The 57,671-nt window shown below is 39.9% G+C and carries 47 protein-coding genes, 1 tRNA gene and 2 pseudogenes (1 of these 50 cut by a window edge); 32 read left to right on the top strand and 18 right to left on the bottom strand.

What is annotated here, in order from left to right:
- Window positions 1-70: 70 nt before the first annotated feature.
- Complete coding sequence (locus tag LXF01_RS05955; RefSeq protein ID WP_078190193.1) at window positions 71-1,444, top strand: diaminobutyrate--2-oxoglutarate transaminase; 1,374 nt, start codon at window positions 71-73, stop codon at window positions 1,442-1,444.
- Between the two features lie 3 nt (window positions 1,445-1,447).
- Window positions 1,448-2,980, top strand: a complete 1,533-nt coding sequence (locus LXF01_RS05960; protein ID WP_233945185.1) for a pyridoxal phosphate-dependent decarboxylase family protein — start codon at window positions 1,448-1,450, stop codon at window positions 2,978-2,980.
- Between the two features lie 359 nt (window positions 2,981-3,339).
- On the opposite strand, the pseudogene LXF01_RS05965 reads toward LXF01_RS05960, so the two are convergent.
- Window positions 3,340-4,392, bottom strand: a pseudogene (locus tag LXF01_RS05965) (Rieske 2Fe-2S domain-containing protein).
- 410 nt (window positions 4,393-4,802) lie between these two features.
- On the opposite strand from LXF01_RS05965, the gene LXF01_RS05970 reads away from it, so the two are divergent.
- From LXF01_RS05970 to LXF01_RS05995, 6 genes are all read left to right on the top strand, one after another.
- Window positions 4,803-5,831 (top strand): substrate-binding domain-containing protein, encoded by a 1,029-nt coding sequence (locus LXF01_RS05970; RefSeq protein ID WP_233945186.1) that lies wholly within the window; start codon window positions 4,803-4,805, stop codon window positions 5,829-5,831.
- 99 nt (window positions 5,832-5,930) lie between these two features.
- The gene (gene pstC / locus LXF01_RS05975) at window positions 5,931-7,310 is read left to right on the top strand and encodes a phosphate ABC transporter permease subunit PstC (RefSeq protein ID WP_233945187.1); all 1,380 of its coding nucleotides are present in this window, start codon (window positions 5,931-5,933) and stop codon (window positions 7,308-7,310) included.
- Window positions 7,307-8,698 (top strand): phosphate ABC transporter permease PstA, encoded by a 1,392-nt coding sequence (gene pstA / locus LXF01_RS05980; protein ID WP_078191850.1) that lies wholly within the window; start codon window positions 7,307-7,309, stop codon window positions 8,696-8,698. The genes pstC and pstA overlap by 4 nt, the downstream gene beginning before the upstream one ends.
- A gap of 13 nt (window positions 8,699-8,711) precedes the next feature.
- Window positions 8,712-9,635, top strand: a complete 924-nt coding sequence (gene pstB, locus LXF01_RS05985) for a phosphate ABC transporter ATP-binding protein PstB (RefSeq protein ID WP_218948527.1) — start codon at window positions 8,712-8,714, stop codon at window positions 9,633-9,635.
- A gap of 191 nt (window positions 9,636-9,826) precedes the next feature.
- Window positions 9,827-10,789 (top strand): protease SohB, encoded by a 963-nt coding sequence (gene sohB / locus LXF01_RS05990; protein WP_233945188.1) that lies wholly within the window; start codon window positions 9,827-9,829, stop codon window positions 10,787-10,789.
- Between the two features lie 340 nt (window positions 10,790-11,129).
- Window positions 11,130-13,337, top strand: a complete 2,208-nt coding sequence (locus LXF01_RS05995; RefSeq protein WP_233945189.1) for an Ig-like domain-containing protein — start codon at window positions 11,130-11,132, stop codon at window positions 13,335-13,337.
- Between the two features lie 63 nt (window positions 13,338-13,400).
- Here LXF01_RS05995 and LXF01_RS06000 read toward each other — a convergent pair whose 3' ends face one another.
- On the bottom strand, window positions 13,401-14,030 hold the full coding sequence (locus LXF01_RS06000; protein ID WP_233945190.1) for a DUF2238 domain-containing protein: 630 nt from the start codon (window positions 14,028-14,030) through the stop codon (window positions 13,401-13,403).
- A gap of 212 nt (window positions 14,031-14,242) precedes the next feature.
- Here LXF01_RS06000 and LXF01_RS06005 point away from each other — a divergent pair, with 212 nt between their 5' ends.
- Entirely contained in the window at window positions 14,243-14,482 is a 240-nt protein-coding gene (locus tag LXF01_RS06005) for a hypothetical protein (RefSeq protein WP_180133102.1), read from the top strand.
- Window positions 14,483-14,611: 129 nt separating this feature from the next.
- Here LXF01_RS06005 and purB read toward each other — a convergent pair whose 3' ends face one another.
- From purB to LXF01_RS06025, 4 genes are read right to left on the bottom strand one after another with little or no spacing between them, the layout of a single operon-like run.
- Window positions 14,612-16,000, bottom strand: coding sequence for an adenylosuccinate lyase (gene purB, locus LXF01_RS06010; RefSeq protein WP_233945191.1), 1,389 nt, complete (start codon window positions 15,998-16,000; stop codon window positions 14,612-14,614).
- Window positions 16,001-16,056: 56 nt separating this feature from the next.
- Complete coding sequence (hflD, locus tag LXF01_RS06015) at window positions 16,057-16,788, bottom strand: high frequency lysogenization protein HflD (RefSeq protein WP_218952734.1); 732 nt, start codon at window positions 16,786-16,788, stop codon at window positions 16,057-16,059.
- A 12-nt stretch (window positions 16,789-16,800) separates the two neighbouring features.
- The gene (gene mnmA / locus LXF01_RS06020) at window positions 16,801-17,937 is read right to left on the bottom strand and encodes a tRNA 2-thiouridine(34) synthase MnmA (protein ID WP_180127220.1); all 1,137 of its coding nucleotides are present in this window, start codon (window positions 17,935-17,937) and stop codon (window positions 16,801-16,803) included.
- A gap of 4 nt (window positions 17,938-17,941) precedes the next feature.
- Complete coding sequence (locus LXF01_RS06025; protein ID WP_180010414.1) at window positions 17,942-18,427, bottom strand: NUDIX hydrolase; 486 nt, start codon at window positions 18,425-18,427, stop codon at window positions 17,942-17,944.
- 181 nt (window positions 18,428-18,608) lie between these two features.
- Here LXF01_RS06025 and LXF01_RS06030 point away from each other — a divergent pair, with 181 nt between their 5' ends.
- The gene (locus LXF01_RS06030; RefSeq protein ID WP_233945192.1) at window positions 18,609-18,995 is read left to right on the top strand and encodes a hypothetical protein; all 387 of its coding nucleotides are present in this window, start codon (window positions 18,609-18,611) and stop codon (window positions 18,993-18,995) included.
- Window positions 18,996-19,132: 137 nt separating this feature from the next.
- Here the strand turns inward: LXF01_RS06030 and LXF01_RS06035 are convergent, their stop codons facing one another.
- From LXF01_RS06035 to LXF01_RS06055, 5 genes are all read right to left on the bottom strand, one after another.
- Window positions 19,133-19,675, bottom strand: coding sequence for a hypothetical protein (locus LXF01_RS06035; RefSeq protein ID WP_233945193.1), 543 nt, complete (start codon window positions 19,673-19,675; stop codon window positions 19,133-19,135).
- An 88-nt stretch (window positions 19,676-19,763) separates the two neighbouring features.
- On the bottom strand, window positions 19,764-20,306 hold the full coding sequence (locus LXF01_RS06040) for a gamma carbonic anhydrase family protein (RefSeq protein ID WP_180010407.1): 543 nt from the start codon (window positions 20,304-20,306) through the stop codon (window positions 19,764-19,766).
- Between the two features lie 103 nt (window positions 20,307-20,409).
- Complete coding sequence (gene dacC / locus LXF01_RS06045) at window positions 20,410-21,558, bottom strand: D-alanyl-D-alanine carboxypeptidase PBP5/6 (RefSeq protein ID WP_233945194.1); 1,149 nt, start codon at window positions 21,556-21,558, stop codon at window positions 20,410-20,412.
- 118 nt (window positions 21,559-21,676) lie between these two features.
- Window positions 21,677-22,063 (bottom strand): MCR_0457 family protein, encoded by a 387-nt coding sequence (locus LXF01_RS06050; protein ID WP_233945195.1) that lies wholly within the window; start codon window positions 22,061-22,063, stop codon window positions 21,677-21,679.
- A 227-nt stretch (window positions 22,064-22,290) separates the two neighbouring features.
- On the bottom strand, window positions 22,291-22,665 hold the full coding sequence (locus LXF01_RS06055) for an MCR_0457 family protein (RefSeq protein WP_111884222.1): 375 nt from the start codon (window positions 22,663-22,665) through the stop codon (window positions 22,291-22,293).
- 117 nt (window positions 22,666-22,782) lie between these two features.
- Between LXF01_RS06055 and surE the strand changes: the two genes are divergently transcribed.
- The 3 genes from surE (at window position 22,783) to LXF01_RS06070 (ending at window position 25,523) form a co-directional block, all read left to right on the top strand.
- Window positions 22,783-23,556, top strand: coding sequence for a 5'/3'-nucleotidase SurE (surE, locus tag LXF01_RS06060; RefSeq protein WP_180172457.1), 774 nt, complete (start codon window positions 22,783-22,785; stop codon window positions 23,554-23,556).
- Between the two features lie 114 nt (window positions 23,557-23,670).
- Complete coding sequence (locus tag LXF01_RS06065) at window positions 23,671-24,501, top strand: peptidoglycan DD-metalloendopeptidase family protein (RefSeq protein WP_078191836.1); 831 nt, start codon at window positions 23,671-23,673, stop codon at window positions 24,499-24,501.
- A 92-nt stretch (window positions 24,502-24,593) separates the two neighbouring features.
- On the top strand, window positions 24,594-25,523 hold the full coding sequence (locus tag LXF01_RS06070; protein ID WP_078190171.1) for a LysR family transcriptional regulator: 930 nt from the start codon (window positions 24,594-24,596) through the stop codon (window positions 25,521-25,523).
- Between the two features lie 67 nt (window positions 25,524-25,590).
- On the opposite strand, the gene LXF01_RS06075 is transcribed toward LXF01_RS06070, so the two are convergent.
- Entirely contained in the window at window positions 25,591-26,802 is a 1,212-nt protein-coding gene (locus LXF01_RS06075; protein ID WP_233945196.1) for an aspartate aminotransferase family protein, read from the bottom strand.
- A 198-nt stretch (window positions 26,803-27,000) separates the two neighbouring features.
- On the opposite strand from LXF01_RS06075, the gene grxD reads away from it, so the two are divergent.
- Window positions 27,001-27,342, top strand: coding sequence for a Grx4 family monothiol glutaredoxin (grxD, locus tag LXF01_RS06080; protein ID WP_067762767.1), 342 nt, complete (start codon window positions 27,001-27,003; stop codon window positions 27,340-27,342).
- Between the two features lie 182 nt (window positions 27,343-27,524).
- On the opposite strand, the gene LXF01_RS06085 is transcribed toward grxD, so the two are convergent.
- Window positions 27,525-30,173 carry an AAA family ATPase gene (locus LXF01_RS06085; RefSeq protein ID WP_442781364.1) on the bottom strand — a complete coding sequence of 883 codons (2,649 nt, stop codon included), beginning with the start codon at window positions 30,171-30,173 and terminating at the stop codon, window positions 27,525-27,527.
- A 205-nt stretch (window positions 30,174-30,378) separates the two neighbouring features.
- On the opposite strand from LXF01_RS06085, the gene LXF01_RS06090 reads away from it, so the two are divergent.
- The 5 genes from LXF01_RS06090 to rpmE all read left to right on the top strand — a co-directional run bounded on the left by LXF01_RS06090 (window position 30,379) and on the right by rpmE (window position 35,289).
- Window positions 30,379-32,523, top strand: coding sequence for an AmpG family muropeptide MFS transporter (locus LXF01_RS06090; RefSeq protein ID WP_233945198.1), 2,145 nt, complete (start codon window positions 30,379-30,381; stop codon window positions 32,521-32,523).
- 197 nt (window positions 32,524-32,720) lie between these two features.
- Window positions 32,721-33,122, top strand: a complete 402-nt coding sequence (gloA, locus tag LXF01_RS06095; RefSeq protein WP_078191833.1) for a lactoylglutathione lyase — start codon at window positions 32,721-32,723, stop codon at window positions 33,120-33,122.
- 223 nt (window positions 33,123-33,345) lie between these two features.
- Entirely contained in the window at window positions 33,346-34,320 is a 975-nt protein-coding gene (locus LXF01_RS06100; RefSeq protein ID WP_180127205.1) for a bile acid:sodium symporter family protein, read from the top strand.
- Between the two features lie 56 nt (window positions 34,321-34,376).
- The gene (locus LXF01_RS06105) at window positions 34,377-34,847 is read left to right on the top strand and encodes a hypothetical protein (protein ID WP_233945199.1); all 471 of its coding nucleotides are present in this window, start codon (window positions 34,377-34,379) and stop codon (window positions 34,845-34,847) included.
- Between the two features lie 217 nt (window positions 34,848-35,064).
- Window positions 35,065-35,289, top strand: coding sequence for a 50S ribosomal protein L31 (gene rpmE / locus LXF01_RS06110; protein WP_078190165.1), 225 nt, complete (start codon window positions 35,065-35,067; stop codon window positions 35,287-35,289).
- Between the two features lie 83 nt (window positions 35,290-35,372).
- On the opposite strand, the gene LXF01_RS06115 is transcribed toward rpmE, so the two are convergent.
- Genes LXF01_RS06115 through epmB form a run of 3 tightly spaced genes read right to left on the bottom strand, consistent with a single transcriptional unit; the run spans window position 35,373 to window position 40,260 of the window.
- On the bottom strand, window positions 35,373-37,502 hold the full coding sequence (locus tag LXF01_RS06115) for an EAL domain-containing protein (RefSeq protein ID WP_233945200.1): 2,130 nt from the start codon (window positions 37,500-37,502) through the stop codon (window positions 35,373-35,375).
- On the bottom strand, window positions 37,484-39,229 hold the full coding sequence (locus LXF01_RS06120; protein ID WP_180021984.1) for a GTPase: 1,746 nt from the start codon (window positions 39,227-39,229) through the stop codon (window positions 37,484-37,486). The genes LXF01_RS06115 and LXF01_RS06120 overlap by 19 nt, the downstream gene beginning before the upstream one ends.
- Window positions 39,230-39,243: 14 nt before the next feature.
- The gene (gene epmB / locus LXF01_RS06125) at window positions 39,244-40,260 is read right to left on the bottom strand and encodes an EF-P beta-lysylation protein EpmB (RefSeq protein WP_078191830.1); all 1,017 of its coding nucleotides are present in this window, start codon (window positions 40,258-40,260) and stop codon (window positions 39,244-39,246) included.
- A 388-nt stretch (window positions 40,261-40,648) separates the two neighbouring features.
- On the opposite strand from epmB, the gene efp reads away from it, so the two are divergent.
- From efp to LXF01_RS06160, 7 genes are all read left to right on the top strand, one after another.
- Window positions 40,649-41,218: an elongation factor P gene (efp, locus tag LXF01_RS06130; RefSeq protein ID WP_067762759.1), complete on the top strand. Its 570-nt coding sequence runs from the start codon at window positions 40,649-40,651 to the stop codon at window positions 41,216-41,218.
- A gap of 194 nt (window positions 41,219-41,412) precedes the next feature.
- On the top strand, window positions 41,413-43,515 hold the full coding sequence (locus LXF01_RS06135) for a carbon starvation CstA family protein (protein WP_233945201.1): 2,103 nt from the start codon (window positions 41,413-41,415) through the stop codon (window positions 43,513-43,515).
- Window positions 43,516-43,528: 13 nt separating this feature from the next.
- Window positions 43,529-43,831, top strand: a complete 303-nt coding sequence (locus tag LXF01_RS06140) for a YbdD/YjiX family protein (RefSeq protein ID WP_180026450.1) — start codon at window positions 43,529-43,531, stop codon at window positions 43,829-43,831.
- Between the two features lie 229 nt (window positions 43,832-44,060).
- The gene (locus LXF01_RS06145) at window positions 44,061-45,017 is read left to right on the top strand and encodes an AAA family ATPase (protein ID WP_233945202.1); all 957 of its coding nucleotides are present in this window, start codon (window positions 44,061-44,063) and stop codon (window positions 45,015-45,017) included.
- Between the two features lie 21 nt (window positions 45,018-45,038).
- Window positions 45,039-45,935 (top strand): DUF58 domain-containing protein, encoded by an 897-nt coding sequence (locus LXF01_RS06150; RefSeq protein ID WP_233945433.1) that lies wholly within the window; start codon window positions 45,039-45,041, stop codon window positions 45,933-45,935.
- Window positions 45,936-45,938: 3 nt separating this feature from the next.
- The gene (locus LXF01_RS06155) at window positions 45,939-47,951 is read left to right on the top strand and encodes a transglutaminase family protein (RefSeq protein ID WP_233945203.1); all 2,013 of its coding nucleotides are present in this window, start codon (window positions 45,939-45,941) and stop codon (window positions 47,949-47,951) included.
- A 31-nt stretch (window positions 47,952-47,982) separates the two neighbouring features.
- Window positions 47,983-48,059, top strand: a tRNA-Val gene (locus LXF01_RS06160).
- Between the two features lie 66 nt (window positions 48,060-48,125).
- Here the strand turns inward: LXF01_RS06160 and LXF01_RS06165 are convergent.
- Window positions 48,126-48,891 (bottom strand): annotated as a pseudogene (locus tag LXF01_RS06165) (IS5 family transposase).
- 403 nt (window positions 48,892-49,294) lie between these two features.
- Window positions 49,295-49,723 carry an OsmC family protein gene (locus LXF01_RS06170; protein WP_180116761.1) on the bottom strand — a complete coding sequence of 143 codons (429 nt, stop codon included), beginning with the start codon at window positions 49,721-49,723 and terminating at the stop codon, window positions 49,295-49,297.
- A gap of 148 nt (window positions 49,724-49,871) precedes the next feature.
- Between LXF01_RS06170 and crp the strand changes: the two genes are divergently transcribed.
- The 6 genes from crp to LXF01_RS06200 all read left to right on the top strand — a co-directional run.
- On the top strand, window positions 49,872-50,582 hold the full coding sequence (gene crp / locus LXF01_RS06175; RefSeq protein ID WP_180004890.1) for a cAMP-activated global transcriptional regulator CRP: 711 nt from the start codon (window positions 49,872-49,874) through the stop codon (window positions 50,580-50,582).
- Between the two features lie 202 nt (window positions 50,583-50,784).
- Window positions 50,785-51,834 carry an NADP(H)-dependent aldo-keto reductase gene (locus LXF01_RS06180; protein ID WP_233945204.1) on the top strand — a complete coding sequence of 350 codons (1,050 nt, stop codon included), beginning with the start codon at window positions 50,785-50,787 and terminating at the stop codon, window positions 51,832-51,834.
- 347 nt (window positions 51,835-52,181) lie between these two features.
- Window positions 52,182-54,761 carry an ATP-dependent chaperone ClpB gene (gene clpB / locus LXF01_RS06185; RefSeq protein ID WP_180166121.1) on the top strand — a complete coding sequence of 860 codons (2,580 nt, stop codon included), beginning with the start codon at window positions 52,182-52,184 and terminating at the stop codon, window positions 54,759-54,761.
- A gap of 225 nt (window positions 54,762-54,986) precedes the next feature.
- Window positions 54,987-55,823 (top strand): hypothetical protein, encoded by an 837-nt coding sequence (locus tag LXF01_RS06190; RefSeq protein ID WP_306441826.1) that lies wholly within the window; start codon window positions 54,987-54,989, stop codon window positions 55,821-55,823.
- Window positions 55,823-57,373, top strand: coding sequence for a GH3 family domain-containing protein (locus LXF01_RS06195; RefSeq protein WP_233945206.1), 1,551 nt, complete (start codon window positions 55,823-55,825; stop codon window positions 57,371-57,373). The genes LXF01_RS06190 and LXF01_RS06195 overlap by 1 nt, the downstream gene beginning before the upstream one ends.
- Before the next feature lies 1 nt (window position 57,374).
- A protein-coding gene (locus LXF01_RS06200) for a GNAT family N-acetyltransferase (protein ID WP_233945207.1) crosses the window boundary here: on the top strand, window positions 57,375-57,671 show its start. It continues 870 nt past the right edge of the window; the window shows 297 of its 1,167 coding nt (coding positions 1-297); its start codon is at window positions 57,375-57,377; its stop codon lies off the right edge, out of view.

Consider the following 57,671-nt stretch of genomic DNA (forward strand, 5'->3'; position numbering starts at 1 on the left):
GCACCGAGTCAAAGGACCGCAAGTCACCCGACTTATTTCTTTCAACCCATATCAGAGATGGTAATTCGATATGAGCGTTTCTTCTGTAAACCCTGCCACTAATTCTACTAACGAATACTATTTGACTCGCCAAAGCCAGATGGAATCCAATGTTCGTAGCTATCCGCGTAAACTTCCACTTGCGATAGCAAAAGCTTTAGGTTGTTGGGTTACCGATGTTGAAGGTACAGAGTACCTCGATTGTTTAGCTGGGGCAGGAACATTGGCATTAGGCCATAATCATCCTGCGGTAATTCAAAGTATCCAAGATACACTTGCAAGTGGCCTCCCATTGCATACTTTGGATTTAACAACGCCTTTAAAAGATGCTTTTACTGAAGCATTACTTGAGCAATTACCTGGTGGTAAAGAAGAGTATTGTCTACAGTTCTGTGGCCCGTCTGGTGCAGATGGTACAGAAGCAGCAATTAAATTAGCAAAAACTTACACTGGTCGTAGTTCAGTAATCAGCTTCTCAGGTGGTTACCATGGTATGACTCACGGTTCTTTAGCAATGACAGGTAACTTGTCTGCTAAAAATGCTGTGAACGGCTTAATGCCGGGTGTTCAATTTATGCCGTATCCGCATGAATACCGTTGCCCATTAGGCATTGGTGGTGAAGCGGGTGTAGACGCATTAACGTATTATTTCGAAAACTTCATTGAAGACGTAGAAAGCGGTGTAACAAAACCTGCAGCTGTAATCTTGGAAGCAATCCAAGGTGAAGGCGGTGTGGTGACTGCACCTGTAAAATGGTTAAAGAAAATCCGAGAAGTGACTGAAAAGCACAACATCGTGTTGATTCTTGATGAAGTACAAGCGGGCTTTGCACGTTCAGGTAAAATGTTTGCCTTTGAACATGCAGGTATTGAGCCAGACGTCGTTGTAATGTCTAAAGCAGTTGGTGGTAGCTTACCACTTGCAGTATTGGGTATTAAACGTAAGTTTGACGCATGGCAACCAGCAGGTCACACGGGTACATTCCGTGGAAACCAACTTGCTATGGGTACTGGTCTTGCAACAATCAAAACCATCAAAGAACAAAACTTGGCTCAAAACGCACAAGAGCGTGGCGACTTCTTACAAGCTGAAATTAAAAAATTAGCGGTAGAATTCCCATGTATCGGCAACGTACGTGGCCGTGGTTTGATGATTGGTGTTGAAATTGTTGATGAACGTCAAAAAGCAGATCACATGGGGTCTTTACCAGGTGATTCTCAATTGGCAGCAGCAATTCAAGCAGCATGTTTCAACAACAAATTGTTGTTAGAAAAAGGTGGTCGTAACGGTACTGTAATTCGTTTACTTTGCCCATTGATCATCAACCAAGCTGAATGTGAAGAAGTGATTGTTCGCTTCAAGAAAGCTCTTGCTGAAGCACTAGTTGCAACTCGAGGCGCGTAAGACATGGTAGATTTTGCAGAACATCGTAAAGCGTTATTCTGCAATGATGCACAATCTATTGCTGACTATCAGTCGGCAATGGATTCAGCTGTAAAAGCTGTATCTGCATGGTTGCAAAATGACAAAATGTACACAGGCGGTAGCATTAAAGAGCTTCGTAGTGCAATTGCGTTCAACCCTTCAAAAGAAGGTATGGGCGTTCAAAAATCACTAGACCGCATGGTTGATCTTTTCTTAAATAAAAGCTTAAAAGTACATCACCCACATTCTTTAGCGCATTTGCATTGCCCGACAATGGTGACAAGCCAAATCGCGGAAGTGCTCATCAATGCAACGAACCAATCAATGGACTCATGGGATCAAAGCCCTGCAGGTTCATTGATGGAAGTTCAGTTAATTGACTGGCTTCGCCAAAAAGTTGGCTATGGTGCAGGTCAAGCAGGTGTATTCACCTCTGGCGGTACGCAGTCAAACTTGATGGGCGTTTTGCTTGCACGTGATGCATGTATTGCTAAAAACTGGAAAGACGAAAACGGTAACCCGTGGTCTGTACAGCGCGATGGCGTACCTGCGGAAGCAATGCGTAATGTCAAAGTGATTTGTTCTGAAAATGCACACTTCTCTGTGCAAAAGAACATGGCCATGATGGGTATGGGCTTCCAATCTGTCGTGACTGTTCCTGTAGATGCTAACGCACGCATGGACATGGACGCACTTGAGAAAACCATGGCGCACCTTCAAGCTGAAGGTAAAATCGTAGCATGTGTAGTTGCAACTGCGGGTACAACCGATGCAGGCGCAATTGACCCATTGAAAGAAGTTCGTGCAATCACCAATAAATATGGCGCGTGGATGCATATCGACGCAGCATGGGGCGGTGCGTTAATTTTATCAAATGATTACCGTGATATGTTGGATGGCATTGAGCTTTCTGACTCGGTAACGCTTGATTTCCATAAGCATTACTTCCAAACGATTTCATGTGGCGCATTCTTGCTTAAAGATGAAGCGAACTATCGTTTCATGCATTATGAAGCTGAGTACTTAAACTCTGCTTATGATGAAGAGCATGGCGTACCTAACCTAGTATCTAAGTCATTACAAACAACTCGCCGTTTTGACGCGTTGAAATTGTGGATGACTGTTGAAGCACTAGGTGAAGAGCTTTATGGTTCAATGATCGATCACGGTGTTGCTTTAACCCGTGATGTTGCAGCATATATTGATGCAACTGATGGTCTAGAAATGTTGGTTGATCCTCAATTTGCATCTGTATTGTTCCGTGTAATCCCTGAAGGTTACCCAGCAGAATTGTTAGATACATTGAACCAAAACGTAGCAGACGAATTGTTTGCACGTGGTGAAGCGAATATTGGTGTTACTAAAGTAGGTCAGGTTCAATCTTTGAAAATGACGACCTTAAGCCCAGTAGCGACTTTAGACAACGTGAAGAACTTGCTTGCTCTGGTGCTTGCAGAAGCGGATCGTATCAAAGGCCCAATCGCTGACGGTACATATACACCTGCAATTGACTAATTGTCATTTTGTAGCTGTAGGTGAAGGGGCTCGTAAGAGCTCCTTTTTTTTGTTTTAAATGAAAAGGCGCTTAATTTTTACATGGCCGCAATTTTTCATTGGGAGATGATAGTTTACTGCGTAGGCAGATTGTTACTTTGAGGGATCAAAGTAACTAAAATCCTTCTCAGGCAAAAGGTACATCCATGTGACCTTTACCTTACAGCGACATCCCTGTCGCCAGTCGCGATAGTCATTGATGTTTATCATTTGATGAATGAGATACCACAATATTTATAACCAATATAAGGCTTGTAAAGGAGTTTCCCTCTCCTTGTAGGAGAGGGTTAGGGTGAGGTGAATGCAATACGATATTGATGTTATGCCGCAAATAATGGACTAAAACCTTTTTTACGCAATAATTTGCGGTACATGCTGGAACTGCGGTCCGCTGGAAAATGCGCTTCGATGCTTAAATCTAAAGGCAAATATTCAGGCTTTTGCGATTCCGACACGAGACGGTCTTCCTCAAATATTTTCAGGTTAAAGTCGTAAGCATCTTCTACAGGCAGGTCTTTGTCATAATTACGGCAGATAGGCGCAAATAGTCGGGTAGAACGAGCAGTCATGGGGGATGCCGCATTCATAATCACTTGCTTGCTGGCGTTTGGAAAATGAATCGTTAAGGTTGCAGTAAAAGGCAGATGAATCTCAAAATGCCGCAGCCATTGGAAACCCTCTTGTCCGCGCTGTTCTAAACCAATTGGATAGCGCCCAACACTGCTTCAATAGTCTGCATTAAAGCCAGTTTCTGTTTCGATGGTCGTGTAGTCAGGTACTTCTACATTTGCAGGATCGCCAAACGTATCGGGATGTACCCATGCAAAATGCGCAACATCAATAAAACCTTCAAGCTGCCGGCCTGCAAAACATTGAAAATCTACCGTTGGACAAACCAATTGTTGAAAATCTGCATCTTCCCAATTGGGCATGCTAGGTATATTGGGTTCAGCTTCAGAATGAGCCGTCAGATTGCACTAGATCAAACCATAGCGCTCTACCGCTGCATAGGTGCGTAAATTAAAGCGCGGTGAAATTTTCTGTTCTGGATATGCAGGAATACGGTTGCAATGACCATGTTCATCAAAGCGTAAGCCATGATATCGGCAGACCACGCCTTGACCATCATTCTTGCCTAAACTTAGGGGTACGCAGCGGTGTGGGCAGGCATCTTTAGCTACAATCAGTTCATCTCCCATTTTATAAATGACGAGCGGCATATCTAAAAGCATGGTGCCATAAGGCTGTTCTGTAATGTCTCGAGTGAGTGCAATCGGATACCAATATTTCGTAAGTAAGTGCCAGTCATGTTCTTCAAAAGTCATATGCACAGGCAAGTCTGGATTAAATGTCGCAATGGCTTTACTGGTCATTTTAGGCTCTGTTTTTATGTAAAGTTGCATATTGAGCTAACTAAAAATGTAATGAAATTTTAATTATTGGAATAACATGGAATAAAAAATCGAACATGCAAATGTGCATCATTCAGAAAAAGAGGACAATTTGAAAAAAGAAAATAAGACAAAATATGACAGTGACATGAATTCTTACGAATATCAAAGTAGAAATAAATAAGACCAATACTTTGATAAATTTCATTACGTATTGAAAAATAAAGAATTATATTTAAATCAATGAGCAATCATCAATTATCATAAAAGCGTCATAAAGATGTAACCTAACTGTCATACTCTAAAATCAAAATGCGTATATCGAAAAAGTACAAGACTTTAAAAATAAAAGTGGCGTACTCCAATAAATGCATCAATTAAGAGAGATGAGAATGCGCTTAAATCATATCGCACTTGCTATGGTACTCACTACTGGGGCAACAGTCGCTACCACTGCAAATGCAGCTCGTGACACGATCCAAATTGCTGGTTCTTCAACTGTACTGCCTTATGCAAGTATTGTTGCAGAAGAGTTTGGTAATACATTCCCACAATTTAAAGCACCTGTTGTAGGTTCTGGTGGTACTTCAGGTGGTTTGAAACAATTCTGTAATGGCGTTGGTGATAACACTATCGATATTGCTAATGCATCTCGTAAAATTAAAGGTACTGAATTGGCTGCATGTAAAAAAGCAGGCGTTAACCAAATCTTAGAAATTAAAGTTGGATATGACGGTATCGTATTTGCTTCAAATGCGAAAAAAGCGGCATTCAAACTTCGCCCACAGCACGTATTTGCTGCACTTGCTGCTGAATTACCTTCAAAAGGTAAATTGGTTCCAAACCCATACACACGTTGGAATCAAATCGACCCAACTTTACCAAACGAAGCAATCACTTTAGTTATTCCTGCATCAAACCATGGTACACGTGAAGTGTTCCAAGAAAAAATGGTCGATGCTGGCTGTGAAACTTATGAAGCTTTCGCAAAATTAGATAAAGATGCTCAGAAAAAAGCATGTTCAACATTCCGTAAAGATGGTCGTGTGATTGAAATCGCAGGCGACTATACAGAGACATTGGCACGCTTAAAAACTTCACCTAACGCTGTAGGTGTATTCGGTCTAGGTTTCTATGACCAAAACCGTGACAAGTTACGTGTAGCAACAGTGAATAATGTAGCGCCATCTGAGAAAACAATTCTGAATGGTTCTTACCCTGTATCACGTCCATTGTTCTTCTACGTGAAAGGTGAACATCTTAAATCCATCAAAGGCTTGAAAGAATTTACAGAATTCTTTGTAAGCAAAAAAGTATCTGGTAAAGGTTCTAAGCTAGAAAAAGCAGGCTTAATTTCAATGTCTGATAAAGAGCGCGCTGCAGTTCTTGCAAACTTTAAAGCTGGTAAAGCAGTTAAATAATTGGATTGAAACAGCCAATGGCAGGATTGACCTGCCATTGGCTTTTTGCAAAGAAACAGTTTTTTCAAGAAGGGCTTTTGAAAAAACAGTGGAGATTACATGAATCTGCTACTTATTGGTGTGTTGCTCGCAATTATTGCAATCGCTTATCAAGTTGGACTGACCAAAAGTCGCAAACTTGCAGGTAAAGGCAATAACTCAGCAATGTTGCATTCACGACCGGGCTATTATGGTGTTTTGGTCGCTTTATGGTGTGGGATTCCCGCTTTTTTAATCTTGATTGTTTGGAACTTGGTTGAACCGAGTATTTTTCAACACGTTATTTTAAATAATGTCCCAGAAAATATTCGTTTAGGTTTAGATCCTGCAAGCACAAGCGTAATGGTTGACCGCGTCCAAGCGATTGCTTCTGGTTTTGGAGTAAGTGATACGCCAGCTGCATATGAACTTGCAGCAGCAGAACAGTTAAAGAAAATTGAAAACATCGGCTCATATGCAAAATTAGCCGTTGTGATTTGTGCGGCATTGATTGGTTTAGTTATGGCTAAACGCCGCATCGCAGAAAAATATCGTGCACGTAACCAAGTCGAAAAAGTTATTAATATCGCATTGGCACTGTGTTCGGGGGTCGCAATCCTGACAACAGTTGGCATTGTGATGTCGATGTTCAGTGAAGCCATGCGTTTCTTTAGTTTTGTCAGTCCACTCGATTTCTTCTTAGGCACTGAATGGAACCCAGGTTTTAGTACATCAGGGAATGCCGAAGGTAGTTATGGTTTGCTGCCACTCCTTTGGGGCACACTCATGGTTAGTGGTATTGCACTACTGGTTGCTGTTCCGGTTGGTCTGATGATTGCGATTTATTTGGCTGAATATGCAAAGCCAAGTTTCCGTGCTTGGGCAAAACCTGCCATAGAAGTTCTCGCAGGTATTCCAACCATCGTTTACGGTGTATTTGCCTTAATGATTATTGGACCCTTTGCAAAACAGCTTGGCGCATATATTGGACTCGATATTAATGCAACCAGTGCTCTAACAGCAGGCTTTGTGATGGGGATTATGATTATCCCATTCGTTTCATCATTATCTGATGACATCATTACTCAAGTTCCTCGCGCGCTTCGTGACGGTTCACTCGGTTTGGGTGCAACAAAATCAGAAACTATTCGCCAAGTAGTGATACCTGCAGCTTTGCCGGGCATTATCGGTGCATTTTTATTGGCAGCATCTCGTGCAATTGGTGAAACCATGATTGTGGTACTTGCAGCAGGGAACAGTCCTTTACTACACATTAATCCGCTCGAAGCAGTGTCTACAGTCACCATTACCATCGTAAACCAATTAACAGGTGATACAGACTTTGCGAGTCCTCAAGCATTGGTTGCTTTTGCACTCGGTTTAACACTGTTTGTGATTACCTTAGGGCTGAATATTGTTGCACTGTACATTGTGCGTAAATACCGTGAGCAATACGAATGAGTACGACGAATACATCAAACATGGATCAAAAATTTGATTCACATGCAGCCGCTGAGCTTCGTGAAAAACGTAAGAAAATCATTGAAAACTCTTTGGCGAAAAGACATCGTAAAGAAAAGACCTTCCGTGTCTTGGGCTTTAGTGCAGTAGTGACGGGTTTATTTTTCGTCGTGCTATTGTTTGGTAGTATTTTAGCCAAAGGTTTACCTGCATTTTGGCAAAGCTCAATGACGGTACCTGTGTTTTTTGATCCAAACATTGTCAAAGTTGGTGCGAAACCAATTCAAAAAGAAGGTGAATCACCTGCACAGTTCCAAGAGCGTTACATTGCTTGGCAAACTGAAATGGGCATGGTGGATTGGGATGCGCTCATCGTAAATGGCATCATAGCAAAAGATCCAGCGATTGCCTCACAACGTGATGATCTCAACAGTTTATATACAAGTTCAGAAGCTTATCGCTTACGTGACATGGTAATGGCAGATCCGTCATTGATTGGTCAAAAACAAGATTTTAAAATCCTTGCAGATGCTAATGTCGATGTCTGGTTGGCTGGTAATATTGACCGCAGCTTGCCTGATGAACAGCAACAATTGAGCCCAGAAGTACGCCAACTTGCAGATAAACTTAAAGCTGATGGTGTTATTACTAACTCATTTAATACTGAAATATTTAAGAATCCAGACTCTCGTAGCTCACCTGCAACTTCAGGTTTAGCTGGGGCGTTTATGGGGTCGTTATTTATGATGCTGATCGTGATCATTATTTCAATTCCAATCGGTGTAGCATCCGCAATTTACTTAGAAGAATTTGCACCTAAAAACTGGATTACCGATGTTGTCGAAGTCAACATTAACAACCTAGCAGCAGTACCTTCAATTGTCTTTGGTTTGCTTGGTGCAGCGATCTTTATTGGTTGGATGCATATGCCGCTTTCGGCTCCTGTGGTTGGTGGTTTGGTCTTGAGTTTAATGACACTACCAACCGTAATTATTACCACACGTGCATCTTTAAAAGCTGTTCCTCCATCGATCCGTCAAGCCGCTTTAGGTTTGGGTGCATCACGTTTACAAACTGTATTTCACCACGTCTTGCCACTGGCATTACCAGGTATCTTAACCGGTGCCATTATTGGTGTTGCGCAAGCCCTAGGAGAAACTGCTCCATTATTATTGATTGGTATGAGTGCCTTTGTGGCAAGTGTACCAGCCACTCCTTTAGACCAATCCACTGCATTACCTGTACAAATTTTCCTTTGGCAAGGTAATGAGCTACGTAACTTCTTTGAAGGACGTACCGCAGCAGCAATCATTGTACTTCTTGCTCTCATGATCGGCTTAAACAGTTTAGCCATCTGGTTACGTAAGAAATTTGAAGTACGCTGGTAATTGAGGGCATTATATGAATAGCGTCATTACAACTGAAAAGAATTCCTTATATCAGGATAAGTCCGTGAATCCAGAACAAACACAATTTACCTCTGCTCAGGGCAGCCAAAAACAAACCAATACTGCGTTTGTGTCACAATTCGATACGCAATCTAGCGCGAAAAAAGATGCGAAATCGAGCAATGTGAAAATCAGTACCAATGATGTGCATGTGTACTATGGCGAATCTGAAGCGATCAAAGGCATTGATCTGAACATTTATGAAAATGAAGTGATCGCCTTTATTGGACCGTCTGGTTGTGGTAAGTCAACTTTCCTGCGTACGCTCAACCGTATGAATGACACGATTGATTCTTGTCGTGTGACAGGACAAGTGCTCATGGATAATCAAGACATCTATGATCCAAATCTTGATGTGGTATTACTGCGTGCGCAAGTTGGCATGGTATTCCAAAAACCAAACCCATTTCCAAAGTCAATTTTTGACAATGTCGCTTATGGTCCTAAACTGCATGGATTGGCGCGTGATAAATACGACATGGAGGAAATAGTTGAAAATAGCCTGCGTAAAGCGGGGCTTTGGGATGAAGTGAAAGATCGTTTGAACCAACCGGGTACGGGGCTTTCAGGTGGTCAGCAGCAACGTCTATGTATTGCGCGAACCATTGCAGTCAGTCCTGAAGTGATTTTGATGGATGAACCTTGTTCAGCACTTGATCCGATTGCAACTGCAAAAGTAGAAGAACTCATCACTGAACTTTCAGCGCAATATACCATTGCGATTGTGACGCACTCGATGCAACAAGCAGCACGTGTATCTGACCGTACCGCATATTTCCATTTGGGTGATTTGATTGAAGTGAATTCCACTGAAAAAGTCTTTACTCAACCGGATCATCAATTGACTGAAGCGTATATTACCGGGCGTTTTGGTTAATCTAATCGGTTTAAAATAGAGCCGAAAGGCTCTTTTTTTTTATGGACTTTATGATTAGGTAGAAAAAGCTTAGTAGAAATAAAATACTCAATTTGGCTCAATGAGAATTATTTTCAAAAAATAGATTGAATTTTTGTGATGCAACCCACATGTTATACAACATAAATATGAATTAAATGAGTTTCAATTTTATGCTATTTCATAATCCCAAGTTGCCTGCGGAAATTCGTGTAAGTCACTTAAATGCACGTATTAATGAACAACGAAAAAAAATTGCGCAAACGACTGCATCTAAACTTGAGCTGCTGCAACTAAGCCAACAATTATCAAAAGAAGCGCGCGCACGTAAAAAGAATAACCAAAAAATTTATGTAATCGATTTTAATGGTGATACCGCTGCATCTGCGGTAACAAGTCTACGTGAAGAAATTACCCTAATCTTAGCGACAGCAAAAGCTGGGCGCGACCGCGTGGTTTTACGTTTAGAGAGCCCAGGCGGGATGGTGCATGGCTATGGTCTGGCTGCAGCACAATTGGTACGTTTACGTGATGCTGGATTTAACTTAACCATTTGTGTGGACAAAGTTGCTGCAAGTGGTGGCTATATGATGGCCTGCATTGCAAATGAAATAGTTTCAGCTCCATTTGCAGTTGTGGGATCGATTGGCGTGGTTGCACAAGTGCCAAACTTTAACCGTTTATTGAAAGAAAAACATATCGATTTTGAACTGTATACAGCAGGTCAGTTCAAACGTACCGTCACTATGTTTGGTGAAAATACTGATGAAGGTAAAGCCAAATTTGAAGAAGAGTTACAGCAAACGCATAACTTGTTTAAACACTTTGTTGAAAAATACCGTCCTCAGCTCAATGTCGATAAAGTTGCAACAGGTGAGCATTGGTATGGGCAAGATGCCATTGATCTTAATCTAGTCGATAAACTGCAAACGTCAGATGAATATCTATTAAGTCTCATGCCACAACATGATGTATATATGATTGAAACCCGCAAAAAGCCAACCCTTGGTGAGAAGTTGGGCTTACAGGCAGCACAAATTGCGGACTCATTGGTGCCTGCTGTCATGTCTAAAGTAATGGAGTCATTGAGTAAAGCCAATTCGAGTCTCGTACAGTTGCGTGATCCAAAACTCTAAAATTGTTTTTGCTATGATGTATTTAAAGCTCACTTCGGTGAGCTTTTTTTATGCTAAATGATACTACTTTGAAAATTGCAGCAAGCGCGGCTAATAAACAGCAACCATTTATAAATACTTTGATAATTTTGATTATCCAAACTTGGCTGAATCTAAAATATTAAAATGGATAGAACCATAGAAACCGCTGTTATTGGCGTAGAATTTAAGGTGAAAAATTAAATAAAAATAATTCTGATGAATTTACATCCAGAATGGTTTGTCTGTTCAGCACCAATTTGATAAGGTACTTAACTAATTATTTATTAGATGTTTATTACATAATAACACTGAGGGCGAAATGACAAAAATTGTCGTGATATCAAAGAAAGATCAAACGATTTTAAAAGAAACTCAGGCCACAAAAATACAAATATCTCAACCGTCCGTTATTCAGTTAGAACTCAAGCCAGCCGATATTCAGTCGATCCATAGGGTAGGTAATCAATGTGTGATTACCCTGAAAAATGGTCAAAAAATTGTGATTGATGATTTTTATACAGATGACTTTGGCTCTGATAATTCTTTGCTCGTGCATAGTGGGCCAGAGCAATTTGAATTGGTTGAAATGGATGTTGATGGCAAAACAATTAGCTATCGTTCTGTGAATGAATTTATGCAACCTTTAGCTGCATCGACTCAATTAAATCAGGTGACAACACCTGCTCAAGCTACAGAAGTTGCTAGTGAGGATGATGGTTCGCCATCACTTCTTAAGGCGGGATTGGAGATCTTAGGTGCAGAAGCGGTATATCTGCTGGCATTTGATAAAGAAGATGATAAATCCTCTAGTAATGACAAAACAGCCCCAAGTACGCCAACAGGAAGTTTTGATAGTGACGGAAAAGTGGTATCAGGCAAAGCGGAAGCTGGCGCAACGGTTTATTTAGTAGATGCCAAAGGCAATACGATTGGTCAATCTAAAGCAGACGCTGATGGTAACTATAAAATTACTTTGGATGTCGCGATTACAGATGGCAATCGCGTAATTTTGTACGCTAAAGACAAGGCGGGAAATAGTTCTCAATCTACGATTTTAACGGGTAGCAAAGATACGATTGCTCCAGATGCTGCAAATGCACAAGTAGATGAAAGCGGTAAGTTTGTCTCTGGTTTTGCCGAAGCGGGTGCAAAAGTTTATGTTTATGCTGCAGATGGCACAACACTTTTAGGTGGGCCTGTGACTGCGGCAAGTGATGGCAATTTCTCCATTGCATTAAGTGATACTTTACAAGCAGGTGAGACGGCTAAAGTCATTGTAGAAGATAAAGCAGGCAACAAATCTGAAGCGCAGTCAGTTGAGATGGGCAAAGATACGCTTCGACCAGATCAACCTAAGATTGAAGTGAATAAAACCGGAACTGAACTGGTTGGTACGGCTGAAGCTAACAGCACCATTCAAATATTAGACGCAAATTCACAAGTCATCGCCACCACTACGGTAGATGCCAATGGTCAATTTAAACTAACATTGTCCCCAGCACTGTCGGATAGTAATAAGACAACCATTATTGTGATTGATGCGGCAGGCAATCAATCGATACCGTTAAATGTCACTGCCGGAACGGATAATACGGCACCCGTTGCACCAACAGCAACAATCAATACAGATGGTACAGAAGTGTCGGGAAGTGCGGAAATTGGTGCCAAAATTACCATTAAAAACAGTGCAGGAAATACGCTTGGTACCGCAACTGTAGGTGATGATGGTCGCTATACGGTGAAATTAAGCAGCGCAGCAACAGATAATAATGTTGTCCAAGTGACTGCGACAGATACATCAGGGAATATATCAAAGAGCACGCAAGTGATTGGTACAAAGGACACCATTGCACCATCTGCGCCAACATTGACGACGGTGTATGATGATCGAGATACTACAAAGCTCACCATTAAACAGGGGGAGAGCACTCAAGATTCAACCCCAAGTTTTGAAGGCAAATGTGAGACCAATGCCACGATCACCATTTATAAAAATGGCGTCGCAGTGGCAACGGTCAAAGCAGATACCAGTGGAAAATGGTTGTATACACCAGAATCTGACTTAGCGGCAGGTAAGTATAGCTATAGTTTTACCCAAACGGATCTAGCTGGAAATACCAGTGCCAAAAGCTCAGCATTTGATTTTACCGTCGAAGCGATGACAGTTGCTAAAGCGAGTTTATTCTTGATCTCAGAAGAACAGGCTTCGAATGAATTACATGATCAAGCATCACTGTTAACAGATGATAATACTGTGTTTGATGTACTTGCGCAGCACAGTGTGTCGGGCTTTGGCTTAAACGAAATAAGCTCTTTTATTTCTGATGATCAAATCGATTTGAACAGCTTATTGAACAATCAAGAGCCAAACAATACTCTTGATGTAATATCAGATGATTCATCTTATTTAAATGCGTCCATCAATCCGGTATCGGGTGGGACAGCAGTTTCGAATGCAGCGTTCCAAACAGCATGGGGCACATTAGATCCTTTAGATCAATCCTTAAATGTGCTACCACTCTATTAATAATTAATACATCCATTCATGAATATAGCGATAAAAAAAGCACTCGGATGAGTGCTTTTTTATTTAAGATTTTTTCAGATTGAAATATAAAAGGCCGCCAGTGATCATCGCACCAAGTGTTGCAAGTAGCATATCTTTATGTGCATCCCAAATATCACCTTGTTGCCCATTGTAATTTTCAGCTTCCTCTGGTGATAAGCCAATGGCAATCAGCCATTCGATCCATTCATAAAATAAACTGGTCGCCATGACGAATTGTACGACCAATAAAAAGAGTGTTCCGGCTTTTAACTGCGGTAGCCAGATTTGAAATATGCGATAAAAGAACGGGTAGAGCAGCAAACCATAGGCAAGATGTACAAGCCGATCATACATATTCCGGGTCCATCCCATGCTTTGGTCAAGGTTGAAACCGAGGAGAGCTTGTGTCCATTCAGCATAAGGCACATAAGAATATAAATAATGGGCACCTATGACATGAATCAGTAAAAAGCCAAGATACAGGCAAACTGTTGCGAAACTCAGTCCTATTTTATAGAGGAAAACGAGCAACACGATCAGCATAAACGCTGTGCCGATTTGATGGAGGATATACGCTTCCATTTCTAAAGGTTGGATACTGGCGATCACAATGGCAAGAGTTAATAATGCAAAAGCTAAGATGTGCTTAAGTTTTAATTTGAAATCAATCATGAAAAGACAAAGCTCAAAATTTTTATCGGTGTGCAGTGGTTATAATTCGCGGCAAGTATAGCCATAATGCGATGAAAAGTGTTTGTTAGACGGCGCTAGAATTTGTGCATTATTTTTTCAAATGTCATCAGTTCGCTACTAGGGATAAGTATTTTCAAAAAGATTGTATTAAACTCAGATGAATATCGATGTTTAAGTATTTGGAAGTAACTATGGCCGTTGTTGAGGCATTTATTGCGACTCAAAATTGTTATTTTAACTATGAGTTTGAAGAACTTAATTTAACAGATGATTTTCCAGAAGAGCTCTCTGTGTCTTTGCGCGGCATGATGTTTCGGCATGAGATTCAATATCTCGATGCCACATATTATGTTTATTATTCAGATGTTTTAACAGGCTGTGAATTACAACGGATGAAAGATGATTGGGCGAAATATTGCCCTGCAGAATAAAATTACGTTTAAATTTTCTATCTCCTTGCGGAGCATGCTCCTTATCTCAAAGAGAGAAGAAGTATTATAAATAAAAAACGAGGCATGATGCCTCGTTTTTTTGATCTATCTAAAATTAGATTTTAGAAATCAGATCTTTGAAATTAATTCAGCAATTTGTTTTGCTTGAGTTGCTGCATTACCTGTATATGTTGCAGGTGTCATTTCAGCAAGACGTGCACGGTCAGCAGCTGGAACAGCTTCTAACTCGTTACCATTTACGAAATCAACCATCATTTCGCGAGTCATTGCTTGACCACGAGTGAGGGCTTTAAGTTTTTCGTATGGTTTTTCAACTGCATAACGACGCATAACAGTTTGAATTGGTTCAGCAAGAACTTCTTGAGCATGGTCAAGGTCTTCAAGAATACGTTGAGCATTCAATTCAAGTTTGCCAATACCTTTAGAGCAAGCTTCAAATGCAATCAAACTTTGTGCAAAACCAACACCCATGTTACGAAGCACAGTTGAGTCAGTTAAGTCACGCTGCCAACGAGATACAGGAAGTTTTTCACCAAGGTGAGCCAATACCGCATTCGCAATACCCAAGTTACCTTCAGAGTTTTCGAAGTCAATTGGATTAACTTTATGTGGCATTGTTGAAGAACCAACTTCGCCTTCTTTCAAACATTGTTTGAAGAAACCAAGTGAGATATAGCCCCAAACGTCACGGTTAAAGTCGATCAAAATCGTATTGAAACGACGTAGCGCATCAAAAAGTTCCGCCATGTAGTCATGTGGTTCGATTTGAGTGGTGTACGGGTTAAATTTTAAGCCTAAAGATTCAACAAATGCTTGTGAATGCGCAGGCCAGTTAATTTCAGGGTAAGCAGAGTAGTGCGCGTTGTAGTTACCTACTGCACCATTGATTTTACCAAGTAATTCAACTTGTTTAAATTGTTTGATTTGACGTGCAAGGCGGTAAGCCACGTTCGCCATTTCTTTACCCAAAGTTGTTGGGCTTGCAGTTTGACCGTGTGTACGAGACAACATTGGTTGTTCAGCGTGTTGTTCAGCCAAAGCAACGATTGAATCGATGATTTGCTGCATTGCTGCAACTAAAACTTCACGGCCATTTTTAAGCATTAAAGCGTGAGACAAGTTGTTGATGTCTTCTGATGTACATGCAAAGTGAATAAATTCGCCTGCATTTTTAAGCTCATCGATATGTGCGATTTGCTCTTTTAAGAAGTACTCAACTGCTTTTACGTCATGGTTTGTTGTACGTTCAATTTCTTTAATACGGTTTGCATTGTCTTCAGAGAAATTTGCAACGATTGCGTCAAGTGCAGCATTCGTTTCAGCACTGAATGCAGGAACTTCGGTGATTTCAGGACGGTTTGCAAGCGCTTGTAACCAACGCACTTCAACAGTCACACGAGCATGGATTAAACCAAACTCAGAGAGGAAGGGACGTAGAGCATCACATTTGCTTGCGTAACGTCCATCTAATGGAGAAAGTGCGGTTAAAGCGTTCATAGCGATTCCTTAAATTTTGGAATTAAACGTAAAACAAAAAGCCCGTACTGCATCAGTTAAACCACCTGATACTGTAAACGGGCAAGATCTTGAATATCTTGTAGTAGCTTGCGCTTACTGAAAATCATACCCCATGAGCTACCACCGAGCTGACGCCATAAATGTGCCATTTGTAAGCCGGTAAATAAGGTGGCGCGAATGCGATTGGTATGAGAGGTGTCTTTAAATGCTTCGGCATTACCACGAACCATAATACGTGGATTAATTTGGCCAGCAGTTTCAATATAGGTTTGCGCTAAATTGGCAATGATACTTGGATGTAAATAATTATTATCGAAAAAGGAAAGCTGTCTTAGAATTTTTTGTTGGGATTGTTTGATGATTTCGACAAATTTAGGATTGCTATAGACTTTCTTTTCTAACTGCAATAACGCCATCGCATACGTCATGGGTAGCTTGGTATTGGCAAGTTTAGGAAGTCTAGATTTGGGAGAAGTATTGAAGGGCTGAGTAATGCTACTTTCTAAGGTTTTTAATCCCAGTGAAATATCCGCCAAACCACTAAAAAAATCGAGCGTCTGACTAGACTGATTCGACTTAGGACGGATATTTAAACTGGCTTTAATGAGATGTTCAAAATAAAAGTTACCGCTTTCCCCGATACTCTGCTGCCCAGTCAATGCAGTCATATGCGTAAGCTGTGTAGCTTGAAAAACAGCAGCTAACGCCAATGCGCGATTTTGGCGAGTATTCAGAGTCTGAGGCTGTTGAAACGGTAACTCTGTCATCCGAAACAATCCTTATGAAATAAAATCCGGTTTAGGGGCATTGGTATGATGAATCACACCACCCCCTAAACAAACTTCACCGGTGTAGAACACCACACTTTGACCCGGTGTAACAGCACGTTGTGGCTCATCGAATTCGACACGCACACCATTTGGCGCTGTAGAGTCTTTAAATAATGTACAGTCTTGGTCAGGCTGACGATAACGAGTTTTCGCTGTGCAGCGGAAACCTGATTCAGGAATCTCTTGTTCACCAGCCACCCAATCAATCGCTTCAGACCATAAAATGGTGCTTTGCATGAGTGGATGTTCATGACCTTGACCAACGACTAGGCGGTTACCCTCAATGTCTTTGTGAAGTACAAACCAAGCGCCTTCTTCAGCACCTTTTAGACCACCAAGACCGATGCCACCACGTTGGCCGAGCGTATAGTACATTAAGCCGTGATGTTCACCAACCTCTTTACCCGTGTCTAAGACGATTTTTCCGGGTTGAGCAGGTAAATATTGCTTTAAGAAGTCATTAAATCGACGTTCGCCAATAAAGCAGATGCCAGTAGAGTCTTTTTTCTTCGCAGTGGCTAAACCAAGTTCTTCAGCGATTTTACGCACTTGTGGTTTTTCAATTTCACCTACAGGGAACAAAGTTTTGTTAATTTCACGACCATGCACTGCATGTAGGAAATAGGTTTGGTCTTTATTGTTGTCTAGGCCACGCAGTAGAGGTGCATACTCTTCACCACGTGAATTTTTTAGCGTTTCACCACGGCGGCAATAATGGCCTGTCGCAATAAAGTCAGCACCTAAGTTCACAGCATGGTCAAGAAATGCACGGAATTTAATTTCTTTATTGCAGAGAATATCTGGATTTGGTGTACGACCAGCGGCATATTCTTCTAAAAAATGCTCAAAGACACGGTCCCAATATTCCATCGCAAAGTTTGCGGTATGAAGTTTGATACCAATTTTGTCACAAACAGCTTGAGCATCGGCAAGATCTTCCATTGCCGTACAGTATTCCGTGCCGTCATCTTCTTCCCAGTTTTTCATGAAAAGACCTTCAACTTGATAACCTTGTTGAAGTAAAAGTGCTGCAGATACAGAAGAATCTACACCACCAGACATACCGACGATGACACGTTGTTGCATAGGATTAAGCATCCAAATTTGAAATTAAGGGAGAATTTTGGTGCTCGTAAATGAGCGATAAAGGAAATTTTTGACCTGAAAGAGCATCTTGTACAGCTTTGATGACTAATGGACTGCGCGCACGGGCAGACTCAATGAGTTCATCAAGCGTCATCCATACTGCACCGACAATACCTGTGTCTAACTGTGCATCGGAATGGTACTGAATGTCCTTAGCTAAGAAACAAAAACGGAAATAAGTACGATCAGGGAACATCGGAGGAGTATAAGTATACATGCCTAGAAGATTCGTGATTTCTACATCGTGACCTGTTTCTTCCATGGTTTCTCGAATGGCTGCTTCAATAATGGTTTCGCCAGCTTCAACATGACCTGCAGGTTGATTAAATACAGTATGGGTCACACCTTCTGTATGTTCTTCAACAAATAGGAATTTTCCGTCTTTTTCAACGACTGTAGCAACAGTGACATGAGCAGTCCAAGCGGTCATAGAAAAGCACCATGGGGTAAAAACGCTATTCTACAAAATTTAGGGAGCGGTGGCTATGATTGATTTTTTTCTTAATTTCATTGAGATGCGTTTCAATATTGAAGTAAGAAGAACGTGGAGGAATCTTGTAAGATAAATCCATTGTACATATCTTCACACTGAAAATTATTTTGAGAATTAGATGAAAATACTAAGTTTATTTATATTTGTTATGTTAATGGTTAGTTGTACTGCAAAAAGCGGTGCTGATGAAAATTTGTTGCTTGTAGATGATGCAATTCTCGACGTTAAACAAACGCTGCCAAAGAAAAATAATGCATATACAGTTTGGAAAGATATATACAGAGATGGTGCAACTATTAAATTAATATATCAGATGGATAATTATACATTTCCAAAAGATAAAATATATTTGTTAGAAGAATATGCAAAATCAGATTCTGTAAAGAATGTTATTTGCAAATCTTTATTAGAAACATTTGGTTGGGATTATTCTGTAGAGTCAATTACATATGATATGAATGATACAGTTATATTTTCTTTTGTTTATAGTAAGAAAAATTGTTAAATAAATAAAAGTGTATTGTTTTATTAGTTAGTGAAATTATAGTTTTAGCTCAGTACTAACCGAGTTGTTAGAGATTTAACATTACTGCTTTTCAAAACTACTTGCTTAATAAAGTAGTAATGTTAAATATTTAATTTTTATTCAATGAAGGGAATTTTACTATCTCGAGGAAAATCTGGGAATAGTGTGTAAATCATATCAGGATTCTTTTGCAGACCCGCACCATCAATGTATTTCCACTCCTTACTTTCAATTGGACGTACTGCAAGCATGAAGGAAAGATCACCTGTCATTTTTCGGCCATTCATAGAAATCGTGACTTGTTTGGGTATGGCACAAAACTCATTTCTACCAATGATATAACTTTGTTTTGGAGGATGAGTGTCAACTTGAGAGACATATATTTTATTTAGTTTAAAGGAGTTTGCAGCAAGTTCTAATATGGCATTATATTTATCTTTACCACCTGCATAATTGATAATAGATGAATCTGTTTTTTCGGTGATTAATGCATAATTACCCTTATTCAAGGCTGTGCCGATATCTTTAATTTCTTTGGCAATGATTTTTTCATAATCATCTTTACACTGCGTTGAATTCGCAAAAGCAGTGTTAGAGGTTAAAATTACGCCTGCAAAAAAAATTCTAGTAATGAATAAAGTATAAGGTTTAATCAACATTAAAGAGTTACTCTGTATTTGAATTTGTCTGTCAATGAAGCATTGAGACATAAGCTGGAACTGTTAAAACTAAAAACGAATGCGTATATTATTTATTTTGATCAAGATAATTATTCGACACCTTCACATAATTCTGCGCTGAATAAGGCAAGAACGCTTTTTCTTTATCGGTCAGTGGGCGAACTTTCTTAACGGGACTGCCCACATATAAATAACCACTTTCTAAAACCTTATTTGGTGGAACAAGTGAACCAGCACCAATCATCACATCATCTTCAACAAGTACATCATCTAAAATAATCGTACCTATACCCACCAAAACACGATTACCAATGGTACAACCGTGTAATTTCACGTGATGACCAATCGTCACATCTTCACCAATAATCAGTGGAGAACCCTCAGGTTTATCGGCTTTTTTATGACTCACATGCAACATTGAGTGATCTTGCACATTAGAGTTTTTACCAATACGAATATGGTTTACATCACCACGAATCACAGCAAATGGCCAAACAGAGACATTTTCAGCCAATACAACATCGCCAATCACCACTGACATTTCATCGATATAGCAAGAGTCAGCAATACGTGGAACAGTGTCTAAATAAGGGCGAATGTTTTGGCTCATAGGAAAGTCATCTACAGGTTTTTAGGCAGTATAAAATAAAAAAGCACCTAGACCGAAATCTAGATGCTTTCACTTTAGTCTTAATATCGAGTTTTCATCAAACTTAGAATAAGTTGCTAAAGAATTGTTTGATGTGATCAATCATTTTTGCAAAGAAACCAGCTTCTTCAACATTTTGTAGAGCGACAAGTGGTTTTTCAGCAATGACTTTGCCATTCAGCGTTGCAACGTATTTACCGACCACTTGACCTTGTTTTAAAGGAGCAGTTAATTTTGGTTGAACAACCAATTGAGTTTTAATGGCGTTCGCTTCGCCTTTAGGCATCGTCACGTTAAAGTTTTCAGCTAGACCTACTTGAACTTGATTGTCTTTACCGTACCAAACTTTTGCTTTTGCAAGCAATTGTTTAGCAGGTTGAACTTTTACAGTTTCAAAGTTTGCATAACCCCAAGCTAAAATTTCACGTGTTTGAGATGCACGCTCGTTCATGCTTGGCGCACCAAAGATCACTGAAATTAAACGTAAAGGACCACGTTTAGCTGAAGTCGTTAAGCAGTAGCCCGCTTCTTCAGTATGGCCAGTTTTTAAACCATCTACACTTGGGTCAGTATAAAGCAGGGCATTACGGTTGCCTTGCTTAATGCCATTGAACGTAAATTCTTTTTCAGAGTAGATTGGATAGTATTTTGAACTGTCATGAATGATATGTTGCGCAAGAGTCGCCATATCTTTGGCAGTCGAGAAATGACCTTCAGCTGGCATACCTGTCGCATTGATGAATTGAGTATTCACCATGCCAATACGCTTCGCTTCTTGGTTCATCATGTGGGCAAAGGTGCCTTCATTGCCAGCAATATGTTCTGCCATAGCTTTAGAAGCATCGTTACCCGACTGAATGATAATGCCACGTAACATTTCTAATGCAGTTGCAGTACCGTTGAGCGGAACGTACATACATGACTCAGTGCTGCTGCCGCGACACCAAGCCGACTCATTCATACGTACTTTTTCATTTTCAGTTAGTTCACCGCTTAATAACTTTTGTTCAATGATGTAACTGGTCATCATTTTTGTCATTGAAGCAGGAGCTAATTTTTCGTTTTCATTTTTAGAAGCAAGGATTTGCCCTGTCTCATAGTCCATCAGCACATAAGATTTATTATTTAATTCAGGTGGTGCAGAAAGGACAGTTGCCGCGAATGAAAAACTAGGTGCAAGTAGTAATGCGGCAAGGGCGGTTTTTCGGGTCATTCTGGGTGGTTCCAATAACTTAGGTATAAGCACAAAGAGCCTAGCATTTTAGGACAAAGCTAGGCGGACTGCTATGGGGTGCAAGCGCTTATTTTAAAAGTATTGTAACCAATTGGTATTATTTGCTGTAAGCAGTCAATTCTTTGCAAATCGCACCATTTTTCTTATCGCCAGCTTTCTTCGCATCAGACTGCGCTTCTTTTAAAGCGTCTTTAAAACTTTTTTGTTTGCTGAGTTGCTGTAAAGCATTTACTGGGTTCTTTTCATTCGGCATATATTCTTTAGCTAATTTTGCATAACCCGCTTCAAACTTTGGTCGATCTTTGTCATTCACCAATTTTGGGCAGACTTCAGATAGTACATAGATAGCTGCAAGTTCTTGACTGGTCACTTGAGGTGTAGGGGTGACTTCAATTTTTTCATCTGCGGCATGTGCAGACATGGTAGTGAAAGCAAAAGCAGAAAGGCTAAGGGCACAAAGAGATTTTACAAAGGAGTTTTTCATTTAAATAACCTGTTAATAACCTAAAAGATATCAAATAGCTAAAATTTATTTGCCTAGCTTAATCGTATTTCTGGTAGAGATCAGTAGAAAATTGTATTGAAGCTGTTTAGAAATCAATACATTGTGAAAGAAAAAAGGATGAGGCTATAAAGCGTCATCCTTTTTTGGGCAGGTTTGATGCAATAAGGACTAACCTATTGAGAGGACGTCCAAAGCTGAATGATCAATTAACCTTCATAACTTAAAACGTCATCACAAACTGATTTTTGCTCAGCTTTATCAGTTTCTTTAGCAGCTTGACGCGCTTCTTCAAGAACTGATTTATATTCGCTGTCAGACTGTAGTTTTTCTAATGTCATTGATTTATCAGAATAATCAGCAAGATATGTTTTAGTGAGTGCTTGAATGTTGGCATCAAATTTTGCATTTTGACCAATAATCGCAGGGCATACTTCTAACATGACTTGTGCAGATGCAATATCTTCTTTTACGATGGTATTGGCTTCTTCTTGAGTGAAGTCATTGTCTGCGACCACAGTTTGAGTCATGCAAGCTGCTAGAGCAAAGCTCAATAAACCACGAAGTGCTACGGTTTTATTCATTTTGTACACACACATTTATGCTGGATGTTGAAATGTAAATATATATAATTATTCATATATTTCAATAAAATGTTCTTGCGAGTCATTTTTTAATTTTTTAGTAATGGAAATTTAGTTGTGAATATTTTAATTGCCAATGATGATGGCGTTTTTGCTCCCGGTATCCAAGCTTTAGCACATGCATTGCGTCCTCTCGGTCGTGTGGTGATCGTGGCGCCTGAAAGCGAACGCAGCGGTTTTTCAAGTGCACTGACTTTAGATCGACCATTACGACCTGTCGAAATTGCACCAAATATGTGGGCAGTAAATGGTACACCTGCGGACTGTGTGTATTTATCAATGAATGGTCTGTTCGATTTTGAATTTGATCTGGTGGTGAGTGGGATCAATAGCGGCGCAAATCTGGGTGATGATGTGCTGTATTCAGGGACAGTGGGTGCCGCATTTGAAGGCCGTTTAATGAAACAACCTGCGCTAGCCGTGTCTTTGGCTGGGCCAAATGTGCGTAGTTATAATAACCCAGAAGATTATGCAGTCGCCGCGCAATGGGTGCATGATTTTATTGCCAAAGGACTACCCGCGCTACCTGCACGACATATTTTTAATATTAATATTCCAGATGTTGCTGAACTTCAAGGCACCAAAGTGACCTATCAAGGAAGACGTTTACAGTCCAAACCGATTACCAGTCATGTAGACCCGCGTGGTCGTCAAGTCTATTGGATTGGATTGGCAGGCGAGGCAGTGGCAGAGCCTAAGAAAGGCTTAACCGATATCGAGTCAGATTTTTTTGCCGTGGCAAATGGTTATGTCAGTGTAACGCCTATACAAATGGATGCTACAAACTATGAGATTTTGAATAACTTACACGCAGAGTTATCTAAAATTTAAGTATTAGTGTTATAACTTTGTGAAAATGGTTATGCCGCAACTTTTTTAGAGTGGATTTTTGCTAATCTTAGCCCATTCATAATGACTATATTTGAATTATTAGTGAGGAAGATGATGTCCCTGGTGTCACAATATCGCGTTATTACTGCTCCTGCAGCATTATTTAAGACCCTTGTTTTATCTGCTGCTGTGGTTACAACTTTGGTCATGACTGGCTGTGCGTCAAAACCACAAATTAATAATGCGACCCGTTATGCGACTGCTCCGGATTATTATACAGTTCGTTCGGGAGATACTTTAAGTGGCATTGCAGCTCGCTATGGCTTGAGCTATGTCAGCATCGCAGAAATGAACGATATTGCCCAGCCTTATCGCATCTATGTTGGACAATCCATTCGCCTTAAAAATAGTGGCTCTCGTCGTACGACGTCTACACAAGCCATGACTCAAGCGGCACCAATTCAACGCCAAACGATTGCAATGCCAACGCAAACAGCGCCCGTGACTCAAGCTTCAACCACACCATCGACAGTGACGCGAACTACAGTTCCAACGCCTGTGGTCAGTTCTTCAAGTTTACGTTGGGTGAGTCCAGTATCGCGTCCTACGGTATTACAAGGCTATAACTTAGCATCGAATGTGAAAGGAACACGTTACGCAGGTAATACAGGTGATCCTATTTTTGCAGCAGCTGATGGTCAAGTGGTCTATGCCGCCGATGGTCTTAAAGAGTACGGCAATTTAATTTTGGTGAAGCATATTAATGGCTATATCACTGCATATGCACATAACAGTAAAATGAATGTCAAAAGTGGCGATACTGTAAAAGCAGGGCAGCAAATTGGTGAGATGGGTTCATCGGGTACCAACCGCACGATGCTTGAGTTCCAAGTGCGTTTAGATGGTAAACCAATCAATCCAACTTCAGTTTTACCAAATAATTAAATATATAATGCAAAAGCAAAATATCCCCGTATAATACAATGAGTTGCTTTTATCGAAAGATGAAGCTTCTCATAAGTTTATGAGGGAAATTTATGTTAGATCAACTTCGAGCAATGGGTGTCTTTGCTTGCGTTGTGGAAAAAAATTCGTTTAGCGGTGCTGCTCGTGAGTTAGGTATTACCACGAGTGCCGTGAGTCAGCAAATCCGCTCACTAGAGCAGGATATGGAAGTCATTCTTTTACATCGTTCAACACGTAAGTTAAGTTTGACAGAAGCTGGACAAGCTTTTTTTCATAGTTGCCAAGAGATGCTATCTGCCGCAGAGCGCGGCAAAATTCGTATCAATGAACTTCGTGACGACTTAGTCGGTGAATTACGTATTGCATCAACACCAGAACTTTGTGCGAATCATGTGATTCCTGCATTGTCACATTGGATGTCGGCACATCGCGGTTTATCCGTTCATCTAGAAGCAGATAATCAATATATCGACTTAATTGATGGCCGCATTGATATTGCGCTACGAATGAGTTCAAAAATTGATGATCAACAGTTTCATGTGGTGCCATTGGCACATGTTGAACAAGTTCTCGTTGCAGCACCAAGCTATATCAACCAAACCAGTTTAATTACACGACCAGAAGATTTACAAAATCATGATATGGTTCAAATAAATTTGGTTAAAAACTTTCAGCATTTTGCATTTGAAAATGCAGTGACGAAAGAGCAGGTTGCATTGGATGTGCATTCCCGATTTACAACAAATAATGTATTTGCTGCAAAAGCAATGTGCCAACAAGGACATGGCATTGCAAGAATATTATATCTAGATACGCAAAAAGACTTATTAAACGGTTCTCTTGTTGAAGTTTTACCAGAATGGCGCTTACCATCATTTACTCTATATGCGGTGATGTCTAAACGTGATCAACAGCCTACTAAAATTCATCGTTGCCTAGATGCATTAAAATTGTATTTCAGTCAATTACCAGGCGGACGTGTATACCAAGAAGCCTCATAAAAACAAAAAAGGTTTAAAAAGATATAAAAAAAGCCGCAATCAGCGGCTTTTTTACTTTCGGCACAAATTACGCTAGAAAGTTTTTCACCATTTTAACAATGCGTTCAATCAAGATATCCGCTTGTTCTTTATTGATGTTTAGCGTAGGTAATAAACGAATCACAGAACCTGCTGTTACGTTAATAATCAAGTGATGCTCATCACGTGCAATATTCACAAGTTCGCCACATGCTTTTGGTAATTCAATGCCGACCATTAAACCAAAACCACGAACAGTTACGTTTTGATCGGCAAGTTGCTCTGTGAATTGCTCAACAAGGTACGCACCCATATTTGCAGCATTTTCAACAAGGTTTTCTTTTTGAATGGTATCAATCACGGTATAAACCACACGTGAACCTAATGCTGTACCGCTATAAGTTGAACCGTGGTTACCCGCTGTTAAAACGCCAACACCACGACCTTGAGTCATGACTGCGCCGATAGGGAAGCCATTACCTAGACCTTTTGCTGTAGTTAGCACATCAGGAACAATATTAGTGTGTTGATACGCAAAGTATTTACCTGTACGACCATTACCTGTTTGCACTTCATCAAGCATCATTAACCAGTTGTGCTGATTACAGATTTGACGAATTTCTTCTAGGTAGCTAAAACCCTGAGGTGCAGTATTTACACCACCTTCACCTTGGATCGGCTCAACCAAAATCGCTACGATGTCAGGGTGGTGAATCGCCGCTTCCTCAATCGCTTCGATATCACCGAAAGGTACACGGATAAAACCTTCAACCAATGGGCCAAAGCCTTCTTGAACTTTTTTGTTACCTGTTGCAGATAAGGTTGCCATGGTACGACCATGGAAAGAATGATCAGCAACGATAATTTTTGGTGTTGCGACACCTTGCATATGACCAAATTTACGTGCAATTTTGATTGCACCTTCATTTGATTCTGCACCACTATTTGAGAAGAAAACCTCTTCCATACCCGCAACTTCTGCTAATTTTTGCGCAGCAGCCGTTTGCCAAGGCACTTCAAATAAGTTACTGGTGTGAATGAGGGTCGCTGCCTGTTCAGCAATTGCTGCTGTAATTGCAGGATGTGAGTGACCTAAACCACAAACAGCGATCCCTGTCAGTGCGTCTAAGTATTCTGTGCCATCTGCAGTATACAGGTGAGCACCTTGACCTCGGACAAAGCTGATCGGTTGGCGGCCAAAGACTGGCATCAAGTGCGATGGTTGATCAGTTTGTACTGGGGCAAGGGTAATGTTATTCATGACTAACTCTAATTTGTCAGGTGATTGAAATAATATAGAGGAGACGCCATATATATATGAGCATCAAGAGGTCTATATAAGCAAAATATGACTCACTTGAAAAGCTGAAATGTAAATAAAACGTGAAATATTGCTTTAGTCATATTGTTTTACTCAGTTTTGGGTATAATGCGAAGCAGATTTATTGAGGATATATCAATGACTGAACAAGCACGCGATACAGAAGCGTTAATTCGTGACCAAATTGCTAAACACGCAGTTCTACTTTACATGAAAGGCACTCCACAGTTTCCACAGTGTGGTTTCTCTGCGCGTGCAGTAGAAGCGCTCAGTCAAATTGGTCGTCCGTTTGCTTATGTAAATATTCTTGAAAATCAAGATATTCGCGCAACTCTTCCACAAATTGCAAACTGGCCGACTTTCCCACAATTATGGATCAATGGTGAGTTGATCGGTGGTAGCGACATTATGCTTGATATGTTCCAAAAAGGTGAATTACAACCTTTAGTTGAACAATATAGCCCAGCTCCTGAAGCTTAATTGGATGTGTATTTGATGATTTTGATCATTGGATACAGATAAAAATAGCGCCTTTAAGGCGCTTTTTTTATGACTTATTTATCAAAAAAGTCGTGGTTTATGCGTTTTTCCACCATCCCCATACGCATTTAAAGCACAAAGGGTGGTGGAAAAATCAACAAATGAATAATCTAATCGAACATTTATGACGGATTGTCTTCAGTCGGACTTTCTTCAACACGTTGCTCGTTTTCAGCAGTCCCATTTTTAGCAGTACTGTCTTGAGCTTCAGACTTCTTTGCCTTTTTATCTTTGTCCTTTTTTGACTTCTTCTTTTTTTTCTTTTTCTTTGGCTCTTCTTCCTCAAACTCAGCACCATCTTCAATCGCTTGCCAGTATTCAAGTTGCTCCATGACAGCAGCGTAGATTGAGCCTTTGCTATAACGACCTTTTTTATCAAGAGTGCCTACTGGATGCGCCATCAAAATTTCTAGAGCTTGGTCAATGGTATCTATGGCGTGAATATGGAATTGACCTTTTTGTACAGCTTCAATCACATCTTTACGTAACATTAAGTGCTGCATATTTTGGCGTGGAATAATCACACCTTGCTTGCCTGTTAGCCCTTGTAATTTACATGCATCATAGAAGCCTTCAATCTTGGCATTTACACCACCAATCGGTTGAACTTGACCCAATTGGTTCATTGAGCCAGTGATTGCCCATGATTGATCGATCGGTAATTGGCTAATAGCGGAAATAAGAGCTGAAAGCTCTGCAACAGTTGCGCTGTCGCCATCTACTTGGCCATAGCTTTGCTCAAAGGCAAGGGCAGCAGAAAAATGTAAAATTTGTTCACGACCAAAGTGTGCCTTTAAGAAACTCGACATCAGCAGGACGCCTTTGGCATGTAAAGAACCACCGAGTTCTACACTACGCTCGATATCTAAAATATCGCCGCCACCTTGATAAACCGAAGCCGTTAAACGTGACGGTAAACCAAATTCAACATCAGCATATTGAATCACAGAGAGGGCGTTAATCTGCCCGAATCGATGACCTTTGGTTTCGATTAACTGTGTACCGCGAGTAAGATCTTGCCAATATAATTCACGTAAGTAGCCTAGACGGTATTTACGATGATCAAGAGCGGTGTTGATATGTGTTTCTGTCACCATTTTATCGCCAGCAAGTGCTGCATGATGATGTGCTTCACGAATCAAATCACCTAAGGTGAGGGCATGTAATGACAAAGAGCTTTGATCTTCAGCTTGACGACTTGAATCAGTTAACAGTGCAGCAAGTGCTGTACGGTCAAACGGCAGAAGTTTGTCTGTTTGCACATAATCAGCAATTAGCTGCATATATGCCTGCTCATTAATGTCATTACGTTGTAATGTATCGGTAAAATCGGCACGAATTTTAAAGACACTGCCCAGTTCTGGTTCGAGTTCTAAAATATCGTAATAAATATCAGGTTCAGCAAGCAGGATCACTTTGATATTTAAATCAATAGCTTCAGGCTCAATCGAAATACTGCCTGTCAATGTAAGCATATGTTCAAGTGAAGACAGCTTTAAATGTCCTGACTTTAATGCACGTTTTAGACCTTGCCATGCATAAGGCTGCTCTAAAAGTTGTTCAGCTTCCAAGATGAGGAATCCACCATTGGCCTTATGCAATGCACCAGGACGGATTAACGTAAAGTCTGTGGTGATGGTGCCATTTTGGGTCAGTTGTTCGACATGACCTAGCAAATTGTAATGGGTTGGGAAATCTTCAAAAATAACTGGCGCACCAGCATTTGGTTTGTGTGAGGCGATAATGTTAGCTTGGTAGCGAGATGGCACGCGGTTAAATAGGCCAGGTGTAAAGTCATCTTCTTCTTGCTCAAGCACAAACTCAACATTTTGAATGATGTCATCTGCATATTGCTTCAGATAATCTTCCAAGCCTTCAACCATGCTGAATTTATTTTGAATCACATCAATACGCGGCATGACGACTTGTTTAGCAATTTCACGGTTTAAAACCTGAACTTTATCGCGTGCGTCATCTTCAAGATCACCAAGATGTAGACCAAGACGTTCAAGTTTTTTATCCATATAACGGACGTTTGACGCAATTTCAGCACGTTGTTTGCTGCTTAAAGCATGGATGTCTTCTTTCGACATTTCTTGGTATTTGTTATCTACTAAGTGCATCGGAACGAAACAATGATCATCATCCTGAGAAATCAGTTTAAGATCGAGCTCTTCACCTTCTCGGGTTAATTCAACTAAAGCAAGATGTTGTTCATCACCAGCATGTTGGCGAATCATTTCAATACGATTGTGATAGGTTTCTGCGGTGAAGCGACGTTCAAGCTGTTTTAATATGGTTTGCCAACTTTGATGTAATAACGCTTGGAACTTTGTCGCTTGACCAGAGGGAAGTTTCAGCGCAATCGGTTCGCGCGGAAATTTAAAATTATTGACATAGACCCAGTCTGAAGGCGTTGGCATATTTTTAGCGTGTTGTTGTAATAAGCGCTTAATCATGGTGCGCTTACCTAAGCCTGCGGTACCTACAGCAAAAATGTTATAGCCTGAATAGGGTAATGCAATGCCAGCCTCGACCGAAGCTCGGGCACGATCTTGTCCTAAAAAGTCATTAAGTGGTTTGATCCGCTTGGTAGACGTTGGTATTTTTTTGAGTTCAGGTGTATGCGTCAGCTGAAGCGGCTGCAACTGGGTTTTAGTTAAAGTATTCTGTATTTCGGGTTGATCAAAAGCGCTCTTTAGTGTCGTTACTGTTTCTGCTAAGTTTTTTGTGTTGGTTTCATTAATGGTGGTTGATAAAGAAGAGTGAATTTGTTCAAGTCGCTGGGTCACTGTTGAATCCAAAAAACTAAAGAATAGAGATATGTAATTAAGGTATACAGGTTTAATGCCAAAGATCAAGCAACAGCATGCGAAATATCGATAAAATAAAACAATGATTTCATAAATGTTGTTGAAACCGTTGTCATTAAGCGCTTGAATAGCAACATTCGATTTTGACAAAAATAACTGAGTCATGACAACACAAGCTTCAGGATGGAAATCTGCTTTTACTGCATTTTTAGACCGACGTGCGCTGATTATGCTTTTTCTTGGCTTTTCGGCCGGTATTCCAATTTTACTGATCTTTTCCAGTTTATCGCTTTGGTTAGGTGAAGCAGGAATTGATAAAAGTGCAGTAACTTTTTTTAGTTGGGCTGCACTTGGCTATTCGTTTAAGTTTGTTTGGGCACCCTTAATTGATGAGTTGCCTGTACCATTTTTAACCAAACAACTCGGACGTCGCCGTGCATGGTTGTTGATCGCTCAGGTTCTCATTATTTGTGCAATTTGTATCATGGCATTTTCAGACCCAGCTTTAGGGCAAAGCTATATTTACCAAATGGCTGCTGGAGCCGTATTACTTGGTTTTTCTGCCGCAACGCAAGACATTGTGATTGATGCGTATCGTATTGAGTTGGCAGAAACTGAAATGCAGACCGTTTTAGCTTCGACCTATAATGCAGGTTATCGTATCGGCATGATCGTGGCAGGTGCAGGGGCGTTATTTTTGGCGGCATATTTAGGCACGGCCAAAGGTAACTATATTTATGAAGCTTGGAAATATACTTACCTTGCAATGGCTGCTGTAATGGTTATCGGTATTATCACAACTTTATCGATACGTGAGCCGCAGGTTGACCGTGTACAAAAGCATTATAAACGGACCGACTATTATCGCTTAGTCGCTGTATTTTTTGCTGCGGTGGTTGCTTTTGTTTTGAGTTATATCTATTCAGGTGTTGCGGTTGAAAGCTTGAAAGAGCAGTGGCAAATTTCAGACTCATTTGCATTGTTCTGTTTAGAGGCTGTACGCTTTATTGGTTCAGCTATGGTTGCTTTTGGTGTCGGTTCTGTTTTAGTGAAATCAGGTGCTGTAAATAAGCAGATGGCATTTGAAACTTGGGTTAATCCAGTTGCAGATTTTTTTAAGCGTTATGGTCTAAAACTGGCTTTAGTGCTGTTGTTACTTATTGGTTTTTACCGTATTTCCGATATTATCGCCGGCGTCATTTCTAATGTGTTTTATCAAGATTTAAACTTCACCAAAGAGCAGATTGCTGAAGCTGTAAAAGTCTATGGTGTGATTTTTAGCTTGGTTGGCGGCTTCCTTGGCGGTTTGCTAGCGCAGCGCATGAACATTATGAAATTGATGTTTGTTGGTGCGATTTTAGCAAGTTCAACAAACTTGATTTTTATCGGTCTGGTCAAATCAGGTCAGCCATTAAGCGATGTCATTGTAAATGTAGCAGGGCAGCAATATACAGCGACGCCGGATGACACGGGTGCTTGGGCAGTTCAAATTCCAAAAGCAGTCTTGGCTGCAGATCAAAATATTAAAGTCAGTGCGGATTATCAGTCTAAGAATCAACATCCAGTACAGGTGAGTTTGCCGTATTTGAATAATGCTTTTTCAAACTCAGCAATGATGTTGCTGCCAGTGACTTCAGATAACACGATTTCAGCTCAAGAGACTGCAAATAGTATCGTGGTCCGTGGACAATACTTGGCAGGCGAGTTAAAAGAAAGTCAAAAAATTCAAATTATTTTGGATGCTAAACCATTCGACGCGAAGCTTGATAAAACTGGTGTTTTTAGTGCTGCAATTCCAGGTCAAGCGCTCGAAACAGCAAAGCAAAAAACATTAACGGCTCAACTACTAGAAAATGATGTAGTGAAAAAGAGTGTCGATTTAACATATCAAGTGAATACATCAGCCAATATGTCAGGTGTGCTTGGTGTTGATATTCAACCGATTAATTTGGCAAGTGCTGAACAGAATGTGGACATCAAAGGAAAGGTTATTAAGCCTTATAGTTCGCTGTGGTTATATTTCGCGATTATTGTTGATAACTTGGCTTCTGGTCTTGCTGGTGCGGCATTTATTGCATTTTTATCGAGCTTAACCAGTGTTTCTTTCACAGCTGTTCAATATGCCATCTTTAGTTCATTAATGACCTTAACCCCTAAAATTTTAGGCGGTTACTCTGGTACGATTGTGACCAATATCGGTTATCCAAACTTTTTCTTGATGACGACTTTAATTGGTATTCCGATTTTAATTTTAGTGGTTTGGGTCGCCAAACTATTGAGAGAACATGAACAAAAATCCAATTCATAATTCAATTTAACTTGAAAAAGCCTATTCAGTTTGAATGGGCTTTTTTATTCTAAGCTACTAAATAGCCTAAGTATATCTGTGGTTTTAGACAAGGATATTTGAAATAAGCGGGTATATGCATTCTAGACTTAAATTGAACTTTGTATGTTAAATCCCTATAGTATTCAAACATAATGATAGATTTAGGAAACTCGATTATGCGCATGCTGCATACCATGTTACGTGTAGGCAATTTAGAGCGTTCATTGGCGTTCTATACTGAAGTACTCGGTATGACTTTGCTTCGTAAGCGTGATTATGAAGAAGGTCGTTTTACTTTGGCATTTGTGGGCTATGGTGATGAAGAAAATCATACTGTACTTGAGTTAACGCATAACTGGGATACGGAGAGTTATGAATTGGGTAACGCTTATGGCCATATTGCTATTGCAGTAGATGATGCCTACAAGGCTTGTGAAGAAATTAAAGCACGTGGCGGAAACGTGGTACGTGAAGCAGGACCAATGAAAGGTGGTGTGACCGTCATTGCCTTTGTTGAAGATCCAGATGGCTATAAAATTGAGTTGATCCAACAAGACTCAAATGCACGAAATAATTAATCTGCACTTATTCATTTAAAGTCATATGTAATGCTGAATATTCTTATTTATAATTTTTTTTGCGTTGAGCTCACTATCAACGTTTAAAATAATGAATATATCGGAGAAAAGCTGGCTTTATTTACATGGCCCAGTAAGATTAAATTTACTCAATGGTAAATTTAGCTTATTGGGCATTTTTGTGCCGATCAGCTTTAAAGGGAAATTTGTACAGGATGTTGTTATGCTAAAAATGTTGGCTTTGGATCGTTTTACCATTCTACTTTTTGTAATGGTCATACTTGCGACTTTTTTGCCTGTCAGTGGTCAAGCTGCAGAAATTTTTGGCTATATTACAACGGCTGCAATTGCCATTTTATTTTTTCTACATGGTGCAAAGTTATCTCGTGAGGCTGTGGTTGAAGGCATAATGCATTGGAAGTTACATGCTTTAGTTTTTGCTTTTACCTTTGCATTATTTCCATTAGTGGGTTTAATGGCGAAACCAATTCTCGTGCCGATGTTAGGGCAAGAGTTGTATTGGGGCTTTTTGTTTATGTGCTTTTTACCCTCGACAGTACAGTCTTCCATTGCATTTACTTCGGTAGCACAGGGTAATGTTGCTGGCGCAGTCTGTAGTGCATCATTTTCAAATATTATTGGGATGTTTATTACCCCAGTGATGGTGGCCTATTTTATTCTCGGCCAGTCACAACATAACTACGATCCGACAGCATCTATTATCCAAATTACCCTGTTATTACTGATTCCCTTCATTTTAGGGCAGCTCCTCCGTCCTTGGGTGTTTCCTTATATGAAGAAAATGCCAAAAATTGTGAAGGTATTTGATCAGGGCTCAATTTTGATGGTGGTCTATGGTGCATTCAGTAGTGCGGTGGTGGCAGGGCTTTGGCATCAAGTAAGTGGTATGACTTTATTTCTATTGATTGTGGCGTGCTCTGTCTTGTTAACGATCATTATGTTATTGGCGCTATACGTACCGCGTTGGTTGGGCTTTAGTCGAGCTGATCAAAAGACGATTTTCTTTTGTGGCTCTAAAAAAACCTTGGCGAGTGGTGTGCCCATGGCACAAATTCTCTTTATTGGTCAGCCGATGGGGATGATAGTTTTACCAATTATGATCTTTCACCAAATTCAGTTGATGGTCTGTGGTGTGATTGCCAACCTTTGGGCAAAACAGAGCCGTGGGCAAGAGTAAGGACGAGATGAATACGTCCTTTTAAAATACCTTATATAGATGAAAAGAAAATAATCATGAAAATTAAAAAAGGCTTTTTCATTTTATTCTTGGGTATGAACACAGTCGTTCATGCTCAAGAGGATTTATCTTTAAATAGTAACCGTGATGTCATTGAAAAAATGCCGCTCATCAGCCTACAGCCCATGCTAGATTTTTGTCGTGATCGACAACCACAGATGAATACGGAATTAGATCAGGCTTATCAAGCTGCCAAGCTAAAATTAATTGCTGCGGTTCAGGCTGTCCGTTTTAATGGTGTAGAGCCATTAAAAGCAAAAGATGTTGATCAGCCAGTCGATGCACAATTTAAACAGCAGCTTCAAGGCATGTTAGAGGGCATGAGCAAATCATTACAGCCAGTAAATGCAGCGACGTTTTGTCCTGCATTTATTGAAAGATTAAATCATTTTGATCAAGCCCAATTTCAGCGTACAGTCGAATTACAATATCAGAAATATTTAGAGCAAGCTCAACCTAAAGAGTAGAGCGATTCAGCCTTGAATATCTATTTATTAACAATAAAAAATCAGCTATAATTTGCCCCAACTTGTTGTGCTTAGCTCTGGCGGTATCCGTCTCGGTGGGCCAAAAGAATGGTCTGTTATGGTGTTGGTCTGCTTTTTTAAGCCTTCCTTGTAGTGATGCAAGAGTGATCAATTGCGATGACAGCTAAACCTTCTTAAATCTTAGGAGTAATCGACGATGCGCGCCGATATTCACCCAAAATATGAAACTTTAGTTGCTACATGTTCATGCGGTAACGTAATTGAAACTCGTTCAGCTCTTGGTAAAGAAACTATTTACCTAGACGTATGTTCTGCTTGCCACCCATTCTACACTGGTAAACAGAAAAGCGTTGACACTGGCGGTCGTATCGACAAATTCAAACAACGTTTTGCTGGTATGTCACGTTCTATCAAACGTTAATATCCAAAACGAAAAAACGGGCTTTATGCCCGTTTTTTTGTGCCGATAAAAAGATAAACCTTAAATCGGCAATGTTCAGAACCTTATTGGTCCTGAACATCAATGAGATGGTCGAGTTTCTTCTGGAAATAATCGCCTTGAATAAAGCGAGCCTCAACATTCCAAGCATTGGCAAACAGGGTCATGTCATTTAATTCACGTAGCATGATTTCAACAGTTTTGATTTCATGATAAGTGGTAATTTTTTCTTGCAGCTCTTGGCATGACTTATCGTTTGCAAGCATTTTGGTCAAACTTGAATCTAATGTTAAGCAGTGAACATCCATTTGACGTAATAATGATTCGCTAAACATCGAATGACCAAAATTACGTAAAGCCAGTTCGGCACCATTTTTACGAAGTTCAATAAATGCTTTTTGAGCCGCATCAATATTGAGCTGAATGTCTTCTTCTGCAAATTGTAAAATTAACGGATTTTTCAATTTACTACGAATAATCGTAATGAGTTTTGAAATAAACTCAGGGAAGGTGCGGTCGTTATATAGCACTTCCTTGTTCAGGTTAACGATTAATTTAGCTTCAGGGAACTGAGTAATAAAGTTGTGTAGCTGTTTACACGATTCAACCAAGATCCAACGATCCAATTTAATGGATAGCTCTGAGTCTTCAGCCAATTCACGTAGTTGGGCGATATCTTTCCATTTATTTTCAAAAATAAAGCCGCTGGTTACTTCATAAGTATAAAGATGTGAATCTTCTTTATCATACAGTTGCTGATATTTAAGATGAATTTCACCGCGTTCTAAGCAGTTGCGAAGGGCCTTGATAATAGGAGCTTCATCACTAACGACAATCGGTGCGATTTGCGCTTCTGGTGTACCAAAATCCAAACTTGGAATATCAATTTCTAATGGAATAGTTAAGTCGATTTCAGGTGCTTGTTGGTTGGTTGGTAGCGCAGTATTAAAGGCTTTCGCAATAAAGGTATCAAAATGTGCTTCATCACGAATATCGCTGTCTAAAACACTGTATCCTATGCGTAAATTTAATGGATAAGTTTCATTGTTTACACTGAGTAATTGAGGTTTGCTCAGGGTGTTAAGACCAATCAACTTAGACTCAAGTTTGAGCTGATTATCCGCTTGGAATAAAGCAACGATTGCACCATTATCTAAACTAAATAATGGAGCATGAGTCTGATCTTTCAAGAAGTCTTTAATATTGGTGAAATAGCTCTTATAAGTATTCCAATCTTTTTGAAAAATCGCATCAGAACAAGAAGCCAATGTAAATAGAACTAATGCATTTACATTAGCAGGTTGCTGAGCAATGGTACGGTTGAGTTGTTGAAATGCTTTTGGTTTTTGTGGGCTAGCTTCAACTTGAGCATTGCTTACAGCATTGCTGCTTTGACTGCCAATTTCAATTGCGAGCTGTAAAGCATCTTCTTCAGCCGAGGCAATAAATTCGAGTTTTAGTGGGTTTTGCCCAGCCACTGCGATATTTTGTGAAACGAGATCAAAACGTCCTAAATCGAGCTGTCCTTGGCTGATTTTTTTAAAGCGTTGTTTAAAGTCGTTGAGGTCAGTAGGTTGTAATAGATCGAGTAAAGGCAGACCAATTACATCATCTTCATTTTTTAGACCAAACAAAGTGAGATATTCAGCATTGGCTTGAATGTGAATGCCTTCTTGAATCACGGCAACCGCTTTACGACTATCTTCAACTAAAGACTGGGTTTGGATTTGAGCTGTTTCGAGCTCTTCCATTAAATGTTGCTGCGATTGTTGTAGGCGACTAAAGGATAAAGCACGGATTAAACCAAAATAGAAACTCTCAGGTTCAGCAATATCGACAATGTCATAAATCCCTTTTTTGACTAAACTTGCATATTGTTCTGCTTGATAGTCTTCAGGTTTAAGTAAAATAATCGGTAAATTCGGTTGGCTCGATAGTTGAACTAAACTTAAAGCTTGTTCATATTTTAAATCATAAGCACGTCCAAAAATGATCAAGTCCCAATTGAGATTCAGCTGTTTTTCGAAATTTTGTAAATCATCAAGTAATATGGCATGAACTTGATGTTCGCTGTTTGTCAATAAATCACGTATCTGGTTAAAACGTATTTGATTATCATCAATAATGAGTAATCGAGTTTCCGTACGTTTTAGTTTTTTGGATAGTAATGGATTTCTCACTTTAATGCTTCCCATAAGTCGTTATTTTTGATCTCATTGCTCTGTTTTGCAATATAGTCTTTAACGACATTTTCTTGCTCTTCATTCAATAATTCATATTCAAAGCGAATAAAGCTTTGCGTCACCAACTGCGCTTTGGTGAGATAGACTTTGATGTCTTCTTTGCCTAAGCGAAGGTGGATCGTTTGTTTCTCTCGGAAGAGATTTGCCCCAGGTAAAATTAAGGTCGTAGACACTTGATCAAGTTGTGTGGTCTGTACCAATAAAGCAGGTTGATGATTTGTTGTATTGCGGTCGGTACGAATATGGGCTGAACATGGATACAAATCTTGAGCCAGTACTTCGAGACCCAATTCCAAACTTTTTTCAGTCGATTGTTTGATCCAACGAACAACACCGCCACGCCATTGGCTTTGAGCATTTTCTTGGATCAAAATAAATTCGCCGGTTTTTAAATTAGCAGGGGTAGGGCCAGTCCATTTAATGCGATAACCATTCACACTAATATCTAATACGTCAGCGGTATGAATCTGTTTTGCTTCACGATCTAGCGCTTTCGCATTAGTCATGCCTGTTGGCATATTTGAATCATGCGAATTGACAAAAGAGGCTTCATTGTGGAATTGATAATTGCCTTCCAAATCTAAAGTTTCGTGGAAGTTTTTACCTTTAGAGAGATAGAAATGCGCCACCATTAAGCTAAAGCAAATATTAATTTGCGCAGAATATTCATAACGTTCATGACGACGTTCAGTGTTGTTGGTCAAAATATTATGAATATGGAAATATAGCGCTGGAGTTAAAAATAACTTTTCATTTTTAGATAAATAATTGGCATTTCTAGTTTGCGTTTCGGTCAAATGATCGAGCAAGTTTTGCGTTGAAATGTATACATTGGCTTGATAAGACCGATCTTGTTTTGAGTTATAAATCGGTGGGTGATCTTTTTTCGTGTCTACAACATAGCGTGAAAGCGTGGTTTCTTTCGGTAGGATTTGAACCAATTTTGCCCAGTCAAAGCTACATAAATACAAACCTTGGATTTCAGCTGGGCGAATCTGATGATTATTGAAAATATCTAATAAGATTAATTGTGCATAAGCTTGAGCAATATTTGCAATTTGATGTTGAGTACCCAGTAACTGATTGACATTACTTTGATAGAAATTGTGTTCAATGGCACATTCAATCAGTTGATGTGCCGCAATCCATTGACCTGCAGTCGGTGTGGCATACAACATATGTTGTTGATACAACAACAGTGTCAGTTGTTGCAACGCATAGTAGATTGATGCAATTCGAGCGGTTTGTAAGCTTTTTTTATGGCCGAATGAAAAAATCGAAAACTTTTGTTGATTAAGCTGCTGATTACATCGTTTGGCAATATCAATATAGATTTTGGCAAAGTGACTGCGTAAAAGCATCGCCAATTCAATGATTTGGTCATTACGATCCGTGGTAATGAGGCTTTGATTGGTAAAGTGTTTTTCTAAGCTTGTGAGCACACTTTCCATAGTCGGATGTAAAATTTGAACCAAATCAAAACGTAACATCTCTTGGCATTTCAGCTCGGAGATTTCAAGTAAGGCATTGAATAAAGCTTTAGATGAGGTACCCAATTGTAAAATTGAAATACCGTTTAACCACTCTTGTAGACCTTTAGCATTGGTCGGACAAAAGCTTAATTTATCCAGCTTTAATTCAGTCGGATTGTAAAACGTATCTGAAGTATGCGTGGTCATCTTTATTATTTAACTCAAAAAGTTGAAGCCCCAAAAAGCGGTGTCTTGTTTTTTTCGCCCGCTATTTCCCGTACAAGTTTAGGAACCAAATAACCAGGTAGGTTCTCTAAAACTTTTTTATAAATTAAATCAATATCCTGAGCTGGTGTATCAAAATGATGAGCACCTTTTACTTTATCCAGAACATGCAAATAATATGGCATTACACCTGCGTCGAATAAGCGGTAACTCAAATCGACCAATACTTCTGCAGAATCATTAACCCCTTTTAATAAGACTGCTTGGTTCAGCACGGTGATTCCTTGTTTGACAAGCTGTTGAAGCTGGCTGCACGTGAAGTCATCTAGCTCTGATGGATGATTTGAGTGTACCACTAGAATAATGCGTAGCCTACTGTTTTTTAAAATAGAAACCAGCTCTTCATCGACACGGTTGGGGATTACGATAGGAACTCGTGAATGAATTCTCAAAAATTTAATTTGTGGCAAAGTCGATAAACGTTCAATCCACACTTGAAGTTTACGATTTGATAGTGTGAGCGGGTCTCCACCACTTAAAATCACTTCATTAATATCGGGTTGTTGTTCAATATATTGTTTAATGTTTGGCCAATCGTCATTTTTAGGCAGGTTTTCTTGGTATGGAAAATGCCGGCGGAAACAATAACGGCAATGGACCGCGCAGGCACCGGTTAAAGTCAGTAAAAAACGAGACTTGTACTTATGTAATACTCCTGGCTGTTGGTTAGCCTGCTCTTCACCTAAAGGGTCGGTGACAAAACCGGCGTGTTCTTCAAGTTCCAAATGATGCGGTAGGACTTGCAGTAAAAGCGGATCGAGCGGATTACCTTTTTGCATTTTTTCGACAAAAGCGCGCGGCACACGTAGGCGAAACTCATCTGCTGCGAACTGAGCACCCGATAATAACTGATCATGCGAAAGTTCTAATACATCGAGTAATTCTTGAGGATTTGTTATCAAATCACTCAATTGGGTTTGCCAGTTTTGCTCTTGAAATAAATAGTTTATCATGCCGATTGTTTAAAAAATGCAGAAAGGTGAGTAGGGAATATTGCTGAAATTAATGCGTCGAACTTTGATGTTTAAGCTGAAAAAATTCCGATAAAGCTTAGAACGGATGAAGCCTACGAAATATTTATTAAGTTTCAGTAAACAGCAATTTTACCTGTTTGTGGGCATTGTATAAACAAAGTTCTTTAATGTCTGAGTGTAAGTTAAGCAGCTTGACCCCTTTAATGGGGATTTTTTCGTTGCGACATGGTGCATTGGTCATTTAGAATACGCAATATCACATTAATGTGCATGTGGCAGCCAATGTTACAGTCAGTACTTGCTAAATGACATGTTACAGCCCATAGCATCTATAGATTAAAGTTAGTAAGTTTGGAGTGAGCCAGTCATGGCCTATTATTCTACGAATGATTTCAAGTCAGGCCTTAAGGTCATGCTTGACGGTAACCCATGTTCAATCATGGAAAACGAATACGTAAAACCAGGTAAAGGCCAAGCTTTTAACCGCGTAAAATTACGTAACCTTAAAACTGGTAAAGTTTTAGAAAAAACTTTCAAATCTGGTGATTCACTAGAAGCTGCTGACATCCAAGAAGTTGAAATGAACTACTTGTATAACGACGGTGAAATGTGGAACTTCATGGACCCAGAATCTTTCGAACAAATCGCTGCTGATAAAGTTGCTATGGGCGACGCGGCTAAATGGTTGAAAGATGACTCAAATGAACTTTGCACAATCATGCTTTGGAACGGTGTTCCTTTAACTGTGAGCGCGCCAAACTTCGTTGTATTAAAAATCGTTGAAACTGATCCAGGTGTACGTGGTGATACTTCAGGCGGTGGCGGTAAACCGGCTAAGCTTGAAACTGGTGCAGTTGTACGTGTTCCATTATTCGTACAGCAAGAAGAAAGCGTTCGTGTAGACACTCGTACTGGTGACTATTTAGAACGTGCATAATGGTTTAAAAATAGACTATTATCGAAAGGGATGAAGTGATTCATCCCTTTTTTTATACCTATTGGTTTAAATTTTTATTCCAAAGTATTAGATGAAAAAACCTATAACAGGAGTAGAGTTTCAAGGGAAGAAACAGCAGTACCTCGAACAAGAAAAATCAAGCTGATTTATTTCAACATTTATGAGGGATTGAGATGGAAAACATTCAACCGAAGTCAGGAATGGCTTCGAAGATTATCTGGCTGTTTGTAGCCATTCTAGGTGCCGTTTCATTCGGCATACTAGCACTCAGTCGTGGCGAGCATGTCAATGCAGTTTGGCTGATCCTTGCAGCAATCTGTGTGTATAGCATTGCATATCGTTTTTATAGTTTATTTATTGCGAATAAAGTCTTTGAACTGAATGAGCGACGTTTAACGCCTGCCCATCGCTTAGCTGACGGTTTGGATTATGTGCCGACCAATAAAAGTGTTCTATTTGGTCACCACTTTGCCGCGATTGCAGGTGCAGGTCCTTTAGTCGGACCGATCCTTGCTGCGCAAATGGGTTATTTGCCGGGAACTATTTGGCTCTTAGTGGGTGTTGTTCTCGCAGGTGCGGTTCAAGACTTTTTAGTCTTATTCATCTCGACGCGTCGTGATGGTCGTTCACTCGGTGAAATGGCAAAACAAGAACTGGGTTCTTTTGCCGGAATCATCGTGATGCTTGGCGCACTAGGTGTGATGATCATCATTCTAGCGGTACTGGCTTTGGTGGTTGTCAAAGCGTTGACCAACAGTCCGTGGGGTGTCTTCAGTATCGCTGCCACTGTACCGATTGCGATTTTCATGGGTATCTACATGCGCTTTATCCGTCCGGGTAAAATTGCAGAAGTGTCGATCATTGGTTTTGTACTGATGATGGCTGGGATTATCTATGGTGGCGACATTGCACAGCATCCGTACTGGGGGCCATTCTTTACACTTTCAGGTACTGAACTAACTTGGTGGTTGATTGGTTATGGTTTCGTGGCATCAGTATTACCTGTTTGGTTACTGCTTGCACCACGTGATTACCTATCGACCTTCTTAAAAATTGGTGTTATTGCAGGTTTAGCAATCGGGATTATGTTTGCTTTACCTGAAATGAAAATGCCAGCGGTAACGCATTTTATTGATGGTACAGGTCCTGTATTTGCTGGTTCAATGTTCCCATTCTTGTTTATTACCATTGCCTGTGGTGCGATTTCAGGTTTCCATGCGCTCGTTTCTTCAGGAACGACACCGAAGCTTGTGAATAATGAAAAAGATATTCGCATGATCGGTTATGGCGGCATGTTGATGGAGTCTTTTGTTGCGATTATGGCTTTGGTCTGTGCAACGATTCTTGAGCCTGGTGTGTATTTTGCGATTAATGCACCAGCAGCTGTGATTGGTACAACGGTTGAGTCTGCTGCAGAAGCAGTTCGTACATTAGGCTTCGTGGTCACACCTGAAGCATTGACCTTACTTGCACAAGAAGTGGGTGAAAATTCGATTCTGTCTCGTACAGGTGGTGCACCAACATTTGCGATTGGTATGGCTCACATTATTACGGAAATTTTCAATAACCGTTCAATGATGGCGTTCTGGTATCACTTTGCGATTCTATTCGAAGCACTGTTCATTTTAACAGCTGTGGATGCAGGTACGCGAGCGTGTCGTTTCATGGTGCAAGATACTGTGGGTATCGTGATTCCTGCGGTTAAAAACTCACATAACTTCTTCGGAAATCTGTTAGGTACAGCGGTGGCTGTTGCAGGTTGGGGCTTCTTCGTTTACCAAGGTGTGGTGGATCCACTTGGCGGTATTAATAGCTTATGGCCGCTATTTGGTATTGGTAACCAAATCCTTGCTGCGATGGCATTGATCTTGGGTACAGTGATTTTATTCAAGATGAAAAAACAAAAGTATGTTTGGGTAACGATTATCCCAACATTATTCTTGTTTATTACTTCAATGACCGCTGGTTGGCAGAAGATTTTCCACGAAAATCCAAAGATTGGTTTCTTGGCTCAAGCAGATCGTTTTAATGCAGCCATTGCGAAAAATGAATTGTTGGCACCTGCGAAAACCATGGCTGAAATGCATACGGTTGCATTGTCGAATCAAATCAATGCCGGTCTTTGTGCATTCTTTATGATCGTGGCATTTGTGATGTTATTTGCAGCGATTGGTGTGGTGCGTCGTGCCTTGGCAAATCCAAATCCATCGGTGAATGAAGCAGAAGCGATTTACCGTGACCCAGCTGAAATTAATCCGTCAAAGTCAGCACATTAATAGGGGAATATGAATGAACCTGAAGTTTACAAAAAGTGGAAAAACGGTGATTTATAAAATCATTAAAATGACCATTATGTCGCAGAAGGATTTAATTCTGAACCCGAAAAATTGGTCACGTATTGCGAAGTTGTGGCAACGTTTACAGCAAAGCTTCCGCCTGATGGTGGGTGTGCCAGATTACCAAAACTATTTGGAACATATGGCAAAACATCATCCTGATTTGGAAGCAATGGATGCAAAAACATTTTATCGTCACTGTGTAGATGCACGTTATCCATCAGCTGGTGGTGACATGAAGAAGTGTCCTTGCTAATGCAGTGACTCGAGCTAAAAATCTAAGAAAAAAGCGTTCTTCGGGACGCTTTTTTTATTGCTGATTTGTGAGCAGTCGAAGCGAAAACAACCCTTTTGTATATTCAATAAATATCAAGGGTATGTATTTAAGGTATTGAACTGGGTATGGCTTGGAGATAAACACTGTATTTTTAAATAAAACCCTGTATGTTAGTCATTCATTTAACTTTTTTATTGGGGAATAAAAGGTGTTTTGGGGATCAGAGAAAAGCCAACAAAATAATACATCAACGCTTTTAAGTGAGCAGAGCCTTGCGCCTTTTTACCCGAAAATAAATACATTCCTCGAACAAATTAACCAAATTATTTTGGATAAAAATCAGCAAACCAAATTGGCTTTAGCTTGTCTATTGGCAGGCGGGCATGTGCTATTTGAAGACTTACCTGGTTTAGGCAAAACGACATTATCTAGCGCCTTGTCACATTTAGCGGGATTAAAGTTTCAACGGATTCAATTTACCAATGACATGCTGGCCAGCGATGTGATTGGGGTAAACATGTTTAATCAAAAAGAACATCATTTTGAGTTTAAATCTGGGCCAATTTTTACCCAAATATTATTGGCAGATGAAATCAACCGTTGTAGTCCAAAGACCCAAAGTGCTTTATTGGAAGCGATGGAAGAGGGGTATGTGACGGTTGATGGTGTGCGATATGCTTTGCCTCAACCATTTTGGGTGATTGCGACACAAAACCCACTATTTCAAAGCGGTACGTATGCGCTACCTGAGTCCCAGTTGGACCGTTTTTTAATGCGCTTGTCTTTAGGTTATCCATCGCGTCAGGCAGAGAAATTATTGCTCCAACAAACTTCACGCCATGATCTGATTGCGGCATTAGCACATATCTTTAATGAATCAGAAATTTTACAACTACAAGGCTTTGTCGAGCAGATACATCTGAGTGATCGTTTAATGGATTACATTTTGGATCTTGCTGCTGAAACACGTAAAGGGAGACATGGTCTTTCTACTCGTGGTGTTTTAGCCTTAAAGAAAGCTGCGCAAGCCTATGCGCTGATTGAGCAGCGAAATTATGTGAATCCTGACGATGTGCAAGCGGTGTTTACAGCTGTGGTATCTCATCGAATTGGGTTGTCAGATCTTGAAGCCTTTAAGCTTTTAGAACAAGTTTCGATTCAATAAAGGAGTTGAACCTTGGCTTCGATGTTGCAGCAATGGATTGAACGTCGATTTAAAATTGATCAGCATAAACAGCTGACTCAAAAAGATGTCTTGATCTTTATCTATCAGCAAGGCTACTTGTATTTGGTGTTAATTTTCATCACCTTTATTGCTGGTGTGAATTATGCCAATAACTTGATTTTAGGCTTTTGTTTTTTAATTAGTGCTGTACTGTGTATTAGTTTCTATATAACTTTTAAGCAACTTCATGCGTTGCAGATTCAAATAAATGTTGTTGATACCCCACAAGTAGGTGAATTACTTTCGGTCGATATTTACTTTAAGCAAGATGCTGAACAGGCTAGATATTTGTGGATTAAAACGGAAAATCAGCTACATAAATTATTTTTCAATACGCAACAGCATTGCTTTCAATTAAATTTTACAACCAGCCAACGCGGTGTTTTTCAGATTCCACCTATACAAATTTATAGTGTTTATCCCTTTGGTTTGGTTCGGGCCTGGACGTATTTGTACGTACAGCAACCAGCGTGGGTTGCACCTCAAGCCAGTTGGCATTCCGTTGAAAATAAGCAACAACAGCAAAACTTTGAACCTGATCTTGATGAATTTCGCGAATTACGGAGTTTTCAGACGGGGGATTCACTTCATGCGGTGTCTTGGAAACAAGCAGCACGAGGACAAGGCTTATATGTGAAAGTCTTTGAACAATATGAAGATCTAAAGAAATTGGAGATTCATTATCACTATATGCCAGCTCAAAGTCATGAAGAAAAACTTAGCCTTATGATGGGTTTGGTCGAGCAGGCTGAGCAAAATCACGATCAATATGCACTGTATTTACCTAATGCTGAGTTAGCATCAGGCACTGGAGCACTGCATTTTTCCGAAGCTAAACGGTTATTGGCGCAGGCTTGATTTATGATTGAAAATACCATACGCCGCTCCATACTACTCACTTTAGCTTTGGTGCTCATTGCGCAAATGCTTTATATACCAGTGGTGACATCATTAGTATTTTTAGTCATTTGGCTTTTTTTATTACTCAATACCCGCGCCAGTAAAAAACCATTTTCTAAAATTTTAACCTATGTGCTGACATTGATAGCTTTATTCAGCATTTACATAAGTCATAAAACATTTATTGGTGTTGATGCAGGGGTTACAGTACTTAGTACATTTTTATTTGCTAAATCTTTAGAAACAAAAACACGTCGTGATGTAATTATTTTATTTAACTTTGCGATGTTTGTGATTGCCAGTAGTTTTTTGTTTAGCCAGTCTTTTGCCATGGCATTGGTCATTTTGTTGGCGTTGTTGAGCTGCTTTATTGGATTATACCGTTTACAGACCTTTGGTTTTAGCCAAAACTCAGTCGGTGAAGTACAAGCGATTAAACAAGATATTGGGCATGTGGGTAAATTTATTGCCTTAGCTGTTCCATTCTTTATTTTACTGTTTCTCTTTTTTCCACGCCTGCCGCCGCTATGGCATATTCCTATTCCTGAAAATAAAGCCACAACAGGAATCAGTGACAGCATGTCTCCGGGCGATATTGCTGAGTTATCACAGTCGAGTAGCTTGGCATTTCGTATAATCGGTGATATTCAAGCCTTGCCACCTCGTACAGAGCTGTATTGGCGGGCGATGGCATTAGATGAATATGATGGTTCTAAATGGACCAGTCATTTTTTTAACCAGAACGTTATACAGCTGAATCCAGCCGAGTTAAAAACCAAGCGGGCGTTGAATTATCAATATTTGGCTGCCGACCCAACTGTGATGTGGATTATGTCGTTGGAGCAATCCGTTCCCAATGAAGCACGTTTTGCTTTAGGTCAAGATGGTCGAATTACACCCTACCGATTAACAGCACGTACACAGCCGATTCAACTAAAATGGTTAGGAAGTGCAGAGCCGCCACAAATAAAAAATGTATCTTTACTTGAAAAAATAAACACTCGCTATGTTGAACACTTGGATGTTCAATCACAACAATTGGCCCAAACTTTATGGCAGCGAAGTCATCAAAATCCCGAGCGTTATATTGCCGAAGTTTTGCAATGGTATAAACAAAATCGCTTTGCATATACCTTAAGCCCAGGTGTATTGGGGCAAAATCGGATAGATGATTTTTTATTTGGATCAAGACAGGGCTTTTGCGAACATTTTGCTTCAAGTTTTGCAATGTTGATGCGCTATGTTGGCGTACCGTCGCGTATTGTCGTGGGATATCAAGGTGGTCAATTAGCACCAGATGGAAAAAGTTGGGAGGTTCGTCAACTTGATGCACATGCGTGGACAGAGGTTTATATCAATCAACATTGGCGTCGTATTGATCCGACGGCCATGATCGCACCGCAGCGTATCGATGGGGGGATGCAGGATTATATGGAACAAGATCGGACAATTTTTGGGAGCCAGCAGTCGACTTGGGCCTATCAACAATTTTCGATGTTGAAAAAAGTCCGTGTATGGAGTGATTATGCGAGTTACCAATGGCAAAGCAAAGTGGTGGGTTATAATGCTGAATCACAGCAACAATGGTTTAAAAAGCTCGGGGTAAATTCTGCTTATGCAGGTGGGTTACTTCTTGTATTGAGTATTGGTGGCGTTGTTGCATTATATTTTATATGGATTTTGTGGAAAAAAAGAAAAAGTCTAAGTCCTCTCGAAATAGAAATAGCCAAATTCGCTAAGAATTTACCTTTAAGCCAGCAAAAAGGGGCTTCTGAAAGTTTTAGGCATTGGCTACAACGCTTGGCTGAAAATATACCTGAACTGGAAAGGGGTTCATTTGAACAAGCTATTAGGTTATTTGAGCAGGAAATTTATGTAGGTACTGCGCTAAGTTCTCAAGATATTCAATGTTTTAAGACTTTGCTTAAAACTTGTACGCAAAGTTTAAAAAACTCAGAAAAGGGCTTGTCATAAAAAATAAAAATGAATATGATGCTTGGACTTCAGGTGTATAGCTCAGTTGGTTAGAGCGCTACGTTGACATCGTAGAGGTCAGCAGTTCGAGTCTGCTTATACCTACCAAATTCAAAAAGCAGAATCAAAATGATTCTGCTTTTTTTATCTGAAATTATTAGGGTCTGTTGACATTTACTGTTCATAATTAACCCTATAAAGGTAGCCATAAAAATATACAGGCTAAAGCAACAGAACTTTGATAATTCCTTTTGAGCTTGTCATATCGAGTAGCTATTCCTCTAAATTCCTTTAATCTGCAAAACATATTTTCAACTAAATGCCTGATTTTATATAAATACCAGTCCATATGGTCATTGTTCGATTGGCTATTCGTTTTCCTTGGTATATTCGCTTTGGTCCTTGTTTTCCTGATCTGTTCACGCAGTGGTTCTGAATCATAGCCTTTATCTGCGCATACCACTTATGTCTCTTTTAAATCTAATGTTGATATTAAATCAGGTGCAACTTTAACATCATGTATGGTTCCATCGATAATCATGAAATCAATAGGATTGCCATGTGCATCAACAATCAAATGTATTTTTGAGGAGTTTCCTCCTACACTTTTAGAAATAGATTGATTCGATATGCCGGCAGAATGTTGATGAGCACGCACATGAGAGCCATCAATAAAAATCCACTCCATATCGGGGCATAAGGCTAGTAATTTGAATAATCTAAGTAACTTACCGCTGCTTGACCAACGATTAAAACGTTTGAAAATAGAGTTTGAATGACCAAAACAAGAAGGAATATCTCGCCACGGACAGCCTGTTCTAATTCTATAGAGAATAGCTTCAATAAAATTGCGTAAATTTGAGTTGTGGTGAATGGATAAATTACGCAGAATAACTTTCAACTTTTGCCAGTGTTGATCTGTCAGCATGGTACGAGGCATAGCGAATAGTAAAATTGGGTTTGGCGATTTGATTTTACTACTTCGCTATTTTTTTAAGCTAAAAGTGTCAACACACCCTAATTAAAGTGTTATTAAGACTATAGTTAAATCAAATCTACTTATATGTAAGGTGTTCTTCGCAATCGTTTTCAATCGTATTTGGCTTGAATAGATTCATATGGATTGAGTCGTAAAATCATCATGAGATGGAATTGGGTGTAAATGCATCTATGTGCAAATACATCAATTTGGATATTGATTGTTTAAGTGATTAAGCCAAACTTCTTTGGCTCATATTTCTGCGTTTATGACTATATAGCAGTGCTTTATACAATGTATGCTATAGCGGATTATTTGAAACAAAAAAGCCGCATTCTATGCGGCTCTTAATTGAACAAATAAATTATGCATCTTCAGTTTCTAAAATTTCGAAGTCATGGGTAATTTCTACACCACCATCCATCAGCATTTTACTAGCAGAACAGTATTTTTCAGCAGAAAGTTCAACCGCTTTTGCAACTTGCTTTTCCTTCACGCCATGACCAGTGACTACAAAGTGCAAATGAATTTTAGTGAATACAGCAGGAATAGTGTCGGCACGTTCTGCATTTAATTCACAACGAACATCGGTAATGCCTTGGCGTGCTTTCTTTAAAATCGTCACAATATCGAAAGATGCACAACCACCAAGTCCTGTTAAAATCAGTTCCATTGGGCGCGGACCACGGTTTTCACCGCCATATTCTTGTGATCCATCCATCATAACAGTGTGACCACTTTGAGTTTTTGCTTCAAAAGCAACATTCTCTAGCCAATGAACACTAGTTTGCATTGCAAGTCCCTAAAAAAAGCTATAAATTTACGCAGTACCTGTACACTAACATAAATTGAGTTGATAAGGAATTTCAACTCTTACGTGTGACAAGTTCACTTTAGGTCTTGTGCGATCTATAAATTATCCATATTCGGAAACTGTTAGCATGACTTCAAACTTTTCACAACTTAGCACAGATGCGCTATCTCCGGGGCAGTTACCTGAGTCGGTGAAGGCATTATTAAAACGTGCATATATCAATCGTTACCCAAAACGTACAACAATCATTGATGCGGGCTCAGAATCTAAATCTTTGTATTTAATTCTTAAGGGTTCAGTATCTATCATTTTACGCGAAGATGATGAGCGTGAAATTGTGGTTGCGTACTTAAATGCGGGTGACTTTTTTGGGGAAATGGGTCTATTCGAAGCAAATGCACAGCGTACTGCAGAAGTGCGTACGCGAGATGTATGTGAAATTGCTGAGATTACCTATGAAAACTTTCATGAATTAAGTAAACAATACCCAGACTTAAGTTATGCGGTATTTGCACAGCTTGTACGCCGTCTTAAAAATACGACGCGTAAAGTAACTGACCTTGCGTTTATTGACGTGTCAGGTCGAATTGCACGTTGCTTAATTGATTTATCTTCACAACCTGAAGCAATGATTTTGCCGAATGGTCGCCAGATTCGTATTACTCGTCAAGAGATTGGTCGTATCGTGGGTTGTTCCCGTGAAATGGTTGGTCGTGTTCTAAAAACACTTGAAGAGCAAGGCATGATTGAAACTGATGGTAAAGCGATTCTAATTTTTGATGCATCGCTTGAAGATAAAAGTCAATTGGCTTCTGACGAATTTGACGACGAAGAATAATCATTCTTCTAAATAAAAAAAAGCAAACTCAGGGGTTTGCTTTTTTTATGTCTATTCATTTCTCACCATTATAGCTGAACAAGCTTTTCTCACATTTTCTGACAAATAAACAGAAAATTATGATTTAAACAAAGCCGATATCTTAGGTAAGCTACTTCGTGACTTATATATTGATATTTAAAATAAAGAGGGAATTTGTGGCATGCAATTTAAACCATTGGCACATAGCGGAATTTTAGTTCCAGAAATTTGTTTAGGCACTATGACGTTTGGTGAACAAAACACCCAAGCAGAAGCTTTCGAGCAACTGGATTATGCTTTAGAGCGTGGTCTTAACTTTTGGGATACTGCAGAAATGTATCCTGTCCCACCGAAACCTGAAACCCAAGGTTCAACTGAAACTATTATTGGTAACTGGATTGCAGCTCGCGGTGGACGTGATAAATTAATCTTAGCTTCAAAAATTGCAGGGCCGTCACAAGGCGGTAGTCATATTCGTGACGGGCAAACTAAATTTATTGCTTCGGAAATTGAGTCTGCACTGGATCATTCTCTTCAGCGCTTACAAACAGATTATCTTGACTTATACCAGTTGCATTGGCCGCAACGTCCAACCAACTTTTTCGGTAAATTGGGTTATGGCAATGCCGAAGCAAACAGTACGCAAACCATTACTAATTTAGAAGAAACATTGGTTGCTTTAAGTCACGAAGTGAAAAAAGGCCGAATTCGTACTATTGGACTCTCCAATGAAACACCATGGGGAACTTTAAAATTCCTACAACTTGCAGAAAAGCATGGTTTAGAAAAAATTGTCAGTGTGCAAAATCCATATAGTTTATTGAACCGTACTTATGAAATTGGTTTATCTGAAATTGCACACTACGAAGGCGTGGGCTTATTGGCATATTCACCTTTAGCATTTGGTTATCTAACAGGTAAATTCCGTTATGGTGTTCGTCCTGCCAATGCTCGAGTGACATTATTTTCACGCTTTAGCCGCTATTCAAATGCAGAGAGTGAATGGGCAACAGAACAATATGCACAATTGGCTGAACAGCATGGTTTAACGTTGACACAGTTAGCACTAGCATTTATTAAGCAGCAATTTTTTGTCACCAGTACAATTATTGGTGCGACAAATCTAGATCAGTTGAAAGAAAATATTGATGCTTTTGAGGTGAATTTATCAGAAGACATTTTAAAAGGGATTGAAGCTATTCATCGCCAACAGCCAAATCCTGCACCTTAAGCTGAACTTTTTAGTGGATTAAGCAAAAGCCTGCATGTAAATGTGGGCTTTTTTGACATTTGTATTATTTAAGCAAATGGAAAATCATTGAATTTTATTGTCAGAAAGTCAGTTGAGTTGACAAGAAAATTGCCTAAAAATACATATGTATTTAAACAATATAATAAAGTACTAAATTCTTCAATAAATGACTTGAAAAGTATTCTATTTATACCAATATTATAATTGAGATTTATCTTTATCTTAAAATTAACTCATTGAAAAATATTTAAAAAATGTATTTGAAATTTTAAATATGACTCCCATATATGCTTCAAGTACAGAATTTGTTGTGAGGAATAACAAGAATGCGATTCGAAAAATTCACAAACCGTTTGCAGCAAGCATTATCCGATGCCCAATCTTTAGCAATGGGGAAAGACCATACAGCCATTGAAGGAATCCATATTCTTTCGACATTGCTTGAAGAGCCTTCGAACCAAAGCTTGTTACAACAGGCAGGTGCTAATCTTCCTGAGTTAAAAACCAAACTTCAGCAAGCCCTACAGGATACCGCCACCATTGCTACGCCGACAGGGGACATCAACCTAAATCCTGAAGCAGTCAAAGCGCTAAATTTAGCCGATAGTTTTGCGCAAAAAGCTGGAGATGAGTTTCTTTCTACAGATTGGGTGATTCTCGGTTTAGCTGAAACGGGTAAAACCAAAACCTTATTAAATAGTGTAGGCGTAACGACAGATAAATTACGTAGTGCAATTGAACAAATACGAGGCGGTGAACAAGTCATGAGTAATAACCACGAAGATCAACGTGATTCACTCAACAAATATACCTTAGACCTCAATGCACGTGCATTAGAAGGTAAGCTAGATCCGGTCATTGGTCGTGACGAAGAGATTCGCCGTACCATTCAGGTTTTATCACGCCGTAGTAAAAACAACCCGGTATTGATTGGTGAGCCGGGTGTGGGTAAAACTGCAATCGTTGAGGGCTTAGCACAGCGTATCGTCAATGGCGAAGTTCCTGAAAGTCTGAAAGGTAAACGTGTACTTTCACTCGACCTTGGTTCATTGCTTGCAGGTGCAAAATACCGTGGTGAATTTGAAGAGCGACTTAAAGCCGTTCTAAAAGATTTGGCCAAATATGATGGCGAGATCATTCTCTTCATTGACGAATTACATACGCTTGTTGGCGCAGGTAAAGGTGATGGTGCAATGGATGCAGGGAATATGCTTAAACCTGCGTTGGCACGTGGCGAACTTCGCTGTGTAGGTGCAACCACCTTAGATGAGTACCGTCAATATATCGAAAAGGATGCGGCATTAGAACGCCGTTTCCAAAAAGTGATTGTTGATGAACCGAGCGTGGAAGACACCATTGCGATTTTACGTGGTCTAAAAGACAAATATGCAACCCATCATGGTGTGCAAATTTTAGACTCTGCAATTATTGCTGCGGCAAAAATGTCGCACCGTTACATCACAGACCGTCAGTTGCCAGATAAAGCCATTGATTTGATTGATGAAGCAGCATCACGAATCAAAATGGAAATTGACTCTAAACCAGAGCCACTTGATCGTTTAGACCGCCGTTTAATTCAGTTAAAAATGCAACTTGAAGCCGTAAAAAAAGATGCGGATTCGGTGTCGAAGGCTGAAGTTGAGCATTTGGAGAAACAAATTGCTGAAGTTCAAAAAGAATATAGCGATTTGGAAGAAGTGTGGATTGCGGAAAAACGTCTGGTTGACGGAACGAATCAAGCTCAAATTGAGTTAGATAAAGCACGTACTGCCTTTGAAAAAGCACAACGTGAAGGTGATTTAGCAGAAGCGAGCCGTTTGCAATATGGAGTCATTCCTGAGTTGCAAAAACGCTTGAATGAAGAAGAAATTGCGGAGGTGAATGAAGAGCCGAAACTGATTCGTACCAAAGTCACTGAAAATGAAATCGCTGAAGTGGTAAGTGCAGCTACAGGTATTCCTGTTGCAAAAATGCTACAAGGTGAACGTGAAAAACTCTTACACATGGAAGAGTTCTTACATAACCGTGTAGTCGGTCAAGATGAAGCGGTCGTAGCAGTATCAAATGCGGTGCGTCGTTCTCGTGCAGGATTATCCGATCCAAACCGCCCAAGTGGTTCATTCTTATTCCTTGGGCCAACAGGTGTAGGTAAAACTGAGTTAACCAAAGCTCTAGGTAACTTCTTATTTGACAGTGATGATGCGATTATTCGTATCGACATGTCAGAGTTTATGGAAAAGCATTCTGTGAGCCGTTTAGTAGGTGCGCCTCCGGGCTATGTGGGTTATGAAGAAGGTGGTGTGTTAACCGAGGCTGTTCGTCGTAAACCTTATAGTGTAGTGTTGTTTGATGAGGTTGAAAAAGCACATCCAGATGTCTTTAACATCTTACTTCAAGTGTTGGATGATGGTCGATTAACAGACTCACAAGGCCGTGTGATTGATTTCAAAAACACCGTGATCGTGATGACCTCGAACTTAGGTTCAACCGATGTTCGTGAATTAGGTGAAAACCCGTCGAAAGACGAAGTTCGCGCTGTGGTTATGGCTGCGGTATCTGAACATTTCCGACCTGAATTTGTGAACCGTATTGATGAGTTGGTGGTTTTCCACTCTTTACAAAAAGCGCAAATTCGTGGCATTGCGGATATTCAGTTGGATCGCTTACGTTCACGTTTGGCAGATAAAGATATGAGTTTGGCGGTTGAAGATAGTGCCTTTGAATTACTTATCGATGCTGGTTTTGACCCTGTGTATGGCGCACGTCCTCTGAAACGTGCTATCCAACAACAAGTTGAAAATACATTGGCACAGAAAATCTTATCAGGTGCTTTCCAACCGGGCGATACGATTGTCGTTCAAGCGGAAGGAGATCACCTAACTTTTGAAAAGTTAAAACTCAACTAAAAAGCACAAATCTGCTACATCCAGTTGTAAAAACAGAAACCCGGTTTAGGCCGGGTTTTTTAATTTTACGCTTGTCGTAATTTTCGTTTAAATACGTAAAGTTCATTGCATTTCATCATTTTCACCCACTAATATGACGTCCGCCCACATCCAACGAGATGACTGTGTTCTGTAAAACAAAAACAATATCGCTCGTTCATCATGAATGAATGGCAACAGGAAATTATGATTATGATGGAATTTAAACTGCTTAGGCAGATCAAAAAAGAACCTTATAGTTTATATAAACGTACAGATGACATCACTGTTCAAGAACTCAAACGCATGTATGGTATTTACCAAAAGTATTATGCCAATACCCGTTATGAAATTTTTGAACGCGACTTCTTAGAAAAAACCGGTGTTTTTTTCATTATTGAACCGAAAAATAATCAAATTGTCGGATTCTCGACGGTTATGGAGCGTGACTTTATTGTTGATGGTAAAGCCCGACATGCTTTTTTCAGTGGTGATACCATTATTGAGAAAGAGTATTGGGGGAATCGTGCATTAACCCGAGCAATGTTCCGTTATATTATTAGTTTTAAATTTCGTCATCCAAGAACCCCTGTATATTGGATTTTAATCTCTAAAGGCTTTAAAACTTATCTGCTCTTAGCCAATAACTACTACAGCTACTATCCACATTATGGTGAGAAAAATGCCCATCTCAAAGACTTTGTCGAATCGTACTGTAAAGAATATTTCTCAGAATACTATAACCATGAAACAGGTTTACTGAATTTTGGCGAAGACTACCAGCCACTCAAAGCAGATGTTGCGCCAATCACCCATGAGATGCGCGAAAACAATACCAAGATTGCTTTCTTTGAAGACAAGAACCCAACGTGGGTCGATGGAACTGAACTACCGTGCATTGGTGAATTACGTTGGAGCGATTTATACCGTTATGTAAATCGATTCTTAACCAAGACCACCAGTGTGAGTAAACATGACAGCAAGTTACGTTATAAGTCTCGTACATTGCATATTGCGACAGGTTCAGACTCGAAGGTGGCCTAATGGGATTGCTTCTCACTACAGCACATCAAGTTTTGAATATTGCCTGCCGTAAAGCATTTCAACGCTATACACAGCAGGCAAATCAGCTAGAAAATGTGCAACGTAAAAAATTAAGTCATTTTTTAAAGCAGCACATTTCGCAAAATTTAAGCTATGAGCAATTTGCCAAAAAGTATCCGCTTTCTCGTTATAGCAATTGGAAAAGCCAAATTGAACAATCCAGACAAAGTGGCAAAAATTGTTTGGGGCCTGAAAAAATTATCCGTTTTCAACCCACCAGTGGGTCGAGTGAAGCAATTAAATTCATTCCCTATACTCAGGCTTTTTTAGATGAGCTAGATGAAGCTATTGGGTTATGGCTCACCAATTTATACCGAACTCATCCACAACTGAAAAACTCAACGCATTATTGGTCGGTTTCATGGTTGCCTGAAAGCCAGCGAAAGCTTTTAGAAAATAGTAATTTGAATGATGATAGTGCGCTCCTTAATCTGTCGAAGCGAGTGCTGAGTAAAATTACCCAATCGGTACCAACTGAAATTGCGATGGCGAATTCAGCCGAAGATGCCATGTTTGCAACCGCAGTGTATCTCGTTGCAGATAAGCATTTAGGCATGATTTCGGTATGGAGTCCTACATTTGCTTTGCAATTGTTGGATATCATTCAAGAACATCAAGCTGAAATTGTGCAGGTCTTAAAAACTGGACAATGGCAACGTGAGGGTTTGAGTTTTCTGCAAGTTCCTAAATCTTGTCAACAATGCTATCGCTTACAAGACTTGGATTTGACCAAAGCAACGGCGTGGAAAAAACTGTGGCCTAAACTCAGTCTGGTTTCGAGTTGGGATACTGCGAGCGCAGAGCAGTGGGCAGTACAACTCCAGCAACGAATTGCAGGTGTGGCATTTGAAGGTAAAGGTTTATGGGCAACTGAAGGCGTAGTGACGATTCCATTTGCAAACCGTTTTACCTTAAGTTATCAGTCACATTTTTATGAATTTATTTTGCAAGACAGCCAAAAAGTGGTGCCATCGTGGCAACTGAAAGTAGGTGATATTGTTAGTCCTGTGATCACGACAGGTTCAGGATTAATTCGTTATGTGATTGATGATGAATTAGAAGTCACAGACTTTTATCAGCAAGTGCCATGTTTCAAATTTTTAGGTCGCAAAATGACGGTAGATTTGGTCGGAGAAAAGCTCGACCACAATGCTGCAGTTAAAGTTCTTGCAGAGTTTAAACAAGCGGATTATTTGCCGATTAGTATCTTAGGTATCGAACAATGTTCGGTTAAAAAACCGCACTATATTTTACTCAGTGAAGGCAATGTAAACAAACAACCATCCGCTCAAGCACTAGACCGTTTGCTTAAACATAATTTTCATTATGAATTGGCACGAGATCTAGGGCAGTTGGATGAACCTGAAGTGGTACATGTACAAGATGCTTGGGACTACTACAAAACACTAGCCATGAACAATGGCATGATTGAAGGGAATATTAAGCCTGAACCGCTTAAGAAAATGAAAACAAAAATAATTGAGTATTGAGATGGATATCGATGTGTTAGATGCACCGTTCGATGAAACGGCGCTATATCATTCAAAGAATGAGACTAAGTTTGCGGTTCGAAATGCGACTGTCGAAGATGATGAGCAACTAATGAAAATTAGTGCTGAGACTGTGCCAAGTAATGGTATTACCTTATCTTATGAACGTTACCCGAGTTATTTGGCTGCTAGCCATGCCCAGTATAATCGACCAGATTTAAAAGTGGTTGTCCCTGTGGAAGATCCATCTATCGTGATTGCGATGATGAATTTGGGATGGCGTTATTGTTATATCAAT

Source organism: Acinetobacter sp. SH20PTE14 (assembly GCF_021391555.1).
In the GTDB taxonomy this organism is placed as follows: Bacteria; Pseudomonadota; Gammaproteobacteria; order Pseudomonadales; family Moraxellaceae; genus Acinetobacter; species Acinetobacter amyesii.

What these genes read in the sequence shown, in the direction of transcription:
- LXF01_RS06075 (WP_233945196.1), bottom strand. Translation starts at nt 26,802, where the DNA reads ATGAATAACATTACCCTTGCCCCAGTACAAACTGATCAACCATCGCAC.
- purB (WP_233945191.1), bottom strand. Translation starts at nt 16,000, where the DNA reads ATGAACGCTTTAACCGCACTTTCTCCATTAGATGGACGTTACGCAAGC.
- LXF01_RS06190 (WP_306441826.1), top strand. Translation starts at nt 54,987, where the DNA reads ATGATTATGATGGAATTTAAACTGCTTAGGCAGATCAAAAAAGAACCT.
- LXF01_RS06170 (WP_180116761.1), bottom strand. Translation starts at nt 49,723, where the DNA reads ATGCAAACTAGTGTTCATTGGCTAGAGAATGTTGCTTTTGAAGCAAAA.
- LXF01_RS06120 (WP_180021984.1), bottom strand. Translation starts at nt 39,229, where the DNA reads ATGACCACGCATACTTCAGATACGTTTTACAATCCGACTGAATTAAAG.
- gloA (WP_078191833.1), top strand. Translation starts at nt 32,721, where the DNA reads ATGCGCATGCTGCATACCATGTTACGTGTAGGCAATTTAGAGCGTTCA.
- LXF01_RS06090 (WP_233945198.1), top strand. Translation starts at nt 30,379, where the DNA reads ATGACAACACAAGCTTCAGGATGGAAATCTGCTTTTACTGCATTTTTA.
- sohB (WP_233945188.1), top strand. Translation starts at nt 9,827, where the DNA reads ATGCTATTTCATAATCCCAAGTTGCCTGCGGAAATTCGTGTAAGTCAC.
- LXF01_RS06135 (WP_233945201.1), top strand. Translation starts at nt 41,413, where the DNA reads ATGGAAAACATTCAACCGAAGTCAGGAATGGCTTCGAAGATTATCTGG.
- LXF01_RS05960 (WP_233945185.1), top strand. Translation starts at nt 1,448, where the DNA reads ATGGTAGATTTTGCAGAACATCGTAAAGCGTTATTCTGCAATGATGCA.
- LXF01_RS06105 (WP_233945199.1), top strand. Translation starts at nt 34,377, where the DNA reads ATGAAAATTAAAAAAGGCTTTTTCATTTTATTCTTGGGTATGAACACA.
- LXF01_RS06030 (WP_233945192.1), top strand. Translation starts at nt 18,609, where the DNA reads ATGAAAATACTAAGTTTATTTATATTTGTTATGTTAATGGTTAGTTGT.
- epmB (WP_078191830.1), bottom strand. Translation starts at nt 40,260, where the DNA reads ATGATAAACTATTTATTTCAAGAGCAAAACTGGCAAACCCAATTGAGT.
- pstB (WP_218948527.1), top strand. Translation starts at nt 8,712, where the DNA reads ATGAATAGCGTCATTACAACTGAAAAGAATTCCTTATATCAGGATAAG.
- LXF01_RS06055 (WP_111884222.1), bottom strand. Translation starts at nt 22,665, where the DNA reads ATGAATAAAACCGTAGCACTTCGTGGTTTATTGAGCTTTGCTCTAGCA.
- LXF01_RS06065 (WP_078191836.1), top strand. Translation starts at nt 23,671, where the DNA reads ATGTCCCTGGTGTCACAATATCGCGTTATTACTGCTCCTGCAGCATTA.
- clpB (WP_180166121.1), top strand. Translation starts at nt 52,182, where the DNA reads ATGCGATTCGAAAAATTCACAAACCGTTTGCAGCAAGCATTATCCGAT.
- crp (WP_180004890.1), top strand. Translation starts at nt 49,872, where the DNA reads ATGACTTCAAACTTTTCACAACTTAGCACAGATGCGCTATCTCCGGGG.
- LXF01_RS06115 (WP_233945200.1), bottom strand. Translation starts at nt 37,502, where the DNA reads ATGGGAAGCATTAAAGTGAGAAATCCATTACTATCCAAAAAACTAAAA.
- LXF01_RS06005 (WP_180133102.1), top strand. Translation starts at nt 14,243, where the DNA reads ATGGCCGTTGTTGAGGCATTTATTGCGACTCAAAATTGTTATTTTAAC.
- LXF01_RS06050 (WP_233945195.1), bottom strand. Translation starts at nt 22,063, where the DNA reads ATGAAAAACTCCTTTGTAAAATCTCTTTGTGCCCTTAGCCTTTCTGCT.
- pstA (WP_078191850.1), top strand. Translation starts at nt 7,307, where the DNA reads ATGAGTACGACGAATACATCAAACATGGATCAAAAATTTGATTCACAT.
- LXF01_RS06000 (WP_233945190.1), bottom strand. Translation starts at nt 14,030, where the DNA reads ATGATTGATTTCAAATTAAAACTTAAGCACATCTTAGCTTTTGCATTA.
- efp (WP_067762759.1), top strand. Translation starts at nt 40,649, where the DNA reads ATGGCCTATTATTCTACGAATGATTTCAAGTCAGGCCTTAAGGTCATG.
- LXF01_RS06155 (WP_233945203.1), top strand. Translation starts at nt 45,939, where the DNA reads ATGATTGAAAATACCATACGCCGCTCCATACTACTCACTTTAGCTTTG.
- LXF01_RS06040 (WP_180010407.1), bottom strand. Translation starts at nt 20,306, where the DNA reads ATGAGCCAAAACATTCGCCCTTATTTAGACACTGTTCCACGTATTGCT.
- LXF01_RS06100 (WP_180127205.1), top strand. Translation starts at nt 33,346, where the DNA reads ATGCTAAAAATGTTGGCTTTGGATCGTTTTACCATTCTACTTTTTGTA.
- mnmA (WP_180127220.1), bottom strand. Translation starts at nt 17,937, where the DNA reads ATGCAACAACGTGTCATCGTCGGTATGTCTGGTGGTGTAGATTCTTCT.
- grxD (WP_067762767.1), top strand. Translation starts at nt 27,001, where the DNA reads ATGACTGAACAAGCACGCGATACAGAAGCGTTAATTCGTGACCAAATT.
- rpmE (WP_078190165.1), top strand. Translation starts at nt 35,065, where the DNA reads ATGCGCGCCGATATTCACCCAAAATATGAAACTTTAGTTGCTACATGT.
- dacC (WP_233945194.1), bottom strand. Translation starts at nt 21,558, where the DNA reads ATGACCCGAAAAACCGCCCTTGCCGCATTACTACTTGCACCTAGTTTT.
- LXF01_RS06195 (WP_233945206.1), top strand. Translation starts at nt 55,823, where the DNA reads ATGGGATTGCTTCTCACTACAGCACATCAAGTTTTGAATATTGCCTGC.
- LXF01_RS06025 (WP_180010414.1), bottom strand. Translation starts at nt 18,427, where the DNA reads ATGACCGCTTGGACTGCTCATGTCACTGTTGCTACAGTCGTTGAAAAA.
- LXF01_RS05995 (WP_233945189.1), top strand. Translation starts at nt 11,130, where the DNA reads ATGACAAAAATTGTCGTGATATCAAAGAAAGATCAAACGATTTTAAAA.
- LXF01_RS06150 (WP_233945433.1), top strand. Translation starts at nt 45,039, where the DNA reads ATGTTGCAGCAATGGATTGAACGTCGATTTAAAATTGATCAGCATAAA.
- hflD (WP_218952734.1), bottom strand. Translation starts at nt 16,788, where the DNA reads ATGACAGAGTTACCGTTTCAACAGCCTCAGACTCTGAATACTCGCCAA.
- LXF01_RS06140 (WP_180026450.1), top strand. Translation starts at nt 43,529, where the DNA reads ATGAACCTGAAGTTTACAAAAAGTGGAAAAACGGTGATTTATAAAATC.
- LXF01_RS05970 (WP_233945186.1), top strand. Translation starts at nt 4,803, where the DNA reads ATGCGCTTAAATCATATCGCACTTGCTATGGTACTCACTACTGGGGCA.
- LXF01_RS05955 (WP_078190193.1), top strand. Translation starts at nt 71, where the DNA reads ATGAGCGTTTCTTCTGTAAACCCTGCCACTAATTCTACTAACGAATAC.
- LXF01_RS06180 (WP_233945204.1), top strand. Translation starts at nt 50,785, where the DNA reads ATGCAATTTAAACCATTGGCACATAGCGGAATTTTAGTTCCAGAAATT.
- LXF01_RS06070 (WP_078190171.1), top strand. Translation starts at nt 24,594, where the DNA reads ATGTTAGATCAACTTCGAGCAATGGGTGTCTTTGCTTGCGTTGTGGAA.
- pstC (WP_233945187.1), top strand. Translation starts at nt 5,931, where the DNA reads ATGAATCTGCTACTTATTGGTGTGTTGCTCGCAATTATTGCAATCGCT.
- LXF01_RS06035 (WP_233945193.1), bottom strand. Translation starts at nt 19,675, where the DNA reads ATGTTGATTAAACCTTATACTTTATTCATTACTAGAATTTTTTTTGCA.